The organism is Flavobacterium sp. (assembly GCF_039932285.1).
In the GTDB taxonomy this organism is placed as follows: Bacteria; Bacteroidota; Bacteroidia; order Flavobacteriales; family Flavobacteriaceae; genus Flavobacterium.
The window spans coordinates 57,672-108,428 of sequence record NZ_JBDTQE010000002.1; the positions used below are offsets into that span (position 1 = coordinate 57,672).

A 50,757-nucleotide genomic window follows, 5' to 3' on the forward strand; every position below is an offset into this window, starting at 1 on the left:
ATTTCCTATCGAACTTGGAAAACTTGCCAATTTAGAAAAATTGGAGTTTCAAAAAAACAAAATGGAAGTTATTTCTCCTTACATTGGAAAATTATTAAAACTAAAGAAAATTAACTTTAGTAATAATAAAATCGAAGTAATTCCTCTTGAAATTGGCAATCTAAGAAACCTAACCGAACTTGTTTTATTTGATAACAAAATAAGTGAAATCCCTTTAGAAATAGGTTCTTTATCTAAACTAAAAGTGTTGAATTTAGAAAAAAATAACATTACCATTTTGCCTTTGGAAATTGGAAATTTATCGGAATTGACTATTATTAATGTGAAAAGTAATATCATTCAAGTTATTCCTTCAGAGATTGGAAATCTAATTAATCTCAAAAATTTAATTTTAGATAAAAATCAAATCAAAAAATTCCCTGTCGAACTTTGCAAATTGACTAACTTAACATTATTAGATTTAGACGGAAACTTACTTAAAACACTTCCAGCAGAAATTGTGAATTTCACTAATATGAAAGAGCTTTATTTAGGAGTGAATCCTTGGGTAAGTTTTCCAGAAACTACTTATCCTTTTTTAGAAAGTCTAGAATTTGGACAATCGGAAAGTGTTAGAAAACTGATTAAAACAAAAATATAACTACTAGAAATAAAAAATGCCTCACGAATTGTGAGGCATTTTAGTTTCAATATAAAAAGATTATTTTTTAACAAACTTTTTAGTTATTGTTTTTTCTCCATCATTTACTTCAAAGATATAAAGCCCTGATTCAAGATTAGAAACATTAATTTCGTTTTGATTAAGGTTTCCTGATTTCACATCTTGCCCAATCATATTATAAATTCTATAAGTTGCTTTTCTGTTATCAATCACAGAAATATTCAACATATTTTCTACAGGATTAGGATATAAATTGAAAGATAATGCTTCAACACTATTTAACTCAGTTGTTGCTGTAATAGCAAAGGAAGCCGTAATGTTTACTGTGTAATCTTCTACTTGGCCGTAAGTAAAAGATTGACAAGAAGTAGGAATCGCATTATAATCCATAGAAACTCTCATTCTTGTTGCTCCTAATGTTGCAGTAGCAGGAATAGTGAACGATCCGGTTGCTGGTGTTGCAGTTGAAGCTGCTTTAGAGAAAACCAATTCTCCTGCATCTGTAAACAATCCATTTTTATTATAATCAATCCAAACAGCATAACCTTCAGCATAAACTGTCGATGTCCAAGATGGTGTGATAGTAATTGTATTTGCAGTAGATCTAACTAGGTTAGTAGATAGCGCAGTAAAATTTTCATAACCAGCTGTTCCAGTTGATGTATTGCTTATAGATCCTAAAACAACTTTTCCAATTTTTTCATCAGCAGTATTACTACTTGTTGATGTGCAGTAGGTAACTGCCGAACCAGCTAAAGTTGTAACACTTACAGCATTACTTGCAGCAGAAAGATTTCCCGCTGCATCTTTAGCCTTTACAGTAAATGTATAAGTAGTTGATCCTGTAAGACCCGATACTGTTGCAGTTGTTCCTGTTACTGTTGTTGCTAGAGTAGCTCCGTTGTAAACATTGTATCCTGTTACTGCTACATTGTCTGTAGATGCTGTCCAAGATAAATTAGTAGAAGATGATGTTGTTCCTGATGCTGCTAAGCTAGATGGTATAGAAGGCGCAACAGTGTCTGCTGAACCTGCATAAGCGGCACCAACACCAACTGCATACCAAGCATTTGTTGTTGCAATTACCTCAGCAGAACCAGCTCCATATAAATCAGTAGCTGCTTGAATCGCACCAGTTCTTGCTGCTGCATAGTTAGAACTAGCTGTTAAATAAACACTCTCTGTACGGAAAGCAATTTTCTCGGCTTTAGCTATTGTAATTCCTGTTACACTAAAAGCGTTTCCTATATCATTTGTACCTGATTTACCAACAGAAAGAATATAAAACCAATGGTTTAATACTCCTGAATTCGTGTGTACTCCTCCAGAGTCTGCTGTACCAGTATACCAGTATGTCCCTTTATAAGTGTCAGGTTGTCCTTCTGTGTTAGGATTACTCATAGAACGAAGAGAAAGGTGACCAGATCTCATCTCAATATCTTCACCTATTAACCAAATTTGTTTTGTAGGCGCAGCATTATTCTCTATACAAGCCCCCCAAATATCAGAGAATCCTTCGTTCATTGCACCTGACTCGTTTGAATAAGTTAAATTGCAAGTATTAGAACAAACTGCATGTCCAATTTCGTGACCACAAACATCTAATGCTGTTAGTGCATTAAATCCACCTGTACCACTACCATCTCCATAAGTCATACGCGTACCATCCCAATAGGCATTATTATACGCACTGCTATAGTGTACATAGCTATTAATTTTTGCACCAGCATTATTATAACTATTTCTTCCGTGAATATTTTTCCAATAATCATAAGTTTTCTCAGCGCCCCAATGAGCGTCTAAAGCTGCATTATCTTTATTTGTATTATTAAATTCAGTTGCGGTCCAATTATTATCTACATCTGTAAAATTAACTGCTGCAGTATAACTAGTTCCTTTTTTCATATTATAAGTCTGAATCCCACTTCCTCTAGCTACTTCAGATAAAATATATGAAGATCCGCTTAAAGTAGTTTCAATGGACTGAGAACCACTGTAACGAGTAGCTGCTGTAGCCGCTACCAATGCAGGAGCTTTCAACATACTATTTGTAACTTTACCACTTAAACCTTTACCATTAGAATATTCGCCTAAATGTTTAATTGTAGCATTATAAAATAGTTTTTGGCCTGTAATTGCATCAATATAAATATCGCCACGACTTACAGGTGCAGTTGCATATATATCAAATTTATAGGCCAATCTGTAATTAGTTGCTTTACCTTCACGGTCAAATATAGGTAGGATTACCAGTTCACCCTGAGGCTTATTATACTCCATTGTAGCAGATTCAATAGGGTTTTCCCATAAATAATGACTTGCACCAATTTGCAACATTGCTTTATTTAATGCGGCTTGTGGTGTTAAAGAAGCTACGGTATTAACATTTTTAATGTCATAAAATTCACCACTCATAGAGGCTATTTTACCATTTTTTGAGTGTAAAGTATAAGTTGAAAATTCTACTTTAATTCCTTGATGGAATAATTGGAATTTTTCATGTGTAAATCCCTGTGGATCGGATTCGTTTTTAATTTTAGAAAATGATTCGTTTTGTTTTAAACCTAATTGATCCGTGAAGATTTGTTGAAAATCAGAACTTTTATAAGTTGATTTTTCGTTAAAGGTAATTAAGTTTGGCAGACCATTTTCGCCAGAAGATCTTTGATTCACATTTTTATCCGTTTCTTGAGCGAAACTGGATAGCGTAAATAAGGATAACGCAAACACTGAGGCAATGCCTCTAAATTGTTTTTTCATAATTAATTTGGTTTTTGGTTGGTTAGTTTTATAAAAATGTGAAATTATTTTATTTTGTTTAAATTATTTTACGGTTTTCCCATATATATTGTTAAAACTTAACAATAAAAATATTTTTTATAAAATTTTAAAATAAAATACGTTTTTATAAAATTCAGGGTGAATTTATTAAATAATTAACAATAAATTAATTATATGTGATTTATTTTATGCATTCATCAGTAAAATCGATAAAATGATGTTAAAAATCGATAAAAAACAAATAATTCGTTTTTTAAGATTAAAAAAAATAGCAATACTTTTTAGTATTGCTATCTATAAAAAATTACAAATAAATATTTTAGATTATCATTTCTGGAATTTCTCCATCTATAATTAATTCGGCTTCGGTGGCTTTTATGATTTCTTCAACCGAAACTCCAGGCGCTCGTTCTAATAATTTAAATCCTTTTGGAGTGATTTCTAAAACAGCCAATTCTGTAACTACTTTTTTTACACAACCAACACCTGTTAGTGGCAAAGTACATTTTTTTAATATTTTACTTTCTCCTGCTTTGTTTACATGCATCATAGCGACGATGATGTTTTCGGCAGAAGCAACTAAATCCATTGCGCCACCCATTCCTTTTACCATTTTTCCTGGGATTTTCCAGTTGGCAATATCGCCATTTTCAGATACTTCCATGGCGCCAAGAATAGTTAAATCTACTTTTTTTGCACGAATCATTCCGAAACTAAAAGCAGAATCAAAAAAACTAGCTCCTGGTAATGTGGTAATCGTTTGTTTTCCAGCATTGATAATATCCGCATCTTCTTCCCCTTCAAATGGAAATGGACCCATTCCTAGCACTCCGTTTTCACTTTGAAATTCTACCGAAATATCTTCACGAACATAATTAGCTACTAAGGTTGGAATTCCAATTCCTAGGTTAACGAAATAATTATCTTGTACTTCTTGTGCGATGCGTTTTGCAATTTGATTTTTATCTAAAGCCATGACTATCTTGTTCTAACGGTGCGTTGTTCTATTCTTTTCTCAAATTTTTCTCCTTGAAAAATACGGTTGACCATAATTCCAGGAATGTGAATTTGGTTTGGATCTAATGTACCAGCTTCGACTAATTCTTCGACTTCGGCAATGGTTATTTTTGCTGCACCAGCCATACATGAATTGAAGTTTCTAGCCGTTCCTTTAAATATTAAGTTTCCAGCGGTATCGCCTTTCCAAGCTTTTACAATAGAAAAATCGGCTTTATAAGCCAGTTCCATAATGTGCATTTTACCGTTAAACTCTCTAGATTCTTTTCCTTCAGCGACTTCGGTTCCGTAACCTGCTGGGGTAAAAAATGCTGGAATTCCTGCTTGTGCAGATCGGCATTTTTCGGCCAATGTGCCTTGTGGCGTGAGTTCTACATCTAATTCTCCTGATAACATTTGACGTTCAAATTCGGCATTTTCTCCTACATAAGAAGAAATCATTTTTTTGATTTGGTGTTTTTCTAAAAGTAAACCCAAACCAAAACCATCTACTCCTGCGTTATTGGAGATACAGGTTAATTCTTTTACGTCTTTTTTTACGAGTTCGGCAATACTGTTTTCTGGGATTCCGCAAAGACCAAAACCACCTAACATGATGGTTTGTCCGTTTTGTATATCTTGTAATGCTTCTTGTACATTACTTACTTTTTTGTTTATCATTTTGACTTACATTTTATTTTTTAAACCATATAAGAAATATAAGGTCATATAAGTTTGGTTTAATTGTGTGTTTTGGTTTCTTCTTGCTTTTCCCCTAGCCCCGACAGCAGCGGCATCCTTTTTCTTGCTTCTTTAGCAAGGAAAAGATATAGCGTATGGCGGGAATAGCTCCTTATTTTTATTATATTCCGAACTCGTCTGTGTTTTGTTCTTCTGGTTTAACTGCCGTTGAATCTGTAGCTGTGGTGTCTCGAACTCTTCTTCTTTCGGTAGCGCAATCGACATTTATAGTTAGGTTTTTTGGACGTTCAAAATCTTCTTTTGATACATGTAAGTTGGGGTCTGCATAACATTTTTTCATAAACAATCCCCAAATTGGCAAAGCCATGGTTGCGCCTTGTCCGTTTGCGATGGTGCGAAAATGTGCCGAACGGTCTTCGTTTCCTACCCAAACACCTGTTACAAGATTGGGCACCATTCCCATAAACCAACCATCGGACTGGTTTTGTGTAGTTCCTGTTTTTCCCGCAATTGGATTTGTAAATCCGTACGGATATCCTGTTACTCGTTTGTACGCATAACCTCCCGAACCTGTTCCTCTTAGTCTGGCTCCCGAACCAGATTCGGTAACGCCTTCTAATAATTTGATAACGGCATAAGCAATATCTTTACTAAGTACGTCTCTAGATTCCAATTTTGGTTCGTAGATTACGTTCCCGTTTTTATCCTCTATTTTTGAAATTACTTGTGGTTTCATATATATTCCTTGGTTGGCAAATGTGCTGTAAGCGGCTACCATATCTTTTACAGTAATATCGACAGCTCCTAATGCGATAGAAGGTTGCGATGGAATTTCGGAATTTACGCCTAGTTTTCTCATTAAAGCAATGACTGCATCTGGACCTGTTTTGTCTATTAGTTTTGCCGAAACAGTGTTGATAGAGTTTGCTAATGCTTTTTTGAGCGTTACCATACCTCGGTATCTTCCATCAGAATTTCTTGGTTCCCAATCTTCGGTTACGTTGTGTTTTCCTTTGCGGATTATAAATGGTCCGTCGATAATAGTGTCACATGGTGACATTCCTAATTGTTCTATTGCGGTTGCATAAACAAATGGTTTGAATGTAGATCCTACCTGACGCGCTCCTAAACCTACGTGGTCGTACTGAAAATATCTGTAATCGATACCTCCAACCCATACTTTTACTTGTCCTGTTTGCGGTTCCATAGACATTACTCCCGGTTGTAGGAAGTGTTTGTAATATCTTATAGAATCCATTGGAGTCATCTCGACATCTTTGTCTCCGTCCCAAGTAAACACAGTCATTTTAGTTTTTATGCTAAATGATTTTATGATTTCATCTTCGTCTTTTCCTTCTTCAGACATAATTCGCCAACGCTCTGTGGTTTTCATAGAACGCAGCATAAGTTTGTCTATCTCAGGTTGTGAAATTCTAATAAAAGGAGCGGTTTTGTTTTGCTTGGCTTCTAAGAAAAATTCTTCTTGTAGGTTTTTTAAGTGTTCTTTTACAGCTTCTTCGGCATATAATTGCATTCTAGAATCTATAGTGGTGTATATTTTTAGTCCATCGGAGTAAATGTTATAATCTGAACCATCTTCTTTTTTATTTTCGACAGCCCATTTTTTCATATAATCGCGAAGGTATTCACGGAAATAAGTGGCTGAACCTTCGTTATATTTTTCGGGTGTAAAAGTTAATACAATAGGTTTGCTTTGGTATTTTTCTTTTTCAGAGGTTGACAAACAACCGTTTTTTTCCATTTGTTTTAGAACAACATTTCTGCGTTCTCTTACTTTTTCTTCTCTTCGCAAAGGATTAAATAATGATGGATTTTTTAGCATTCCTACCAACATAGCTGCTTCATCGACAGTTAAATCTTTGGGTTCTTTTGCGAAATACACTTTTGATGCCGAACGAATTCCCACTGCGGTATTAATAAAATCGGCTTTATTAAGATACATGGCAATAATTTCATCTTTTGTATATTGACGTTCTAGACGAATAGCAATAATCCATTCTTTTACTTTTTGGACCATTCTAAAAGGTAAAAATTTAGAACCTTCTCCGTGAAAAAGTAATTTTGCTAATTGTTGTGTTAATGTACTTGCTCCGCCTCGTCTTCCTAAGCTTAAAGTGGCGCTTAAAGTTCTTTTTCCGTCAATTCCTGAATGCTCTCTAAAACGTTCGTCTTCGGTAGATATTAAAGCATCTACTAAATGTTTGGGTAAATCCTTGTATTTTATTGGTGTTCTGTTTTCGTTGTAAAACTTACCTAGCGTTACTCCGTCGGCAGAAATTATTTCGGTGGCTAAATTAGATTCTGGGTTTTCTAACTCAGAAAATGAGGGCATCGACCCCAAAAGACCCCAAGAGGCAAATAGAAAAAACAATAATATTCCGCCAAAAGCGATGAAGAAATATTTCCAAAATTTTTTCACATATTGTGAATAATCTGGTTTGCGAGTATTCAGTTTTTGTGCCATTTTTTATTGTTTTTCTAACGATTCTATTCTAAAACCTATTTCGGTAATTCCTTCTAATTTTTCGACTCCTTGTACTTTTCCAGTTTGTCTTACGGCTTGTTGTATAGAGAGATTGTATTTCCCTTTTTTAGGAAAAACCATATTTTCTTTATACCACAATTTACTTTCTTTTATATCTGAAAATCCTTCTCCAAGTAAGCTTCCGTCTGGATTTGCCATTAAGTATTCTAAAGTATCTACTTTTATTAAACCATCTGGATGTTCTAGTTTTACAATTAGAAACAAATTACTAAACTCATAATCATCGTTGTCACGAATGTTGATGAATAAATTATAAGGTTTTTTCGAAACTTCTTGGTCGAAAGTAAAATTGATTACACTGTTTTTTCTCCAACCATCATCAAAGGTATGATACTCGTCAAAAACTTGAGACTTGTCGCACGAAATAAATCCAAAAGCGACACAAAATAATAAAAAACTATTTGTTAGGATCTTTCTTTTCATTTCTAATTTTTGGTCCATTTGGGTTTACTTCGTCAGTTCGCTTTCGCTCGTGTGGTTTATTTTGATTGGTTTGGTTTGGATTATTTGGTTTACTCTGATTCGGATTATTTGAGTTTGAATTCGGGGTGATTTTTTGAATCACTTTTGGTCCTACATTAGGGGTTTTCTCTTTTCCTGCAATTTCTGGACGACGATTTTTATTCGATTTCTTATTACTTTTTTTAGGTTGGTCAAAACGAGTTAAACTGTCTTGCCCCATTGCATTTTGAAAAGTTTTTTCGACTGCTGGTTTTTCAATTTCGATAGCAAAATCTTCTAGGGCAGAAACTTTTATTTTTTCTTTATTTTGCGCCATGATTTCTTTTACTTCTGACACTTTTAGAATATGCCATTGCGCAAAATTTCCGATGTAAGCAAACCACATTAACCCTTTAAAAATATCTATTTTTTGACAAATTGCATCACCTTTCTCAGTCGAAAGTTTGGTTTCCATGTCTGGAATGTCTTTCAGAGCATCCATATAAGTATCTAACTCATAATTCAAACAACATTTTAATTTTCCGCATTGTCCTGCAAGTTTCTGAGGATTCAATGACAGTTGTTGGTAACGAGCTGCTGATGTGTTTACACTTCTAAAATCGGTTAACCAAGTAGAACAACACAACTCACGACCGCAAGATCCAATTCCTCCCAAACGAGCGGCTTCCTGACGAAAACCAACTTGTTTCATTTCGACTCTTGTACTGAAAGCACTAGCAAAATCACGGATTAATTGTCTGAAATCGACTCTGTCTTCTGCGGTATAATAAAATGTAGCTTTAGATCCGTCTCCTTGAAATTCGATATCAGAAATTTTCATTTGAAGTTTTAATCCTATTGCAATTTCTCGAGCACGAACCTTCATTGGTTCTTCTTTATCACGAGCTGTACTCCAAATATCGATGTCTTTTTGAGATGCTTTTCGGTATATTTTCGGCACTTCACCTTCGTGGTTTACTGCTTTTTTCTTCATTTGAACTTTAACCAATTCTCCTGTTAAAGTTACAATTCCTACATCATGTCCTGGAGAAGCTTCAGTAGCTACAATATCACCAATACTAAGGGTTAGTTTTTCTGAATTACGATAAAATTCTTTTCTTCCGTTTTTAAAACGAATTTCCACACAATCAAAAGGTGCTTGTCCTCCTGGTAAAGTCATGTTAGAAAGCCAATCGAAAACAGTTAATTTGTTGCAGCTATCGGTGCCGCAAGTCCCATTATTTTTACACCCCTTTGGCGCACCACCATCGGAAGTTGAACAACTTGTACATGCCATAATTTTGAATATATATTGGTCATTCCGCCTAAAAGTGCGGAACTACTTTTAATAAAAACGTTCTGAGGGTAAAGATAGTATTTTTTGATTAAAAAAAACCTTTCTATTTATATGATAGAAAGGCTTCTTTATTTGTAAAAATCATTAAAACATTGGATGTGAATTAGCTGATTTATCAGGAACTTCTTGAATTACATCCCAATGTTCTACAATTTTGTTATTCTTTAATTTAAAGATATCGATAACCGAAATTGTTTTGCCAGAATAGTCTTTAGATTTTAAATGAATAAAAACCAAATCCCCATCAGCTGCAATGTGTTGAATATCAATTTTTTCCTTTGGTGCTCCTTCAAACCATTGTGTTGCTCCATCTTTAAGAGCTTTTCTTCCATCAGCAACTCCTGGGTTGTGCTGAATATAATCTTCTGCAATATAGGTGTCAATAAATGACACTTCTTTGTCGCCAAATAAACCTTGATAAAATACTGAAACTGTTTTTTTATTTTTTTCTTCTTGTTTTAAATCTCTTTTTGTTTGCCCCATTCCATTTATTGAAAAAGAAATTAGGGTTGATAATAGTAAGTTTTTTAAAAGTTTTGTTTTCATATGTAGAAAATATTTGTTTTTTATTGGAATATGGTATATTTATGAGGAGGTCTTAATTTGTGTTCATGATTTAAGTATCATAAATATTTCATAATTTTGTTTTTTTAAGATTCTAAAATTTTATATAATTTATCAGATAATCGTACTCTAAATGGAATTGAAAATGTTATTTTAGCTCCTGTTTTAGCTTCAGAATCTTCGTTTCCGTTGACAAACATTTTTTCTAAAACCAATTGTTGTTCGCCAGTTGTTGGACCAGATATTAAAATTTTATCGCCTATTTTTAGTTCTTGGTTTTCTATTATAAATGAACCAATTTCAGATTTTGCATAATAATGTTCGGCTTTACCGACGAGTACTTTCTTAATCTTTATTTTTTGACGAATATCCTTAGGATCTATTGCTTTTGCCAAAGTAGCATCAGACAATTCGCCCGAATGTTTGAATAATAATTTGTCTGATTTTCCTTTTCTGAAAATCATATTTCCGTTTTTTACACCACGGCGTAATTTTACTTGGTCTACCAATGACATGTGGATAATTTCCTGACATTCTGTAGAGCAACAATTTTCCATTGCGGTTTTACATTCATCACATTGAATAAACAACAAATGGCAACCTTCATTTTCGCAATTCGTATGATTATCGCAAGGTTTTCCGCATTGATGACATTGAGAAACAATATCGTCTGTAATTCTTTCGCCCAAACGATGATCGAATACAAAATTCTTCCCAATGAATTTACTTTCTATGTTTTCTTCTTTAATTTGATTGGCATAATTGATAATTCCACCTTCTAATTGGAAAACATTTTTAAATCCTTGGTGCTTAAAATAAGCCGAAGCTTTCTCACATCGGATTCCACCAGTACAATACATTACTAGATTTTTATCCTCTTTAAAATCTTTTAATTGCTCATTAATGATGGGTAACGATTCACGAAAAGTTTCTACATCGGGAGTTATTGCACCTTTGAAGTGACCTATTTCGCTTTCGTAGTGATTTCTAAAATCGACCACAATCGTATTCGGATCATCTAATATTTGGTTGAATTCTTTGGCTTTCAAATGTACTCCAATGTTGGTCACATCAAAAGTTTCGTCATTCAAACCATCGGCTACAATTTTGTCACGAACTTTTACAGTCAGTTTCAAAAAGGAATGATCATTATGTTCTACAGCTACATTCAAACGAATATTTTTCATGAAATCGTAGGCTTCTAAAGTGTCACGAAAAGCTTCAAAATTTTCGGCAGGAACACTCATTTGAGCGTTGATTCCTTCTTTGGCTACATACGTTCGACCCAGCGCATCGAGCTGGTTCCAAGCTATAAATAAATCGTCGCGAAATTGTTGTGGGTTTTCAATTTTGGCATACGCATAAAAAGACAACGTGAGTCGTTGTTTGCCTGCTTGATCTATCAGCTCGGCTCTTTCTTCTGCGCTTAAGGTGTTATACAGTTGCATGCTATAAACGTTTAAGTGAGAAATATGTTATAAATTCTAATTGGAAGAATTTGATTGCAAATTTATGACTTTTTATATTACCTCAAACAATTTCCCAGGTAAAGGTCTCATTGCACCTTTTAATTCCATGTTTAGTAACAAAGAAGATAGTTTAAAAATAGGCAAATTGCATTCGAGTGCAATGGTATCCATTTGTTCTTTTCCGTTTTTTAGAAGAAAGTCATAAATTAATTGTTCTTCTGGTTCGAGGGTAACAAATAACTGTTTTTGTACAGATTTCTCTTTCTTTTCTAATTCCCAATTGAGGATATAAACCAAATCCGCAGCACTGGAAAGTAAATGTGCTCGTTGAGTTTTTATAAGATTGTTGCATCCTTGACTATACTTGTCTGAGATTCTTCCTGGAACCGCAAAAACATCTCGATTGTAATCATTTGCCAAGTTTGCTGTGATCAGCGATCCGCCAGAGTCGGCACTTTCTATAACAATAGTTGCTTCCGATATTCCTGCTACAATACGATTCCGTTTTACAAAATTTTCTCTTTCGGGACTAGAATTACTCCAAAACTCGGTCATAAAGCCGCCGTTTTCTTCGACTTTTGACATGTATTTTTTATGGTTTTTCGGATATATTTGATTCAATCCGTGGGCAAGAACTCCGATGGTTTGTAAGTTGTTTTCTATGGCTGCTTGGTGCGCTACAATATCTACTCCGTAAGCAAAACCACTTACGATTATTGGGTCGAGTGGTGCTAAATCGGCTATGAGTTTTTTGCAAAAATCGATCCCATAAGAAGTGATTTGGCGCGTACCAACAATGCTTATGATTCGTTTTTGTTTTAGATTAATATTCCCCGCGGTAAATAACAAAACTGGTCCGTCAACACAATGTTTTAATCTTTCGAGATAATTCTCGTCTTTAAAAAACGATACATTTATATTATTCTTTTGAATGTATTTGAGTTCCGCCTCAGCTTGGTCAAAAATTGTTTTGTTTTTTAAATTATTTAGCAAAATTCTACCAATTCCATCAATAGTAGCCAATTGCGAAGTTTTTGCAGTAAAAACAGCTTCCGCCGAACCACAATGATTAAGCAATTTTTTAGCCATAATATCACCAACTCCTTCTACTTTTTGCAGCGCCAATAAATAATGTAATTCGGTTTCTGTCATAAATTCGTACCTAATTTTTTTAAAGCATTAAAAAAACGCAAAATTGTTAATAACATTTGTTAATAACATTATTTTTTTCGCTTGTGTTTTATAATTTTGCTATAATGAATATAGCCAATCACATATCTCAACTATTATATCGTTTCCAGTGTGTTACTGTTCCTGGTTTTGGTGCTTTTTTAACCGAAACAATCTCTGCAAACATACAAGAAAGTAATCAAACTTTTTATCCACCAAAGAAAGTAATTTCTTTTAATTCTCATTTGAAAAACAATGATGGATTGTTAGCCAATCATATTTCTATTTCGGAGAAAATGAGTTACGAACAAGCGATAGTTGCTATCGAAAATGCTATTTTCTTATGGAAAAGTGAGCTAGAAAGCACGCGTCACTTATCTCTTAAAAATATTGGTGAATTGAGATTAAACCAAGAAAATAATTTGGTTTTTGAACCTTCAAATCATCTGAATTATTTGACTGCTTCCTTCGGATTAAGTTCATTCGTTTCTCCATCAATAAAAAGAGAATCATCGATTGCTAAAGTAGAAGAGATTGAAGAAAAAGGAGTTGTTTATCAAATCCCAACAACTGAAAACAGAAGATATTTAAATCCGTATTTAAAATATGCTGCTGTTTTTATACTATCATTAGGAACAACTAGTTTTGGTTATAAAGCTTATATAAATCAGGTTGAACAATCTGAAACACTAATCGTGCAAGCTGATGTTCAGAAAGAGGTAAATGCTAAAATTCAAGAGGCTACTTTTTTTATAGACAATCCTGCAACTACAATTTCTGAAATTGAAACTAAAAAAACATTGCCTTTTCATATCATGGCTGGCGCTTTTAGAAATGAAAGAAATGCAAATAAAGAATTAGAATATTTAGTTTCGAAAGGCTACAATGCCAGAATTCTTGACAGAAATGAAAATGGTTTAATTCCTGTAGTTTATGGTAGTTTTGCTACTTATACTGAAGCACAATATAAAATGACTCAAATACAAGATTCAATAAATCCTGCTGCTTGGCTTCTTATTAAAGAATTATAAAAAAATAAAACCACTTATATTTTAGCCACAAATTTATTAATTTGTGGCTCTTTTTTTTCTATAACTTGGACTTTCCGTTTATCTTTGCAAAAAAAATCTTATGCAAGCAAAATTTCCTTCAGAATCATTGACGATTCTTACAGATATGGTTTTACCAGGTGAAACTAATCCATTAAACAATCTTTTTGGAGGTGAATTATTAGCTAGAATGGATCGAGCAGCAAGTATATCTGCTAGAAGACATTCACGCAGAATTACTGTAACTGCATCTGTAAATCATGTCGCTTTTAATAAAGCTATTCCTTTAGGAAGTGTTGTTACTGTTGAAGCAAAAGTATCTAGAAGTTTTAGAACTTCGATGGAAATTTTTATTGATGTTTGGGTTGAAGATCGTGAATCTGGAAACAGAACCAAGGCAAACGAAGCAATATATACTTTTGTAGCGGTCGATGAAACTGGGCAACCTGTTGAAGTTCCTGCAATTGACCCGCAAACCGATGAAGAAAAATCTAGATTTGATGCTGCTTTGCGAAGAAAACAATTAAGTTTAGTTCTTGCTGGTAAAATGAAACCGAGCGATGCAACAGAACTGAAAGCTTTGTTTTTGTAATAAATAAAGTTCTATTTTTAGAGTGCATTATTTGACAAGTTTGAAACTGACCAAGTAAATAAAAAATGATAATAATAAAATTTGTAAATTTGGCTATATTATAATTTCATAAAGATGAAAATTAAACTTTTACTTTTATTATTTTTTTGTTCTAATTTTATTTTTGCACAACACAATACAGTTGGACAAAAAATTATTTTTGATGTTCAAAAAAACCTAAAATTTAATCACTTTTCATTTTTTACTCCAATTGAAAAAAAATTAGACGAACGCATTTCAAAAATTGTCACGCAAATTAGTTATGCAAAATTAAATTATAGTGTAATAAACAATATTGTTTCAAATAAACAGGAAAATATTGAAATTGAAATTCCTTATTTAGGAAAAAATATTACGGTTTTACTTTACAAAGCAAATATTTTTCAAGATGGTTTTCATATAGATACAAATGTTGAAAAAAACATAGCATACTCACAAGGAGTTCATTATAGAGGAATTATAAAAGAAGATTTGAATTCGTTAGTTTCTTTCAATTTTTTTGAGAATGAATGTAATGGAATAATATCAAGTTCTGAACTAGGGAATGTAATAATTGGAAAAGCTGAAATGAATAAATCAAATTCAGATTATGTTATTTATAGTGACTCTGATTTAAAAATATCCAATATTTCTGATTGCGCAACTAAAGATGTTCCTTCTCCTTCAAAAAATAATTTGCAAACCAATAAAGTTTTAAGTGCGAAATGTACATCTATTTACTTTGAAATAGAAAATGATATTTATGTTGCTAGCGGAAGTAGTACAACCACAACAGCAAATTGGATGACTTCGGTTTTTAATAATGTTCAAACCATTTTTAATAACGATGGAATTACTACAGCCATAAAATCATTATATATTTGGACTAGCCCTGATCCTTATACAGGAGCTACTTCAACCGATTATTTGTATCAATTTAACAATATAAGACCTATTTTTGATGGTGATTTGGGACAACTGATAGGAATTGACGGTGGTTTAGGTGGTGTTGCTATAACTATAAATGGACTTTGTTCTACAAACAATTTTAGTTACAGTTCCGTTGATTATTCGTATAATAATTTTCCAACCTATTCTTGGACAGTACAAGTAATTACTCACGAATTAGGGCATCTTTTTGGATCACCCCACACACATGGTTGTTATTGGAATGGAAACAATACATCCATTGATGGTTGTGGACAATCTCGAGGATATTCAGAAGGAACTTGTGCAGAAGGGCCAATTCCTTCAGCTGCGGTAAAAGGAACTATAATGAGCTATTGTCATTTGGTTTCGGGAGTAGGAATTAGTTTTAATAATGGGTTTGGTCCACAACCAACAGCTAGAATTTTAACAGCCGTAGGAAATTCAACTTGTTTAAGTAACGATTGCATTAATACTTGCGTCAATACTATTACATCTTCTTCAATAACTAACGTAACAGACACGAGTGCTATTGTTAGTTGGACAGAACTAGGAGGAACTACTCAAGCACAGGTCTCTGTTTTTCCATTTTCATCTTCTCCAAGTGTTTGGGTTACCCCCAATGCAAATACATATACGGCAACTGGATTAACACCAAACACATACTATAAAGCTATTGTTAGAAATTCCTGTTCAAGTGGATTAGAAGCGCCCGGAAAAGAACTTATTTTTGCTACTAATGGTGATTTTTGTAGTGGTATTCCATTAACAGATACGGGTGGTGTAGTAGGAAATTATACCGATAATGAAACAATAACTAGAGTAATAATTCCTAGTAATCCTTTTGCAAAAGCTAAAATTACTTTTACAAGCTTCAATTTAGAACTAGATTATGATTATTTGCATATTTATAATGGTTCAAATGATACCTATCCAGAATTAAGTGGGACTACTGGTTTTACAGGAAATATCATCCCAGCAGCTATCGAATCTACCGCTTCTGATGGTGCATTGACTTTAAAGTTTATTTCTGATGGTGGAGTTGTAGCAGCAGGTTATGAAGGAACTGTGTCATGTGCAACACTTGGTGTAAATCAGTTTTTTGATGTGCTTGATTTTAGTTTTTATCCTAATCCGACTAAAGATTTTGTGAATATTTCTTCGAAAGTGATAATGGATGAGATTTTAATTTATAACATCCAAGGACAATTACTAAGGAAAGAAACTATAAAATCAACAGATACTAAAATCAATTTGAGTGGTTTTGCTTCTGGTACTTACTTTTTTAAATTAAAAGTAGCAGAAAAACAACTTAACTTTAAAGTGATAAAAATTTAAACTATTTCCATCAATTCTAACGCTTTTTTGATGCTTTTTACATTTTCGAAAGTCAATAATAAACGGAGACCATTTTTGGTCTCTTTTTCTTTCATTTTGCACAATTGCGGTTGTTTTTGTACAAATTGTAATACTTGATGAAAACGTTTCGATTGGTAATAATCACTTTGTTGGTCTGAAACAAAATAACAAACCATTTTACCTTGTTTTAGGATTAGTTTTTCGACTCCAATTTGAGTAGCAATCCATTTAATTCGCAAACTGTTTAGCAAGGCAATGGCTTGTTTTGGCAAAGGACCAAAACGGTCAATCAATTGTTTTTCATATTCTTGCAATCCGTTTTCATCTTTAATAATGGCTAATGCATTGTACAAAGCAAGTCTTTCGGTTACGCTATTAATGTAATCATCTGGAAACAATAATTCGAAATCAGAATCAATCTGCAAATCTTTTACATATTCTTTTTCTATCGTTTCATCGTCGTTTTCATACAAATCTTTAAACTCATTTTCTTTAAGTTCTTCAATGGCTTCATTCATAATTTTCTGATAGGTATCAAAACCTATTTCATTGATGAAACCGCTTTGTTCTCCGCCTAATAAATCCCCTGCACCACGAATTTCGAGATCTTTCATCGCAATATTCAAACCACTTCCCAGTTCCGAAAATTGTTCTAAAGCTTGAATTCGTTTTCTAGCATCTTCGGTCATAACAGAATACGGAGGACAGATAAAATAACAAAAAGCTTTCTTATTGCTTCTCCCTACACGACCTCGCATTTGATGCAAATCGGACAAACCAAAATTATTGGCATTGTTAATGAAAATGGTGTTCGCATTGGGAACATCTAAACCACTTTCGATAATAGTTGTAGCTACGAGAACATCAAATTCGCCTTCCATAAAAGCCAACATGAGTTCTTCAAGTTTTTTACCATCCATTTGTCCGTGACCAATTCCTACTTTTGCATCAGGAACCAATCGCTGAATCATACCCGCGACTTCCTTAATGTTTTCTATTCGATTATTAATGAAAAACACTTGTCCGCCACGTTCAATTTCGAATGAAATAGCATCTCGAATCGTTTCTTCATTAAATCCAACCACATTCGTTTCGATAGGATAACGATTGGGCGGAGGCGTTGTAATTACTGACAAATCTCGTGCTGCCATGAGCGAAAATTGCAAAGTTCTCGGAATTGGAGTTGCTGTTAATGTTAATGTATCGACATTTTGGGTAATGGTTTTGAGTTTGTCTTTTACATTTACCCCAAATTTTTGTTCTTCATCGACAATAAGTAATCCTAAATCTTTAAAAATTACATTCTTACTCACCAATTGATGCGTTCCTATAATAATATCAAGCCTTCCTGATTCTAAATCTTTGAGTGTTTCTGCTTTTTGCTTGGCAGTTCTAAATCGATTCACATAATTAATGGTCACTGGCATATCTTTTAACCTTTCGGTAAATGTGCGATAATGTTGGTACGCCAAAATCGTAGTGGGCACTAAAATCGCGACTTGTTTTCCGTTGTCAACAGCTTTAAATGCTGCTCTGATGGCAACTTCCGTTTTTCCAAAACCTACATCGCCACAAACCAATCGATCCATTGGGCGATCACTTTCCATGTCGGCTTTTACTTCTTGTGTCGATTTTAGTTGGTCTGGAGTATCTTCATAAATAAAGGAACTTTCTAATTCGTGTTGCAAATAACTATCGGGTGCAAAAGCGAATCCTTTGTCTAATCTTCGCTTGGCGTACAATTGAATTAAGTTAAATGCAATGTGTTTTACTCTGGCTTTGGTTTTTTGTTTTAAAGCTTTCCAAGCACCAGAACCGAGTTTGTAAATTTTGGGAGGCGCACCATCTTTGCCTGTATATTTTGAAATTTTGTGTAGCGAATGAATGCTTACATACACAATATCGTTATCAGCATAAGCGAGTTTTATTGCTTCTTGTGTTTTGCCATCGACTTGTATTTTTTGCAATCCACCAAATTTTCCAATTCCGTGGTCGATGTGTGTTACATAATCGCCAACTACTAATGAAGTCAGTTCTTTGAGCGTGATGGTTTGCTTTTTAGAATACCCGTTTTTAATACTAAATTTATGATAACGTTCAAAAATTTGATGGTCGGTGTAGCACGCAATTTGATTTTCTTCATCAATAAATCCTTGATACAATGGCAAAACAATAGTTTCGTATTGTTTGGTTATTGTGTCGTGATTTTGCTCATCTAAACTCTCAAAAATATCATGAAAACGTTTGGCTTGTTGTGCATTGGAACAAAAAAGATAATTCTTATAATTATGTTCGTGGTTGTCTTTCAAATTATTCAACAATAAGTCAAATTGCTTATTGAACGACGGTTGTGGTTTGATATGAAATTCGAAAGTTTCCGATGTTCTAAAAGTAGGTTTTGATGCCAATTCTACCACCGAAAAATTTAAAGCTTGCTTAATAAATTCCTTCTGATTTAAAAATAATTGGTCGGGCGAAGCGTGTTTGATATCTTTATTTAACTTCTCGAACGTTTCTTCGGCTTTGCCAAATAATTTATCCAAATGGGTTAATAATAAATCGGTGTTTTGAATAAAAACAGTGGTTCTTGCATTGATATATTCTAGAAAACTTTCTCTATTTTCTTGCAGAAATTTATTTTCGAAATTTGGAATAATTGCAATTTTTTGCTTTTTTTCGATAGAAAGTTGTGTGGCGACATCGAAAGTTCGGATGCTATCTACTTCGTTACCAAAAAACTCGATTCGATACGGATTGTCGTTCGAAAAAGAGAATACATCTAAAATTCCGCCACGAACTGAAAATTCGCCAGGCTCGGTAATAAAATCAACTCTTTTAAATTCGTATTCGAACAAAACTTCATTTATAAAATCGATAGAAACTTGATCTCCAACCGAAATTTTTAAGGTGTTTTTTTCTAATTCTTTCTTGGTTACTACTTTTTCGAAAATGGCTTCTGGATAAGAAACAATAATGGCAGGTTTTTTGCGAGAGTTTATTCGGTTTAAAACTTCTGACCGAAGTAAAATATTCGCATTATCAGTATCTTCAATCTGATAAGGTCTTCTGTAAGAACTGGGATAAAACAAGACATCTTGATCGCCAACGAGTTGTTCTAGATCGTTTAAAACATAAGCCGCTTCTTCTTTTTCGTTACACAATAACAAAAAAGAATTTTCGCTTTTTGCAAACAAAGCTTGTATTACAAACGAAAATGACGAACCAACCAATCCTTTGATATGAATTTTGTTGTCGCCAGTAATTGCTTTTGATATTGCAACAATTTTAGCTTGTTCGCTGTATTTTTTAGAGATAATTTCGGTGCTCAATGGGAATTATTTTATGCAAATATACTTTGACTTTTTATGCAAAAAAAATCCTGTCTCATTTCTATAACAAGACAGGATTTTTTTAATACAAATTGAAATTAAAAGATTAGTTTTTTAGTCACTATTTCATTGTTTTCTAGTTCGGTTTTTATAATTAGGGCTTGGTTCTCTTTTCTGATACTTGTAATTGAAATTTTATTTTCATTCGTATCTTTTTTATCAAAAATTAATCGCCCTAAAATATCATAAACTTGAATATTTTTTATTTTTTGAGAAGTTGAATGAACTTCAATTTCGTTGTTGTTTGTGTTTACAAAAACGGAATTTGCATTTAGAATAAAATCGTTATTGCCTAATAGTGGGTTTACATAATGAATTTTAAATCTAGAATTGTATACACCAACTGCTGTATTAAAATTATATGGACCAGTTTTTAAATTAGAATATGTTCCCAATATTGTGTCTTCAATAAAAATATCTTGGCTATCAAAAAAAGTGTTCACATGATCAATCGTAATGGTATAATCACCCGCAATTGTAGCATTAATACCTAAATCTATTACGTCATTTAGATTCCATGGATATTCTCTTCCTTGTATTCCAAAACCAAAAGTGTAAGGATTAATTGTAGAATAAAATGTAATAGCACCTTCCGTAGAAGCCAATGCATCGGTTCCGAAATCATAACCGTTTGTTGCTCCTTCTTCATAACCAAAAGCAATTTGTTTAAATGCACCAGAAGTATTAGTTAGGTTAAGATGAATGTAATAATTTAGAGGGACAACTTGTGAATTTTTATAAAACTGAGAATTATTATTAGCAACCCTCATACTATTTGTAAACGTTAATGTGGTTGTAGTCGCTGCCGACGCAAAAAATCCTTGCCCAGCTGCTATATATAATCCAGGTGCTGTTCCTCCTGATATAGCGGCTGTTCCTGTTGTTCTTGTTCTGATTGCATAATCATTGGTTGTAAAAACATTACCTGCTATTGCCGTATTGTGTGTCCAAAAATACATAGTCCCTAAGTTAGAATTATCTAATAAACTTATTATACTAATTGCTGAAGGATAAGGATTTCCAATAAAATTATAATTTAACAAACTAGGATTAAATGCAATCACATTTGTTGGAATATTACCATTATTTGGCACACCAATAAATTCTCCGTTAAAAGCTTGGGGTGTCGACGTGTAATCGTCTGGAGATCTAATAGCGTAGCCTCTTCCGGATTGCATTATGTTTGTTGGGGATTCATTTACCCAATTATTTATCGTCGAATTAAAAGAGTGGTATCTACTAGGACTTGTTAATGGTGAAAAATCAACTAAAGTTTGTCCAGAAACTGGTGTTGACCAATAGGTGTATTCGAAAAATTTCATTGGAGTTGAATCTCTTTTGTAATTTATATTTCCTGAGTTTGTAGCAACAGGATTTATTTGTAATAAGCTAGAGTTGGTTTCAAAAATTAAATTTGAACCCGTAGCAATTGTAATGTTATCTTGAACCGTAAGCGTGTTTGGAGTAAGTCCGCCAACTATTGTAACAACTGCATTGTTCGATACTGAAACAGATTTTGCCGAAAAATCACCAATTGAAGTATAATTTGCGGTAAAAACAACATCTTTCGTAATATCCGGATTACCATTGTCCCAAGAACCTGTCCAGGTGGTAGTTTGAGCTTGACTCACATTAGATAACAAAAGAGTTATCAAAAATGAAAAAGCATAAAAATATTTTGTGGCGTAATTTTTAATCATCTCTTTATTTTTTACAAATATAAATATAATCTATTGATTTTCAGTGTTTTTAACTTCATTAACAGAAGTGTTATTAGTTGGCTGTGAACCATTTAATGAGTTTAACATTTCTTGTTCTCCTTCTTCTTTTTGAATGTGGCTACGACGTACAATTTCTTCTATTTGATCTTGAAAAGCATTTACTTCGATATTCAAATCGGTAATTAGAGTCACTACTTTCTTTTCTGGAATTCTATCTAAATTTATAAAAGTATGCAATGCTTTTACCCTCGTAATTATAGCCATCAACCTACTTCTTATTTGTGGTTTATTAATTCTCTCAGGAATTGTATTGTTTAAAACTTCAACTTTTTGAGTTAAACTTTTGGTTTTTCGCTGAAATGCCCCAATCGTACCTTTTGGCTTTTGGTACAATTCTGAAGTAAATAATCGCCAATCACTCCAATTATTTGTGATATTTTGTGATTCTGGTGTTAACGTTTTTGGTGTAAAATTCCATGTTTTATTAATGCTGCTAAAAACCAATTCTTTTTCTTTCAAAGCTTTGACAATTTGCATTTCATGTGTTTTATCATCGTCTTTACAGCCCGTAAATAAAACCATCAGTAATAAAAACAGTGAAACAATATATTTCATATTAAAAAATTTAACTAAAAAGCAAATGTAGTTATTTTTGGTTTTTGGTTTGCCAAAGTGTTAAAGATGTTAACGCTATATTTTACGAAAACATTATATTTGTACTTCAACATGACACAAATGGACACAAAAATATTAATTATAGGCGCTTGCGGACAAATAGGAACCGAGCTAACAAACAAATTAAGAACAATTTATGGCAAAGATAATGTCATTGCTTCCGACATAAGGAAATTAAATACTGATATCGTAAACGAAGGAATTTTTGAAGTGGTAAATGCTTTAGATTACAATCAGATTGAGCATTTATTAGAGAAATATCAGATTACCGATGTTTATTTGATGGCAGCATTACTGTCGGCAACAGCCGAAAAAAACCCTGCTTTTGCTTGGGATTTGAATATGAATTCCCTATTTCATGTTTTGAATTTAGCGAAAGCTGGAAAAATAAAAAAAATATTTTGGCCATCGAGTATTGCAGTTTTCGGTCCCACAACACCTCGCGAAAATACACCTCAATATACCATTATGGAACCAAGTACGGTTTACGGAATTAGCAAACAAACCGGAGAACGTTGGTGTGAGTATTACAACAAACAATACGGAGTAGATGTGAGAAGCATTAGATATCCTGGTTTAATTAGTTGGAGCACGCCTCCAGGTGGCGGAACTACTGATTATGCTGTAGACATTTATCATAAAGCAATTACCGATGGGAAATTTACTTCGTTTTTGTCTGAAAACACAGGTTTACCCATGATGTATATGGACGATGCTATAAAAGCTACTGTAAGTATTATGCAAGTTCCATCTGAAAATGTAAAAATTCGTTCGTCCTACAATTTGTCAGGCATGAGTTTTACACCTGCTGAAATTGCCGAAGAAATAAAAAAACATTTCCCAGATTTCACAATAGATTATGAACCGGATTTTCGTCAAAAAATTGCCGATTCTTGGCCAGCCAGTATCGATGATAGTGAAGCTAGAAAAGATTGGGGCTGGAAAAATGATTTCGACATGGAAAATATGACCGTGGAAATGATTACCCAATTAAAAGAAAATATTTACAAAAAATAAAAACTATTTTTTTAGTTTATCAATCAAAGCGTCTTCTATGGGCGCTTTTGTTTTTATAACCTCGTTCGTGTTGTCGTTCGGAATCGTCATAGAAAGAACATAATGTTTTATTTTCCATTCGCCGTTTATTTTTACCAAAACGCCTGATCCACGACAAATTTTCATTTGGGTGTTTAATAATTCATCAAACCAAGCAGTTTTTCCTGATTTATCTAAATAAACATGACGTTCTAGAGCGGTAAAACTCCATGCTTTCCCTTTATCAAAATAAGGTTTAGCAAAAGTCATAAACTCTTTTTTGTTCCAGTTTTCGGTAGCATCAGTGCCTATGTATATTGCATCATCAGTCATGGCGTTCATATAATTATCAAATTTTGCTTCCGCTGCGGCTTTGTGCCAATTGTCTAACACTGTATTTATTTTTGCTGTTTCTTTAGTTTGGGCTTGTGCCAAAGACGAAAAGAGGAATATAACAAGAAGTATTTTGTTCATAGTAAAATTATTTATGGTACTAAATTAATCAAAAAAATGAATTGCAGACTATTGTAGTTTATTAAGACTATCTTGTGCCGTTGCTTGTCTATTCAGGTAGTCAAACAATCCCATGGAAAATAGTTTTGAAACACTAATTGCCTCTTATATTGAAAACAAAGTGGGCATCTCTCAGCACTTTTTGAGTGACGAACTAGCCAACCACCTCAAAGAAAATTTACTTTCTCTGCACCACAACAATAAATTGCTTACCGCCGGAACTGGCAACGCCGACAAATTGATACACAATACCACGATACGAAACGATGTGATTTATTGGCTCGACAAAAAGAACAACAATGTACACGAGAATGCGTTTTTTGTACAAATAGAAGCTTTTATAGACTATCTAAATAGTTCTTGTTATGCTGGCATTACGGGTTATGAGTTTCATTATTCTTTGTACGAAACAGGAAGTTTTTACAGGAAACATTTAGACCAATTTCAGGATAATTCGAGCAGACAATTCTCGATGATTAGCTACTTAAACGCCAACTGGCAAGAAAATGATGGCGGAGAATTGCTTATACACCAGCTAAACAATGACCAAAAAATAGCGCCTACACAAGGAAAAACAGTATTCTTCAAAAGTAACGAATTGGTTCATGAAGTTTTGGTTACCAACGAAAGAAGAATGAGTGTAACTGGTTGGTTGAAACGAGATTAATGTTTTTTAGATATTAATGATGACAAAATGTAGCGTTTATTATAATCTTTTTAATGAGATTTATTATACATTATCAATTAATTAGCAGATATTAGTTCAATAAACCGAAAATTAAAATAGAAAACACAATTATCTTAGCAATTTTAGTCCCAATTTTAATAACAATTGGAGGTTTATTAAATCAAAAAAAGATGATTTATTATTATCAGAGGAAAAATCTCGAGAGTTTAAAATTAAAACTTATGAGGAATTGTTAGAGCAATTTATTACAGTTTTCACTTTTACATTAACTGAAAAACAAAAGCAAACTGGAATTGATAAATTGAAAACTTTAGAATATAGAAAATCTAGTTTTAATTTAATGACTTTTGGTTCAGATGAAGTTGTAAAATCATTTAATAAAATTATGCAAGCATTCTACACAATTGATGCAAGTCAATTTGAAGACGATGAAGAATATGCATTAATTATGTTAACTTTAATTTCTGATTTACTTCTTAACATTCGAAAAGATTTATACACAAAAAAGACTAAATTGAAAAGAAGTGAAATGTTAGAATTTATGATTAATGATATCAAAAAGTACGAAGAAAAAATTAATATTAAAAAAGTCTAACATCTGCTAACTGCTGTTTCATGAAATTTGGGTTTAAGGTTAAATTTAAAGGTAATTTCATATATTTGACTTCCGTGACAATTGAATGGTTTTAGGAATAAATTCCCCCAACTTCATGAAGATGGGACGTAAGCTATCATTATAAACCGACACCAAACATAATTCAAGGAAAAATGACAAATAGAATATTCACACCATTTCCTATATTAAATACCGACAGGCTTATATTAAGACAACTTGTTAATACGGACGACAATGAAATATTTGCATTGCGATCAGACGATAATGTAAACAGGTATCTTGGCAGACAACCAAGCAAATCGATTGAAGATGCAAAATCTTTTATTCAGGCTATTACTGAAAATGTCAAAAAAAACGATTCGATTTATTGGGCGATTTCTTTGAGTGGCAACTTGATTGGAACAATCTGTTTATTTGAATTTTCAGACGACAATACTAAAGCAGAAATCGGGTATGAGTTATTACCTAGCTACCAAGGAAAAGGATTTATGCAGGAAGCAGTATTAGAAGTGCTTGAATTCGGGTTTCAACATATCGGGCTAAATTCGATAGAAGCTTACACTCATTCTGAAAACCAAAACTCAACAAAACTATTAGAGAAATTTAATTTTAAAAAACAGTTGTCCTCCGAGAGCAATTCCGACAAAAGCTTTATTGTTTTTAAGTTATTGAAATAGCAATCGGGGAAAACACATTAAAGTTAAAGCAAATTCGCTACTATCCCATAAAAAAAAGACTATCGGAATGATAGTCTTTTGGTTAGTTTTTCGTCTAAAATAGCAATCTATATAAAGCCTTAGCCGTTATAAAACGCTGTATTGGTTGGTCTCTATTTTATTAGCTTTTTAATGCCAATTTTCCCATCAGAATTTTCTATTGTTATCAAATATATTCCCTTAGGAAAAATAGAAATATCTAATGTTGTACTGCTTTCCAAGGAAATTAAACCTTTACTAAAAATTGTTTTTCCATCAAGAGTAGTTACAGATATTTTCTTAACATATCCTTGTTTTAATGAAACGGTTAAATTATTTTCAACTGGATTAGGAAATAATAAAATCTCTTCATTAAGCGTATTGGGTATAAAAGAAGTTCCCAGTTGGGTGTCATAGGAATCATTTGTATTTACTATATTATTTGCTTTAAGATAAGCTAACACGGCGCTTTCTCCATTATAATTATTGGTTCCCCAAACAGGAACATTTGTAACTGGCATTTCGCCACCGGTTCCAAAATGTTTTCCAACAACAATTATTCCTTCAGCCGTTTTATAAGCGCCAAATAATTGAATATTATCACCACCAGATCCCGTCCCCGGATCCCACTGTCCCACTATTAATGAACTGTAAAGCGGTTTTGACAAATCACTTGCGTAAACTCTAACAAAGGAATTCCAAGATGAAGCACCCTGAGAAGGCTTAAGCATTTTTTGCCATGCATTTGCAGTTGTAATTGTTCTTCTCCCTTTGGCTAAAACAATAACAGAACCATCTGCTGTAACCTTCAAAGTGTTAGGTCGCATTTTGGTGGTATTTACATTAGGCCATCCTCCATTTGGATTGGCCCAACCATCTAAATTTGGATCTGCATGAGCCGTTCCAAGATTGGTTGCATTATCTGCATATTCTGCCATATAAGTGCTATGTTTTAGTGTTCCCGATGTTAAGGATAACTTCCCGATCCAAGAAATGTGAATATTACCATTGTTTCCTGTAAAATTATTTTGAAAACCACTAGCCGAAGGCGTAGCAGCAATAGTATTTCCTTCCCAAAAATTTTCTGTGTTATTACCATGGCACCTTGCGCCAACGACTAAATTTCCTGAATTTTGTGGTAGGGAATAATCTATTGCTAAAGCATCAATATATTGATCAGGTGAAGAAACTTGTAAGGAGCCGTCTGCTCTTTTTTCGTGATACAACCTGTTCCACCATAATAATTCGCCCTGATTATTCATACCCATAACCGCAGGCTCAAAATCTGGTTCTCCGCCTGGGAGTACACTTTTTGCATTGAAGCCAATATACATGTAATTATTTCGTTTATCAATGGCTATTGAAGATGGTCCATAAGTAAATATGGAAGCTGGGCTGTACCCTGTATATCCAGGACCTGATCCGCTATTACCAGAGGATTGACCTGGATTACATGGACCATTAAATAAAACGTCTAGTGGCCACTTTCCTTTTTTTGTTCCACCATTACCATCTGGTTGCCACAAATCATAGTCCGCTTGATTAGTAGATCGAAGTTCACATCGAGTTGCATCTCTTTTGAAAACTATAGCACTATACAATAGATCTGATATTCCGCTCGGGTAATCCGATGCTTTCCCATAAAATTCTCCTCCAGAAGATTTCCAATGAATGCGCCAGTTATTTACAACCTCATCATTACCCGATGCATTCAACCTTTGTACTGCAGACCAGTTATACCCATGCGATTCTCCCATTACATAGACTACTTTTTCGTCGCTTCCCACATCCCAAGGTTGATTGTCTTTTGCATAACCACCTGCTGTTGCATTAATGTTTTTAACCCATGCGAAACCACTAGGACTTGTGTTTACAAAATTTCCGTCTAATTTGCCTATAAAATACCCTTGAGAAGTGTTTCCACTCACAAAGACAGCGCCTGTTAAGGCACCAGATATATTACTAGTTTTTATGAATCTAAAATCTTCTGCTGCTCCTACAGGAAGACGATATGCTTTAATTATATTCTGAAAAGTACTATTAAATTCCAATAAAAAAGGAATTTTAGAAGTGCTAGTAGGGTTATTAATACCAGGATTTGTAAAAGTAATTACTGGAATCCCAGATGATATCCAATTTAAATTGTCGGCAACGCCCACAACAATAAAATTACCATTTGATAATTGTAAAACATCATTAAAAGTTTCGGATTCAGATCCGCCTGCATAGGTAACCATTTGGTTTTGAGAATAAATTGATGTTGAAATTAAAATAAAAAGGCAAATGAAGTAAATTTTTTTTATAAAAAAATCTAGATTTCGAGGAGTTGAATAATTCATAATAGTAGATTTTTAATTAATATTATCAAATTGAAAAAATAAACTTGAATGGAGTATATCAAACACTTAAGAATTTATTTTGTAATCATCTAATTATTCGGAAATAACTTGTACTAATCAATTAGCATGTTTTTTTTAACTACTTTTTATTGTATCACTTAATGTAAAATAATTAATTTTACAATGTTTTGTTTATTGTCATCCTGATTTATGCGTATAAAATAAATGCCGTTTTCTAGTTGACTTGTTTTAATTACTAGTTGATGTTCTCCCTCAGTTTGTTGTTGGTTTAGTATTTGCATGACTTCTTTGCCCAAGTGATCATATACAGTAACTTTAACATTATTATTTTGATTGTTAAAGTAACTAAGTGTTACATCACCAGAAGAAGGATTAGGATAAACCAAGACTTTGTTAAAACTTTCATTAAAAACAACGTTGCTTAAAACGCTTGTAAATTCATATGCTCCTATGTCTGAAACACCCGCTTGTGGCCTTACGCTACCTTCATAATCTTCGGGTGCAAAGACCACTGCATTACCTGCATTGATTGCAGGACTTGTGTTTTGTACGTTAAAATTACCCGTATCTAAACCCGTATTTATAAATAGTGGATCTTCTCCTACTTTATCTGAACTATTGGTAAAACTGATTTTATTGCTCGCCGCATTAAATATCAAATTATTACCCGATGAAAAACCAGTTGATGCTGCATCTTTATAATTAGCACGTTCCCCATCGCGTGCATACACAATATTATTAAAAACCCTAACATTAGTAGCTCCTTGCACTGTAATCTCTCCATCTGAAATAGCTGGACTTCTGCCATTCATATAGCATGAATTATTAATGACATCTATATTATTACTATGAAGCATGTGGATACCTCTACCACCATTATGATGAACAATATTATTTTGAATTAGGGTTTTACCTGTGTAAGCGGGTTTACCTATTGTTACATTGTTTTCTGAATCGACTATAATTCCATTTCCGTCATAAATCAAACAAGGTCCGAGCCAAGGCACATACAATTCATTTCCATAAAGGATATTATTTTTAATAATCATTGTATAACCTCCACCAGAATGGCTATCATAATTCATTGAATTTAGATTCGAAATGCCGCTACTCCCATTAACAGTATACCATGAATTATTATAGATAAGATTTTTTTCATAAGTTAAGTAATCACTTTGTAAAGAAACCAATCCACCACCGCTGCATTCAAATATTTCACAATTACGTACTATAATATGATGTACTAATGCATCATTTGTTCTGCCATCAATTGTGATCCCATTCCCATTATATTTAGGAATTGGTGAACCTGTTGTGTTGCCGCAGCTTCCAGGTTGGTTAAGGGCGTCATTTAAATTGTTACTTGCTGCATTTCCTCTTATCTTTAAACCATCAATAACAATATGATGAATTGATTCGCCTAAATGTATAGCATGCCATTGGTTGTCATTCATTTGTAAAAGCGGCGAATGACCAGCGTAATTTTTTATTGTAATTGGATTATTTTCTGTGCCTGAAGCGCGTAAAGCTAATATTGCGTATTGCGTGCCTCCTGTATAAGTACCATTCATTAGAAGAATTGTGTCGCCTGGCTGTAAGAAAGTAGTACTATAAGAAAACCAAGACAAGGTTTTTTTTGCTCTTGCTTCGGTTAATCCGTTGTAAGAGTTATTCCCATTAACGGGATCAACATAATAAGTAGTAGCAAAAATGGAGTTACTTAAAAATAAAATTGTAAGTAGTAGTTTTTTCATTGGTTTTAGTTTCTATTTTAGTTTTGTAAAAAGATTTGTGTAAAAGTAGAGTAACTCAAAAAGAAATATTGTTGGTTTCTTGCTGTCATTATTAAAATCTTGCTAATTTTTTTAAGGTAAGTATTTAACCAATACATTTAAATTAGCATAATTTCTTCTTTGTAAAAACCCCTAAATATTTTTTGCTTTATTTTGTATAGTGTCTTGTTTTTTGAAATTAATATGATGAATTCTTAGTACTTTAAGTGATATTTAATTTCTTTTTTACTTCAAAGAATTGAAGCCAACAGGTAAAAACACATAATTATTAGTAGGGAAATGTAATCGTAAATGAAGTGCCTTTAGTATGATCAACGGTCAGTTTGCCTTCTAGTTGGTGTGTCAAAGCGTCTACTAATTCAAATCCTAATGTAGATGCTTTGTTCTTGTAATTCTCGGGAAGTCCAGTTCCATCATCACAAACGCTAAGTCGCAATTGGTTTTTAGAATCATGGTCTAAGGTAATGTCTATTCTGCCTTTGTGTAGTATAAAAGCGTGTTTTAAAGCGTTGTTTATAAGTTCTGTCAATATCAACCCTAATGGAATTACCTTTTCGATATCTAAAAAAATATTGTTGGTTTCCATATGGACTTCTATCGCAGTTTTGTCAATATCAAAAGCGCTATAAAGATGGTTGACTAATTTTTCCAGATATTCTTGAAAATTAACCGTAGCCAAATTGTCGGACATGTATAACGTTTCGTGAATGAGCGCCATAGATTGTACCCTATCCTGACTTTTAGTCAAAAATTCTTTAACATCCATTCTGCTCTCGGAGTCCCGTGCCTGTATGCTTAGCAAGCTATTAACCAATTGAAGGTTGTTTTTTACCCTGTGGTGAATTTCTTTTAGAAGAACTTCCTTTTCCTGTAGTGAAAGTTTTAATTTTTGTTGTGCATTTTCTAAAAACACATTTTTGTTGTCAATTTCTTTATTTTTGTTTTGCAATGAGCGGTTTGCATTTCTCTTTAATCTAAAAAGCCAAAATAATATACTCACTATAATAAGTAGCATTATAAAAATAATAGTAAAAAGTTCAGTAGCGTACTTTTGTTTGGCAATAGTCAAAAGTTGAATTTCATTCTTTTGGTTGAGGAATTTTATTTCCTTTTCTTTTTGTTCGGTATCATATTGAATTTGTATCCCTGTTATTTGTTTGCTTTTAGTTTCATTAAATAGCGTTTCCTTTAAAAGATAATATTTTTCCAAATAAATAATACTTAGTTTATATTCAGAAATTGCTTTGTAATAGTCAGATATAATTTTATAAATATCCAATTGCAATTGCTTACTATCAATTTTTAAAGCTAAAGTAAGTGCTTCATCTAGATAGACTTTAGATTGAGTCATTTTCTTTTGTAGCAAATGAACTTGTCCTAAATTTTTTAAGTTTTCACTTATATCAAATTCATCATTATTTTGGCGACTTATCTTTAAGGATTTATTGAAATAATATAATGATTTATCATACTGCTTTTTTTTAATAAACATGACTCCCATACTGTTATATAATGGTGGTAGGCCTCTTGATTTAGAAATGTTTTTAAAAATGGATAATGATTTAATATAATAGTTGTAAGCGGTATCTAAACTGTCAACAGCGGTATAAAAATCCCCCAGTTCTTGTAAATTATCTGCTATCCAAGGACTATTGGAGGTGCTATCAATTGATTTTGATATATTCAAAGCTTGTATATACATTTTTTTTGCACTACTATATTCCTTCATTTCCATATATAAATCTCCCAAGCTGCGAATTACTGTGGTTTCTCCTCTGGTATTTTTAATTTCCTTAAATAATTTTATAGATTTTAAATTATTTTTGATACCCTCTTCATAATTGGAAAAGCGCATATATGTAGTCGCAACTCTAGAATAAACAATAGCCATGTCTTCCTTAGAATTACTTTTTTTAAAGTAATAGGAAGCTTGTTTATAATATCCTATCGCCTCTTTTTCTTTTGACATCTCGTAATACAAATCCCCAAGAAACATAATGCCTTTACCAGTAAAAATGTCGCTTTTAGATTTTTTTGCAAATGCAATAAGCACGTAAGCATTTGACTTAGCTTCTTCGTTTTTACCAATCATATAATAACCAATTCCTCTGATATAATAGGCAAATAAAATCGATTCATTAAGAGCTTTTTTTTTGGAGAGTTTAATAGCTTTGTTGGAGTACTCTATAGTTTTCAAAGGATCTATAGTATAGTATTCATATCCGAGTTGTCCTAAAATTTTTATTTTTTCATTTTCTAACTTCGCTATTTTAAGTTGACGCTCCAAACTATCAATTTTCTTATCGGACTGCGAAAATACAGCTACAGAAAATAATAATAAATTGGTAAAAATAAAAAATTTAAAACTAGATTTTAACACAGTTCGTTTGTTATTAAATTGGGTGGTGTTTATTGTATAAACTTATTTTTCTAAAATACTCAGGCGTTTTACCTGTATTTTTTTTAAAAACCTGACTAAAATAGCTCTGATTATCAAATCCAATTTCAAGAGCTACTTGAAGGATAGTTAATTCGGTTTCCGTAAGAAGCACTTTCGATTTTTCAATTTTGCATTTAATAATATATTGTGCAGGAGACATTTGTAAATGCACTTTAAAAGTCCTTGCAAAATAGAAGGTACTCATTTCTACAATATCGGCTAAATCAGCTATTGATAATTTTGCATTAAGATTATCATGAATATAATTAATAACTTTTTGTATTTTATAAGGACCATCGGATTTAATAAATTTTTCTGGACTATATGAAAAGTCAATTTTTCTGTGTCCGAAATTATTAAGTGCAATTTCGATGGCAATTCGTAAGTCATTTTGTTTAAAGGGCTTTACAATAAATCCAGCTGGGCGAGTGTTTTTTGCTTCCGAAAATGTTAAAGGGTCTGTGTGTGATGTTAGATAAATAAAGGGTATTGTGTCTTTTGATAGCAAAATCTTTCCGAAATCAATACCAGTGAGCTCGCCATTTAGCTTAATGTCAATCAAAACAAGATTAGGTGGGTCATCTTCTATAGCTTTTAACGCTGATAAAACAGATGAAACTATTACGCAACTATAATGACCCAATTCTTCAAGTGATTCTTTTATATCCCTGGCTATAAGCAACTCATCCTCAGTAATTAATATTTTAAATTTATTTATTATCATTTAACATGCAATTAATAGGTTAATTATTAAAATGCGTTATAGTATATTTAGTTTTTTTTGCTAATTCCTCATCAATATAAAATCGTATTAATCACTATCATTACAATAAACGTCACTTCTAAATTTCTTATCAATTTAAAGATTTTAATAATATTCCCTCTAGAAATTCAACACTTTATTAAACATAAAATTAAACTTTATTGGGTTATTAAGAAGCGTGTTTTTTAAAATTAATTAAATTTTTAATAATTAAAATAGATTGCGACTAAAAGTAGTTATTAAGACCATAAAAAAAAGACTATCATTTCTGATAGTCTTTTCGCTTTTTGCTCCCTCTCTTGGGCTCGAACCAAGGACCCTCTGATTAACAGTCAGATGCTCTAACCAACTGAGCTAAGAAGGAAAGTGTTTTTCACTTTTAAAGCGGTGCAAAGATAGCACCATTTTTATTATTTGCAAATAAAATTATCACTTTTTTAGAAAAAATTCTTTGCGATTATAGCATAGATGTCTTTTCCGAAGGTTAAAGCCATTAAACTCAGCAAGATAATCATTCCCACGGTTTGCACTCTTTCCGCAGCTTTTATGCTTAAAGTTTTACCGGTAATCATTTCTGCAATGGTAAATATGGCATGACCACCATCAAGACCTGGAATAGGCAACAAATTCATAAATGCTAATCCTATCGAAAACATAGCTGTAAAACCCCATATAAACTCCCAGTTCCATTCTTTTGGAAGTTTCCGAGTAATTCCTATCGGACTCATAACTTGCTTGTAAGCTTCAGTTTTTGGTCTAAGGATTAATTTGAATTGTTTGATGTTATAAATGAATTGTGTGTAAGATTCATTTATAGCAGCAGGAATGGCTTGTAAAAGACTTAATTTGTTAGTTATTATAAAATCATCTTTGTCTTCAAATTTTGGAAAAAATCCAATTTTACCTTCTTTATTTACTTTAGATGACAATACCATTACTTTTCCTGCTCTTAAAACAGTTAATTTAATTGAATCTGATTTGTTAGCCTTTAAATTTTCGGTCAATTCATCGTAAAACTTAATAACTTGTCCATTGATGCTAATAATTTTATCGCCTTTCAACAGTGGTGTTTTATTAGCAATACCTTCTGGCGAAATAGAATCTACCAAAACCTCCATTAATCTTGGAGAAATAAAATTTTTCCCTTCAGAGCCTAAAATTTTACTTTTTTGTTCATCGGTAATGGTTAGCTTTTGTTTTTGCCCTTCTCTTTCTACTTCTACTTTGTCTCCCAATAAAACATCGATAATCATTCTATTGAATTTTGGTTGAACTTTTCCATCAACACTCAAAATTTTATCTCCATTCTTGAATCCAGCATCAATTCCTGATTGTCCAAACATTAATCCTTTTTTCTGATATTTTTCTGTTGAAGCATATTTTTGTCCAACGGTACTAAACATAACTGTATAAATAAAAATAGCCAAAAGAATATTTACCGTGATTCCTCCCAACATAATAATGAGTCTTTGCCAAGCTGGCTTAGAACGGAATTCCCACGGTTGTGCTGGCTGTGCCATTTGTTCGGTATCCATACTTTCGTCCATCATTCCTGATAGTTTTACATAACCGCCTATTGGCAACCAACCTATTCCCCATTCGGTATCGTTTATTTTCTTTTTAAATAATGAAAATCCAGCATCCATAAAAAGATAGAATTTTTCGACCCTAACTTTAAACATTCGTGCGGTAATATAGTGCCCAAATTCATGAAGAATTACAAGTACAGAAAGTATAAATAAAATTTGTGCTATTTGTATTAAAGTGTCCATTTATTAATTTTAAATTTTTGTATAAAAAGCAAAAGTAAGACTTTCGCCTTACTTTTTATACAATATATGTGCCGAGATTATTTTTTTATCATTTTTTTATGAAATGACCCTTGAGAAGTCTCAAAGTTAACAAGATAAACACCTGAAGATAGTCCAGAAACATCAATCTTATTTTCGCTTGTTTCTAAAGTGTTTTGACCTAAAGCATTGTAGAAAGTAATTTTATTCACCACAATAGAACTTGGTAAATCGATAGTTAGAATGTCCTGAATTGGATTTGGATGAATTTTAATTGCAGTATCATAATTAAAATTATTTATACCTAGAGTAGCTGTGCTATTTCGAGAAATAATATTTTTGTTAGGATCAAATTGCACTCCAGTTACTGTAAATCCTACTGGAACCACAAAACTTTGCCCGTTTGTTGTGTTGTCTAAAACTACATCTAATTGTTGTCCTGAACTTCCTGTTAGTGTTACTGGAACTGGCATTTCGAAATAAGAAACGGAAGCATCAGATTGCGTTTGATTAATTTGAACCGTTGCTTGACCTGCTCCAGAGTTAAATGCATTTATAGTATAAGTTGGATAACCCTCATTATAAACCCAATCATTAAAAAATTCTTGTAAACTACTTCCGTAAACAGTTTCGAGTTTTGCCTGAAATTGTGGTGTTAGTGCATACGCATAAGCTAATGTTGGATCACTTAAATAATTTCTTAATGCTTGAAAGAAATTTGTATCACCCATTTTAAAACGCAACATATTAGTTACCATCGACCCTTTGTTGTAAGTCATTTGGTTGCTAAAAATTCTATTCACATCAGTAATTTGAGCATCTGTTAAATATAAATTTCCGTTTGTTGTACTTGTAATACTATTTATTTTATTGTTTTTCCAAGACACAAAAGCGGCTGCTCCGTCTAAATTTTCGACAACACAACCTGACATATATTCTGTAATTCCTTCATTGAGCCAAATGTCTTTCCAAGAACCACAGGTTATTTTATCGCCAAACCATTGGTGTGCAGTTTCATGCGCAATTAAACCTCTACTATATGCACCTGTACCACCAGCGGTCATAAATGAAACGGTAGTGTGTTCCATACCGCCACCCCAACTAAATTGGCATAAACCATATTTTTCATTTCTAAAAGCATATGGTCCAATAATAGATTCATAAAAATTTAAAATAGTTGGCGTAATGGCCATACTCGCTTGATTGGCCACTGCCGTTTCTGGGTAGCTGTAATTTATAAGAGGATAAAATGGACTAGCAACTGTCCCTAAACCCGCTTGCTGATTATAGACGCTATAATTAGTAACCGCAATAGCAATTAAGTAGGCTGGAATTGGATAACCATGGTGAAAGTGAGTGGTTTTATTTGCTCCAACAGTTACTGGTGCTTCAGGTTCGATACCGTTAGAAACGCTAACATATTCTGATGGTGCAGTAATGTAAACATCTATACTAGCTATTTTATCATTTAAATCTTGCTTGCATGGCCACCAATCGCGAGCGCCATAAGGTTCTGAAAGTGTGTACAACACAGCTTTTGAACTTGCTCCACTACCATGTGTGGTTGTAGTAAATGCATCAAAACCATTTACAGGTGGCGCTCCAGAATAAGTAATTTCTACTGTGGCGGAATTTCCTGCGGTAAGTGTACTTGGCAAAGTGATAACCAATTCGTTATTTGTATTTTCTACAAATGATAAATTCGTTGCGCCTTGTTTAACAGAACTGGCAGTTAGTTCATTAGCAAAATCGAAAGTGACAGTGGTCATGTTTGATAATGCTGTAAAAGTGGTTGTCACTTTTCCAGATATAAAATAGACTGTGGGATCGACCGTAAACTCTAGTTTGTGGTAGGTAATATCATAATTCTGAGTATTAGGATTTACTGCTAGATTCATTATTTTTGACGCAGCTTTTCCCTCTGCTTCTGCAATATTTTCGGTACTAAACTTATCGTTTTGAGAAAACCCAAATACGGTTGTTAGAAGCAATGTTATTAGTGTAATTTTTTTCATGAGGCTTTTGAAATTTACACAAAATTAATAATTTCATTGGTATTTTAAGCTTATTTTTATTAAATTATCAAAACAACTCACTTTTTAATACACAAAAAGCGACAAACTACTTGCCGCTTTTATAAATTACTCAAAACATTTTATTTATTTCCCAACAACAATAACTCGTTTACGACTACTTCAGTATAATAGCGTTTTATGCCATCTTTATCGTCATAGCTTCTATGGGTTAGTTTTCCTTCAACAGCGATTTCTTTTCCTTTGGTTACAAAACCTTCAATAATTTCGGCAGTTTTTCCCCAAGCGGTAATGTTGTGCCATTGGGTATCGGTTACTTTTTCGTTTTTGTCATTATAATAGACTTCGTTTGTAGCAATAGTTAGTTTTGCTAGTTTTTTTCCTCCGTCAAGGATTTTAATTTCTGGGTCGTTTCCTACGTTTCCAATTAACTGTACTCTGTTTCTTAATGCATTCATGGCGTGTAAATTTAAATTGTTATTTTTTTCGTTAGTGCCGATTGTTATTTGATTTCGACAGTGCAAAGATGTGACGAGTTGGAATATTTACTCGGTTGTCATTCATTTACTTTCGGTTGTAATTATTTGTAACCGTTTGTAATTGGGATTTTTTATTTATATTTGTTGAAAATCAATATTTTATGCCCAAAGCAATACAATCGGTAGAATTACGAAATTTACAAATAGAAGACTATAAAGAACTAATAAAATCGATGATTGAATCCTATCCTGAAATGGCAGAATCATTTTGGAAAGAACATCAATTGAAAAATTTATTAGAAAAATTTCCCGAAGGACAATTAGTAATAGTTGTTGATGGTGTAGTTGTTGGTTCGGCATTATCTATTTTGGTAACTGAAGAATTTGCCTTTAAAACAAAAAATTACAAAGCCATTACAGGTAATTACACCTTTTCTACTCACAATCCAGATGGCGAAGTTATTTATGGTATCGATGTTTTTATAAATCCAAAATACCGAGGACTTCGATTAGGAAGACGATTATATGATTCTAGAAAAGAATTGTGCGATCAATTAAATCTAAAATCAATCATTTTTGCGGGTAGAATTCCAAATTATGTAAACTATAAAGACGAAATAACGCCCAAAATATACATTGATAAAGTAAAGCGAAAAGAAATATACGATCCAGTTTTATCATTCCAATTAAGCAATGATTTTCACGAAGTTCGTGTGCTAAAAAATTATTTAGAAGGTGACAAAGAATCGCAGGAATATGCTGTTTTATTAGAATGGAACAATGTGTATTATGACGACAGTCCTAAATTAATAAACACCCAAAAAAGTGTAGTTAGGTTAGGTTTAATTCAATGGCAAATGCGGTCTTTAAGCAATTTAGAAGCACTATTTGAACAAGCCGAATTTTTTATCGATACCGTTTCGGGTTATGGTTGCGATTTTGCATTATTTCCCGAACTGTTCACGGCACCATTAATGGCAGATTACAACCATTTATCGGAAGCAGAAGCCATAAAAGAACTAGCAAAACATACCGAAGCTGTAAAATTAAAATTTCAAGAATTTGCCATTTCTTATAACATAAATATAATAACAGGAAGCATGCCACTAATAGAAGATGGTCATGTTTATAATGTAGGTTTTTTATGTAAACGCGATGGAACCAACGAAATGTATCGCAAAATTCACATCACGCCAAACGAAATTTTCTATTGGGGAATTACTGGTGGCGATACCATACAAACCTTTGATACCGATTGTGGAAAAATTGGAATTGTAATTTGTTACGATGTAGAATTTCCAGAATTATCTCGATTAATGGCCGATGAAGGCATGAATATTTTATTTGTTCCTTTTCTAACCGATACACAAAATGGCTATACGCGTGTAAAACATTGTGCGCAAGCAAGAGCTATTGAAAACGAATGTTATGTCGCCATAACTGGCTGTGTTGGAAACTTACCAAAAGTAAATAATATGGATATTCAGTATGCACAAGCGGCGGTTTTTACACCATCTGACTTTGCGTTTCCAAGTAATGGTATAAAAGCCGAAGCTACGCCAAACACCGAAATGACATTAATCGTAGATGTTGATATTAATTTGTTAAAAGAATTACACCAAAACGGAAGTGTACGCACAATGAAAGACAGAAGAAAAGATTTGTACCAACTTAAAAAACTGAAATAGTTTCGGCGTTTCATTTTCTGAGTCGCTTCTAAAAATAACACAGAATGATGAATTTCTTCATTCTTCGCAATGAAAAAACTATGAGTAAAAACTGTTTAGAATGCAACGAAAAAATTATAGGTCGTGAAGACAAAAAGTTTTGTTCCGACGGTTGTCGCAATGCGTATAACAACAAAATAAACAAAGATTCGACCAACTTAATGCGAAATATAAACAACAAATTACGCAAAAATTATCGCATTTTGTCCGATTTGAACCCAGAAGGAAAAGGAAAAACAACTCGAACAAAACTGCAAAGCAAAGGTTTCGATTTTGAGTTTTTTACCTCAATTTTAAGTACAAAAACTGGAAATACTTATTATTTTTTGTACGATCAAGGCTATCGAATTCTGGAAGATGATTATTATATGTTGGTAAAAAAAGAAAACTAAATGACTTACAAAAACATTTCAATATTAGGTTGTGGTTGGTTAGGCTTGCCATTGGCGACAGCATTAATCTCAAATAATTTTTCTGTAAAAGGTTCGACAACTTCTCAGAACAAACTTTCTGTATTGGAAGAAAATAGAATTCAGCCGTTTTTACTTTCGTTAAATGAAAATGAAATCATTGGGAATATTGATGCTTTTTTAGAAAATTCAGAAGTTTTAATTATTGATATTCCACCAAAATTACGAGGAAATGCTACGGAGAATTTTGTAGCCAAGATAAAAACTTTGATTCCATTTATCGAAACATCATCAGTAACGAAAGTGTTATTTATAAGTTCGACTTCTGTTTATGCGGATGATAATTCGATTGTAACTGAAAAAACCACTCCAAAACCAGAGACTGAAGGCGGAAAACAATTACTAGAAGTGGAGCAATTATTGCAAAAAAATAAAAATTTTGAAACCACAATCTTACGTTTCGGCGGATTAATAGGTGAAGATCGCCATCCTATAAAATTTCTGGCTGGCAGAGAAAATATAGAAAACCCTGACGGAGCCATAAATCTAATTCATCAAAAAGATTGTATTGGGATTATTTTGAAAATCATTTGTAATACTGAGTCTGACGAAGTATGGAATGAAACGTTTAATGCTGCTTCGCCATTTCACCCAACTCGAGAAGAATATTACACCCAAAAAGCCATCGAATTAAATTTGACTTTACCCAAATTTAATACAGAAAAACCGTCTGTTGGGAAAGTAATTTTGAGCGAAAAATTAATTAAAACTTTAGATTTTACATTTGCAAAATCAGATTTGTAAAAAATTATTCTTCTAAAGCATTCCAACCTCTAGCTTTTAGAGGAATTCTCGTATTGGCACGTGTTACTAAATGAATTCCTTCACTTTCCTGCGTCATGTGACCAATAATTGTAAAGTTAGGATTGCCTTTTATTTTTTCAAAATCTTCCATAGCAATGGTAAAAAGTAATTCGTAATCTTCTCCACCATTTATCGCGACAGTTGTAGAATCGATATTAAATTCTTCGCAAACAGAAATAAATTGAGGATCGATAGGCAATTTGTCTTCATACAAATTACAACCTACTTTGCTTTGTTTGCACAAATGCATAATTTCTGAAGATAATCCGTCAGAAATATCAATCATAGATGTTGGTTTTATTTCCAAAGCGTGCAATAAAGTACGAACATCTTTACGAGCCTCTGGTTTTAGTTGACGCTCGATAAGATATGTATAAGCATCTAAATCAGGTTGCGAATTTGGATTTACTTGAAACACTTGTTTCTCGCGTTCTAGAACTTGTAATCCCATGTAAGCTGCGCCAATATCACCAGTTACAACCAATAAATCGGTTTCTTTTGCGCCATTTCTGTATACAATTTCATCTTCATCAGCTTCACCAATTGCGGTGATAGAAATTATTAATCCTTTTTGTGATGAGGTTGTGTCACCGCCAATGACATCAACTTTATATTCATGTGCAGCTAGATTTATTCCTGCAAATAATTCTTCTAATGCTTCTAATGGAAAACGATTAGAAACTGCTACCGAAACTGTGATTTGAGTTGCTTTAGCATTCATTGCACAAATGTCAGAGATATTTACCACTACCGCTTTGTAACCCAGGTGTTTGAGTGGCATATAAGCCAAATCGAAATGAACACCTTCAATTAATAAATCGGTCGAAACAACTATTTTTTTGTCTTTAAAATCTAAAACAGCAGCATCATCACCAATTCCTTTTAAAGTTGATTGTTGTGTAATTTCGAATTGATTAGTCAAGTGGTCTATCAAACCAAATTCTCCTAATTGTGCTATACTGGTACGTTGTGGTGTTTTATCTTCGATCATTTATTTTTAATTTGAAGATGCAAAGGTACGAAGAAATTTTTGCCTCAAATCGCACAAATTTTGATTAAATTTATAGAATCTTTCAGATTAATTAATTTATCTAAAATGAAAAATTTTGACATTGTTACACTTACTGTAAATCCAGCTTTAGATAAAAGTACGCATTTTAGAGGTTTGGTTCCGGAGCAAAAAATTCGTTGCGAAACGCCAAGATTTGATGCAGGCGGTGGCGGAATCAATGTTTCTAAAGCAATTGCTCATCTAGGAGGAAGTTCTAAAGCGCTATTTACATCTGGTGGATTCACAGGGGAAATGTTGAAAGAGATTGTAAAAAAAGAAGGAATTTCGTTTGAAACGGTAGAAATCCATAGTGATACTAGAGAAAGTTTTGTTGCTGTCGATGACAATACAAACTTGCAGTATCGTTTTGGTTTTAAAGGAGCTGAAATTAATGAAACTGAAAAAAATAAAATTATCCAATTAATTCAAGAATTAAAATCTGATTATTTAATTGTTAGTGGAAGTCTAAATGAAGGTTTGCCGGTTGATTTTTACAAAAAAATTGCTGAGATCACTAAAAAATTAGGAATAAAATTAATAATTGATTCTGATGGAGAAGCTTTAGTAAAAGCTTTAGAAGTGGGTGTTTTTATGATTAAACCTAATGTTTCTGAATTGTCTAAATTAATTGGTGTAAAGAGTTTAGAAATGGAAGAAATAAATCATGCCGCAAAACAAATTATTGCAAATGGAGGTGCCGAAATAGTGGTTGTTTCACTAGGGCCACAAGGTGCAGTATTGGTTACCAAAGATTATTATGAATTTGTTTCTGCTCCAAATGTCGTTAAAAAAAGTACTGTTGGAGCTGGTGACAGTATGGTAGGAGGGATGATTTTAGCACTTTCTCAAAACAAAAACTTAAAAGAAGTTCTTCGTTGGGGAGTTGCTTGCGGATCTGCTGCGACTATGAATGAAGGAACACAACTTTTCAAAATAGAAGATGCAAAACGATTGTTTGAATGGTTGAAAGATAAATAAAAAAACCTGACAATTTTCATCATCAGGCTTCCTCTATTATGTATTCTCTAAAAAAATATTAATCATTCAATTTCAAAACCGCCATAAATGCTTCTTGAGGAATTTCAACATTTCCAACGAGTCTCATACGTTTTTTACCTTTTTTCTGTTTTTCTAAAAGTTTACGTTTACGAGAAATATCTCCACCGTAACATTTAGCTGTAACGTCTTTTCTTAAGGCTTTTATTGTTTCACGAGCAATAATTTTGGCTCCAATTGCGGCTTGAATTGGTATATCAAATTGCTGACGCGGAATGAGTTCTTTTAGTTTTTCGCACATTTTTTTACCAATGTGATACGCATTGCTTTCGTGAATAAGAGCAGATAAAGCATCTACCGAAGTAGCGTTTAACAAGACATCCAGTTTTACTAATTTTGAAGTTCTCATACCAATAGGTGAGTAGTCAAAAGAAGCATAACCTTTAGAAACGGTTTTTAATCTATCATAAAAATCGAATACAATTTCTGCCAACGGCATATCGAAATTTAGTTCGACACGTTCCGTAGTTAGATACGTTTGATTGGTAATTACACCTCGTTTTTCGATACACAAACCCATTACATTTCCTACGAAATCAGCTTTGGTAATGATGGTAGCTTTTATATAAGGTTCTTCAACTCGGTCTAATTTAGATGGCTCTGGTAAATCGGTAGGATTATTTACAATCATACCAACTTCCGGTTCTTTTTTGGTATAAGCCAAATATGAAACGTTGGGAACGGTAGTAATTACGGTCATGTTAAACTCACGCTCTAAACGTTCTTGAATAATTTCCATGTGCAACATACCTAAGAAGCCGCAACGGAAACCAAAACCTAATGCCGCAGAACTTTCGGCAGCAAATACTAATGAAGCATCATTTAACTGCAATTTTTCCATTGAGTTACGAAGTTCTTCGTAATCTTCGGTGTCAACAGGATAAATTCCTGCAAAAACCATTGGTTTTACATCTTCAAAACCAACAATCATATTGGTTGTAGGTGTTTTGGCATCAGTTAAAGTGTCTCCTACTTTTACTTCTTTGGCTTCTTTAATTCCAGAGATTAAATAACCTACATCTCCAGCAGAAATAACATTTTTAGGAACTTGATTCAGTTTTAATGTACCAATTTCATCTGCAAAATATTCATTACCAGTGGCCATGAATTTTATTTTCTGACCTTTTTTAATCTGACCATTTTTTACACGGAAAATAACTTCGATACCACGGAACGGATTGTAATGTGAATCGAAAATTAAGGCTTGTAATGGTTCATCAATATTTCCTTTTGGATGCGGAATCTTCTCGATAATAGCTGCCAAAATATTTTCGACACCAAATCCAGTTTTTCCTGAAGCATGAATAATATCTTCTAGTTTACAACCTAATAAATCGATAATATCGTCTGAAACCTCTTCTGGATTAGCACTTGGTAAATCAACTTTATTTAAAACAGGAATAATTTCCAAATCATTCTCTAGAGCCAAATATAAATTTGAAATGGTTTGTGCCTGAATGCTTTGCGCAGCATCTACAATTAGTAACGCGCCTTCGCAAGCAGCAATAGAACGAGAAACTTCATAAGAAAAATCCACGTGACCTGGCGTGTCGATCAAATTCAGTATGTATTCCTGACCTTGATAAGTGTATTCCATTTGTATGGCGTGACTTTTTATAGTAATACCACGCTCACGTTCCAAGTCCATATTGTCAAGCAATTGTGCTTTTTCTTCACGGGCAGTAACAGTTTGTGTTGCGCCAAGAAGCCTGTCGGCAAGGGTACTTTTTCCGTGATCTATATGTGCAATAATGCAAAAATTTCTAATATGCTTCATCTTCTGTATCGGTCAAATTTTCTAGAAAACACGATTGTGTTTAATGCGCAAAGATAACGTAAAGTTAGTCAGTGTCAAAGGAGTTGAAAAAGATAAATGTAGAATCATTATTTTTTTCACTCTCAAATAAATACTTTTGTCCCCTTATTAAATTTAATTAACAAAAAAAGATTTACAAATTATGAAAAAATTACTTTGTGTTTTAATAGTATTCACTTTGTCATTGCAAAAAAGTCACTCGCAAAAGACTTTATCAACGGATTATTCATACAAAGTAAGTGAGCCTTACAAGGTGTTTGATGCCAAAGAGAAAATTTATTTTTCAAAAGGTAATGAAGTACTAGCATTGAAGATAGATGGAAAAGAAATTTTAATTCAAAAATTTGATTCTGACAAACCTGCATTTATAAAAGAAAAATTATACGAAAAATATTTTCCTAAAAATTATTCTTTTGAAGAAGTACTGGAAATAGATAGTAAATATTATTTTATGTATTCTTCTTGGGATGGTGATAACGAGAAAGAGCAATTGTTTGCTGCGGAAATTAATTTTGCTAGTGGAGAATTTGTAGGTACTCCAAAATTAGTTTTTCAAGTTGATGGTAAAGTTGCTGGCACAATGGTAGGAAGTATGTTTTCTATATCTGTGGAGGATAAATTCGATTTTTATCAATCAAGAGATAAAAAAAATGTCTTAATTCAATACAGAAAAAAACCTGAGGTTAAAAGAGATACCAAAAGTTTTGATATTCTTGGGCTATATACTTTTGATGGAAATTTAAATAAAACTTCTGGAGCAGAAGTAACAATGCCTTATACTGAAAGAAGGATGAATAATCTTGATTATCAGTTAGATAACAAAGGAAATTTATATTTGCTTACAAAAGTTTTTCATGACGACAGTAACGATGATAAAAAGAAAAGAAAAGATACTGAAGCAAATTATCATATCGAAATGTTTGTGATTAAATCTGGATCTAATAAAATCGAAATTTCACAATTTGATAATAAAGATAAATTCATCAATAAATTATGGCTTTTTGATACCAATAAAGATTATTTAATCTGTGGTGGATTTTACAGTAATGGGAAAGGAGATTTTGATGATTGTGACGGAATTCTTGCTTTCAAAATAAAACAAGACGGAACCATTTACGATAAGACTTTTCATGAAATTCCATTAGAAGTACTTAATCAATACGAAAGCGAAAGAACTAAGAAAAAGAATGAAAAGAAAGAACGAAAAGGAGATGGTGCAAAATTTTCTGATTTAGATTTAATAGATCTAGCTGTAAACGATGATGGAAGTATTGTACTTGTAGGAGAACAATATTTTGTTGTTGTTCACACGTCTTACAGCCCGCAAGGAGGAACAAGAACAACTTATACGTATCACTATGCAGATATGCTAGTGTCTAAAATTAATGCGGATGGTACATTAGGATGGATGAGAAAAATTGCTAAAAACCAAGTTGGGTCAAGAGGAAAAGGTGGTATGTCGTATAAGTATTTTAATGCGAACAACAATCATTATTTTGTGTATTTAGACAATGTAAAGAATATCGATTTACCATTAGATAAAGCTCCAGCAACACATAGTGATGGTCAAGGAGGTTATTTGACAGCGGTAAAAATTTCTGATTCAGATGGTGCTTTAACTAAGGGATCTATTTTAGATTCTAGAGAAGTAGAGGATTTTAAAATCTATCAATTTTCTACCAATAGAATTGTAAAAACAACTGAAAATTCTTTTTTATTAGAAGTATATAAAAAGAAAAAAGAAGACATCATGATTAAGGTTAATTTGAATTAATCATTAAGTTTTAGATTTCTTTAATCACATAATCACAAATTATTGTAGATTTACATTACAATAAATAAAAACAAGAAAATGAAAAAAGTATTAGTATTAGCAGTATTATTTGTTTCGTCAATGATGACGGCTCAAAAAATGGAAGTTGTAAAAGGAGATTTTGGTTTTCTAGCTGGTCAAAAAGAAATCAATATTGAATTCGATTACAGTAAGTTAACATTGTTGAAAGAAAATAAAACAGAAGCAGAATATATTGCTGAGCGTTCTAAAGAGCTTAACGATAAAACGAAAGGCGTTGGAGATATCTGGAAAAAGAAATGGAGTGGAGCTAAAGAGTCTATATGGCAGCCAAAATTTTTAGAACTAGTAAATATTGTATTGGCTAAAAAGAAGCAAGATGTTTCTTTTCAAGAAGGATTAGCATCTGCAAAATATACACTGATTGTTGAAGCTGCTTGGATTTTCCCAGGTTGGGATGCTATGGTAATGAAATCGCCAGCAAAAGTTACGACAAATTTAAGATTTGTAGAAACAGCTAATAAATCAAATGTTTTGTTAGAAATTTCTAGTGAAAATGCGCCTGGAGATCAATACGGGAACAATTTTAGTAATGAATCTAGAATTGGTGAAGGATTTGCTAAAACAGGAAAATCATTAGCAGGACTTCTTTTGAAAAAAGCATACAAATAAGAGATTTTATAAATCACAATATTCAAAAAATGGGTTTAACTTTTTTATTAAAGTTGAACCCATTTTATTTTTTTAAACTTTATTCTTTTTTGTAGCTAGATAAATCAAAAAAACTTTTAGTTTTACCTTTCAAAATTATTTTTAATATGAAAAAACAAGTCTTTTTATTTTCAATGTTAGCAATAACATTATTATTTGTAAATTGTAAATCAGATAAAAAAGTGCAAGATTTCAAAGATTTAACAGATAGTTATTTTAAAGAAAAAAATGAATTAAGCCCTCTAGATGCCACTTTAAACGGGTTTAACGATTATAATGACCAATTGCAATTAGAAATGACGGATGGTTATCTAAAAAAGCAAGGAGATTTTTTTGGTAAATACGAAAAACAATTATCAGAAATTGATTCCGAAAAATTATCTGCCGAAGAAAAAATTAGTTATGAAATCATCAAATGGGAAACTTCTGTGGGAAGAGATTTGTTGAAGCAAGAAGGAAATTTGATGCCAATTCATCAGTTTTGGGGAACACATCTTACCATGTCACAGTTTGCTAGCGGAACAGCAGCTCAACCTTTTAAAACAGAAAAAGATTATCGTAATTTCTTAAAAAGAATGGATACTTATACTGTTTGGTTAGATTCTGCAATGGTTTATATGAAAAAAGGAATGGTAAAAGGAATGGTTTTGCCAAAAGCATTGACCGAAAAAGTAATTCCACAGTTTCAAGATCAGATTACTCCAAAAGCAGAAGACAATTTATTTTATTCATCGATAAAAATAATGCCAGCTAATTTTTCTGATGAGACAAAAACAGCCTTAAAGAATGATTATTCAAAAATGATTTCGGATAAATTGATGCCAAAATATAAAGAAATGGTAACGTTTCTAAAAACAAAATATCTTCCAGCATCAAGAACTACAAGCGGAATAGGAAGTTTGCCTAACGGAGCAGCATTATATGCGGTTTATGCAAAACAATGGACAACAACAGATATGAAGCCTGAAGAAATTCACAAGTTAGGTTTGCAAGAAGTAGCAAGGCTGAATGCTGAGATGGAAAAAGTAAAAGTTCAAGTTGGGTTTAAAGGAACATTAAAAGAATTTCTGAACGATGTTCGTGACAAAAAAGAACTAAAACCGTTTACAAAACCAGAACAAGTTATTGCTAATTTCGAAAGCATTTACGCAAGGATAAAGCCAAATGTAGAAAAATTATTTCTAGCACAACCCAAAACAAAATTCGAAATTCGTCGTACCGAAGCTTTCAGAGAACAAACTGCAAGCGCCGAATATATTCAAGGTACCGCCGACGGAACTCGTCCTGGAATTTTCTATGTACCCATTCCCGATGCGACAAAATATAATGTACTAGAAGACGAAGATTTGTTTTTGCATGAAGCTATCCCTGGGCATCATTTCCAAATGTCTTTTCAACAAGAAAACACTTCGTTACCTGATTTTAGAAGGTTCAACTGGTTTGGTGCTTATGGTGAAGGTTGGGCTTTATATGCTGAAAGTTTAGGAAAAGAATTGGGATTGTATAAAGATCCGTACCAATATTTAGGAATGCTTAATGACGAAATGCATAGGGCCATTAGATTAGTTGTAGATACAGGTTTGCATTCAAAAGGCTGGACACGTGAGCAAGCCATTCAGTATTCTTTAGATAATGAAGCTGAAAGTAAAGATGGAATCACGGCAGAAGTAGAAAGATATATGGCAATTCCAGGACAAGCTTTGTCTTATAAAATTGGACAACTAAAAATTATAGAATTGCGTAAAAAAGCACAAACTGAACTAAAAGATAAGTTTGATATTAAAGTTTTTCACCAAAAAGTGTTAGAGTCCGGAGTAATGCCATTGGCTTTATTAGAAAAGAAAATTAATGACTGGATTGAAAGTGAAAAGTAAGAAATCATAAAAAAGATATATCTCATAAAGTATATAAGTAATAAATATCCGGTTTTACTTATATATTTTATGAGAGAGTATCTTAAAAAACCATCCCTATTTTTTTTACTTTATTAGTTTTATCTATTTCTACAAATAAAATAACTTTAGAATCTTTTACTTTAAAACGGGGATTTCCAAAATAGTCAAATTCACTTCTTTCAAATTTAGAACTTATTTGCGCTAAAGACATTCCTGTTGAGACTGTATTTAATTTCCATTTTGTATTAGAAATGGTCAAATTACTAATTTTGTCATTTTGCATTTCGATAATTAGACCATCGTAAGTAAAGGTGAAAACAGGCTCTTCTTTGTCGTCGGGAAGTTCTTTATTCAATGATATTGCACCTCCCAAAACTGCCTCAATTTTTTGAACAGAATTCTTCTCTAAAATATTAATGCTTTTATTTGTTTTAGCATTAGTTAGCAATAATGGATTAGTATTTTGGTGCACCGCAAAACCAGCCAAAAAACAACTTAACAGAATCCCAAATAGGGCAGAAAATACTTTTGCTTTCATTATAAATAATTTAATAAACAAATATAAAAAAAGCCAAACATCTCTGCTTGGCTTTTTAGTTTTATTTCTAAATTGTTTTAGTCTGCTAAAACAATTACTTTATTGTCTTTCATTTCAAGAGTTCCTGAAGAAATATTCAGCGTGTAATTCTGATCATTTACTTTAGTAAACAAATCCTTAGATTCTTTGCTAAACTTGAAACTTGGCGCTGTAATTCTTACTGTTCCTTTTTGAAGTAACGAAACTATTGGCGCGTGATTATTTAACATTTCAAAACTACCATCAACTCCTGGAACAGAAATTGACGTGATTTCTCCTTTAAATAAAGATGCTTCTGGTGATACTATTTCTAAAATCATAATTTATGAATTATGAATTATGAATTTCAAATTACGAACTTATAATTCGTAATTCGTAATTCGTAATTCTTTTTACGCTTCTGCTAACATTCTCTCTCCTGCTTCGATAGCGTCTTCAATAGTTCCTTTAAGGTTGAAAGCTGCTTCTGGCAAGTGATCTAATTCACCATCAATAATCATATTAAATCCTTTGATAGTATCTTTAATATCAACTAAAACTCCTTTTAAACCTGTAAATTGCTCAGCAACGTGGAAAGGTTGCGACAAGAAACGTTGTACACGACGTGCTCTTGATACAGAAAGTTTATCTTCTTCAGATAATTCTTCCATACCTAGAATCGCGATGATATCTTGTAATTGTTTGTATTTTTGAAGTATTTCTTTTACTCTTTGTGCACAGTCATAATGCTCATCACCTAAAATTTGTGGAGTCAAGATTCTTGAAGTAGAATCTAACGGATCTACCGCAGGATAAATCCCTAACTCAGCAATTTTACGAGACAATACAGTAGTAGCATCAAGGTGAGCAAACGTTGTTGCTGGTGCTGGATCCGTTAAATCATCCGCAGGAACGTAAACCGCCTGTACAGATGTAATAGAACCTTTGTTTGTAGAAGTAATACGCTCTTGCATAGCTCCCATTTCAGTTGCCAATGTTGGTTGGTAACCTACCGCAGATGGCATACGACCTAAAAGAGCCGAAACCTCAGAACCGGCTTGTGTAAAACGGAATATATTATCAACGAAGAAAAGAACATCTTTTCCTTGATCTGTTCCTGCTCCATCACGGAAATACTCAGCGATAGACAATCCTGAAAGTGCTACACGAGCACGAGCTCCTGGTGGCTCATTCATTTGTCCGAAAACGAAAGTAGCTTTAGACTCTCTCATTCCTG

Annotated in this window: 40 protein-coding genes and 1 tRNA gene (1 of these 41 cut by a window edge); 15 read left to right on the forward strand and 26 right to left on the reverse strand. The window is 32.8% G+C overall.

Translation table 11 applies throughout. The features are described 5' to 3' along the window. On the forward strand, positions 1-640 hold the 3' portion of the coding sequence (locus ABI549_RS00885) for a leucine-rich repeat domain-containing protein (RefSeq protein WP_348074558.1). 299 nt of this gene lie to the left of the window's left edge; the window shows 640 of its 939 coding nt (coding positions 300-939); its start codon lies off the left edge, out of view; the stop codon is at positions 638-640. Positions 641-700: 60 nt separating this feature from the next. Here ABI549_RS00885 and ABI549_RS00890 read toward each other — a convergent pair whose 3' ends face one another. The 9 genes from ABI549_RS00890 to dprA all read right to left on the reverse strand — a co-directional run bounded on the left by ABI549_RS00890 (position 701) and on the right by dprA (position 12,689). After that, a complete protein-coding gene (locus ABI549_RS00890) occupies positions 701-3,421 on the reverse strand; it encodes a M4 family metallopeptidase (RefSeq protein ID WP_348074559.1) in 2,721 nt (906 codons plus the stop codon). Between the two features lie 340 nt (positions 3,422-3,761). After that, complete coding sequence (locus ABI549_RS00895) at positions 3,762-4,418, reverse strand: CoA transferase subunit B (RefSeq protein WP_348074560.1); 657 nt, start codon at positions 4,416-4,418, stop codon at positions 3,762-3,764. 2 nt (positions 4,419-4,420) lie between these two features. Further along, positions 4,421-5,119: a CoA transferase subunit A gene (locus ABI549_RS00900; protein WP_348074561.1), complete on the reverse strand. Its 699-nt coding sequence runs from the start codon at positions 5,117-5,119 to the stop codon at positions 4,421-4,423. Between the two features lie 181 nt (positions 5,120-5,300). Next, the gene (locus ABI549_RS00905; protein ID WP_348074562.1) at positions 5,301-7,625 is read right to left on the reverse strand and encodes a transglycosylase domain-containing protein; all 2,325 of its coding nucleotides are present in this window, start codon (positions 7,623-7,625) and stop codon (positions 5,301-5,303) included. 3 nt (positions 7,626-7,628) lie between these two features. Next, complete coding sequence (locus ABI549_RS00910; protein ID WP_348074563.1) at positions 7,629-8,129, reverse strand: gliding motility lipoprotein GldH; 501 nt, start codon at positions 8,127-8,129, stop codon at positions 7,629-7,631. Further along, positions 8,104-9,444: a regulatory iron-sulfur-containing complex subunit RicT gene (gene ricT, locus ABI549_RS00915; protein WP_348074564.1), complete on the reverse strand. Its 1,341-nt coding sequence runs from the start codon at positions 9,442-9,444 to the stop codon at positions 8,104-8,106. Before ricT ends, ABI549_RS00910 begins: the two co-directional genes overlap by 26 nt. A 144-nt stretch (positions 9,445-9,588) precedes the next feature. After that, complete coding sequence (locus ABI549_RS00920) at positions 9,589-10,050, reverse strand: ester cyclase (RefSeq protein WP_348074565.1); 462 nt, start codon at positions 10,048-10,050, stop codon at positions 9,589-9,591. Positions 10,051-10,154: 104 nt separating this feature from the next. Beyond that, positions 10,155-11,516 carry a rhodanese-related sulfurtransferase gene (locus ABI549_RS00925; RefSeq protein ID WP_348074566.1) on the reverse strand — a complete coding sequence of 454 codons (1,362 nt, stop codon included), beginning with the start codon at positions 11,514-11,516 and terminating at the stop codon, positions 10,155-10,157. A 72-nt stretch (positions 11,517-11,588) separates the two neighbouring features. Further along, positions 11,589-12,689: a DNA-processing protein DprA gene (dprA, locus tag ABI549_RS00930; protein ID WP_348074567.1), complete on the reverse strand. Its 1,101-nt coding sequence runs from the start codon at positions 12,687-12,689 to the stop codon at positions 11,589-11,591. A 104-nt stretch (positions 12,690-12,793) separates the two neighbouring features. On the opposite strand from dprA, the gene ABI549_RS00935 reads away from it, so the two are divergent. The 3 genes from ABI549_RS00935 (at position 12,794) to ABI549_RS00945 (ending at position 16,631) form a co-directional block, all read left to right on the forward strand. Next, complete coding sequence (locus tag ABI549_RS00935; RefSeq protein WP_348074568.1) at positions 12,794-13,738, forward strand: SPOR domain-containing protein; 945 nt, start codon at positions 12,794-12,796, stop codon at positions 13,736-13,738. A gap of 100 nt (positions 13,739-13,838) precedes the next feature. Continuing rightward, entirely contained in the window at positions 13,839-14,348 is a 510-nt protein-coding gene (locus tag ABI549_RS00940; protein WP_348074569.1) for an acyl-CoA thioesterase, read from the forward strand. 114 nt (positions 14,349-14,462) lie between these two features. Next, a complete protein-coding gene (locus tag ABI549_RS00945) occupies positions 14,463-16,631 on the forward strand; it encodes a M12 family metallo-peptidase (RefSeq protein ID WP_348074570.1) in 2,169 nt (722 codons plus the stop codon). Here ABI549_RS00945 and mfd read toward each other — a convergent pair. The 3 genes from mfd to ABI549_RS00960 form a co-directional block, all read right to left on the reverse strand. Then, complete coding sequence (gene mfd, locus ABI549_RS00950; RefSeq protein WP_348074571.1) at positions 16,628-19,981, reverse strand: transcription-repair coupling factor; 3,354 nt, start codon at positions 19,979-19,981, stop codon at positions 16,628-16,630. The genes ABI549_RS00945 and mfd overlap by 4 nt on opposite strands. A 98-nt stretch (positions 19,982-20,079) precedes the next feature. Next, entirely contained in the window at positions 20,080-21,741 is a 1,662-nt protein-coding gene (locus ABI549_RS00955; protein ID WP_348074572.1) for a T9SS sorting signal type C domain-containing protein, read from the reverse strand. Between the two features lie 30 nt (positions 21,742-21,771). Further along, entirely contained in the window at positions 21,772-22,377 is a 606-nt protein-coding gene (locus tag ABI549_RS00960; protein ID WP_348074573.1) for a hypothetical protein, read from the reverse strand. A gap of 120 nt (positions 22,378-22,497) precedes the next feature. Here ABI549_RS00960 and ABI549_RS00965 point away from each other — a divergent pair, with 120 nt between their 5' ends. Next, on the forward strand, positions 22,498-23,454 hold the full coding sequence (locus ABI549_RS00965; RefSeq protein WP_348074574.1) for an L-threonine 3-dehydrogenase: 957 nt from the start codon (positions 22,498-22,500) through the stop codon (positions 23,452-23,454). A gap of 3 nt (positions 23,455-23,457) precedes the next feature. On the opposite strand, the gene ABI549_RS00970 is transcribed toward ABI549_RS00965, so the two are convergent. Further along, entirely contained in the window at positions 23,458-23,946 is a 489-nt protein-coding gene (locus ABI549_RS00970) for a nuclear transport factor 2 family protein (RefSeq protein ID WP_348074575.1), read from the reverse strand. A 112-nt stretch (positions 23,947-24,058) separates the two neighbouring features. On the opposite strand from ABI549_RS00970, the gene ABI549_RS00975 reads away from it, so the two are divergent. From ABI549_RS00975 to ABI549_RS00985, 3 genes are all read left to right on the forward strand, one after another. After that, positions 24,059-24,652 (forward strand): 2OG-Fe(II) oxygenase family protein, encoded by a 594-nt coding sequence (locus ABI549_RS00975; protein ID WP_348074576.1) that lies wholly within the window; start codon positions 24,059-24,061, stop codon positions 24,650-24,652. 250 nt (positions 24,653-24,902) lie between these two features. Beyond that, the gene (locus tag ABI549_RS00980) at positions 24,903-25,268 is read left to right on the forward strand and encodes a hypothetical protein (protein ID WP_348074577.1); all 366 of its coding nucleotides are present in this window, start codon (positions 24,903-24,905) and stop codon (positions 25,266-25,268) included. A 173-nt stretch (positions 25,269-25,441) separates the two neighbouring features. Then, entirely contained in the window at positions 25,442-25,966 is a 525-nt protein-coding gene (locus tag ABI549_RS00985; RefSeq protein WP_348074578.1) for a GNAT family N-acetyltransferase, read from the forward strand. Positions 25,967-26,118: 152 nt separating this feature from the next. Here the strand turns inward: ABI549_RS00985 and ABI549_RS00990 are convergent, their stop codons facing one another. The 8 genes from ABI549_RS00990 to ssb form a co-directional block, all read right to left on the reverse strand. Then, on the reverse strand, positions 26,119-28,323 hold the full coding sequence (locus tag ABI549_RS00990; protein WP_348074579.1) for a T9SS type A sorting domain-containing protein: 2,205 nt from the start codon (positions 28,321-28,323) through the stop codon (positions 26,119-26,121). 158 nt (positions 28,324-28,481) lie between these two features. After that, on the reverse strand, positions 28,482-30,098 hold the full coding sequence (locus ABI549_RS00995) for a T9SS type A sorting domain-containing protein (RefSeq protein WP_348074580.1): 1,617 nt from the start codon (positions 30,096-30,098) through the stop codon (positions 28,482-28,484). A 307-nt stretch (positions 30,099-30,405) separates the two neighbouring features. Beyond that, the gene (locus tag ABI549_RS01000; protein ID WP_348074581.1) at positions 30,406-32,424 is read right to left on the reverse strand and encodes a histidine kinase dimerization/phosphoacceptor domain -containing protein; all 2,019 of its coding nucleotides are present in this window, start codon (positions 32,422-32,424) and stop codon (positions 30,406-30,408) included. A gap of 106 nt (positions 32,425-32,530) precedes the next feature. Next, the gene (locus ABI549_RS01005; protein WP_348074582.1) at positions 32,531-33,301 is read right to left on the reverse strand and encodes a response regulator transcription factor; all 771 of its coding nucleotides are present in this window, start codon (positions 33,299-33,301) and stop codon (positions 32,531-32,533) included. 329 nt (positions 33,302-33,630) lie between these two features. Beyond that, positions 33,631-33,704, reverse strand: a tRNA-Asn gene (locus ABI549_RS01010). A gap of 73 nt (positions 33,705-33,777) precedes the next feature. Then, positions 33,778-35,112: an RIP metalloprotease RseP gene (gene rseP / locus ABI549_RS01015; RefSeq protein ID WP_348074583.1), complete on the reverse strand. Its 1,335-nt coding sequence runs from the start codon at positions 35,110-35,112 to the stop codon at positions 33,778-33,780. 77 nt (positions 35,113-35,189) lie between these two features. Continuing rightward, entirely contained in the window at positions 35,190-37,145 is a 1,956-nt protein-coding gene (locus tag ABI549_RS01020) for a M1 family aminopeptidase (RefSeq protein ID WP_348074584.1), read from the reverse strand. A gap of 140 nt (positions 37,146-37,285) precedes the next feature. Next, the gene (gene ssb / locus ABI549_RS01025; RefSeq protein ID WP_348074585.1) at positions 37,286-37,621 is read right to left on the reverse strand and encodes a single-stranded DNA-binding protein; all 336 of its coding nucleotides are present in this window, start codon (positions 37,619-37,621) and stop codon (positions 37,286-37,288) included. Between the two features lie 182 nt (positions 37,622-37,803). On the opposite strand from ssb, the gene ABI549_RS01030 reads away from it, so the two are divergent. The 3 genes from ABI549_RS01030 (at position 37,804) to ABI549_RS01040 (ending at position 40,583) form a co-directional block, all read left to right on the forward strand. Next, positions 37,804-39,330 (forward strand): carbon-nitrogen hydrolase family protein, encoded by a 1,527-nt coding sequence (locus ABI549_RS01030; protein ID WP_348074586.1) that lies wholly within the window; start codon positions 37,804-37,806, stop codon positions 39,328-39,330. Positions 39,331-39,410: 80 nt separating this feature from the next. Then, the gene (locus ABI549_RS01035; protein WP_348074587.1) at positions 39,411-39,761 is read left to right on the forward strand and encodes a hypothetical protein; all 351 of its coding nucleotides are present in this window, start codon (positions 39,411-39,413) and stop codon (positions 39,759-39,761) included. Next, the gene (locus ABI549_RS01040) at positions 39,762-40,583 is read left to right on the forward strand and encodes an SDR family NAD(P)-dependent oxidoreductase (RefSeq protein ID WP_348074588.1); all 822 of its coding nucleotides are present in this window, start codon (positions 39,762-39,764) and stop codon (positions 40,581-40,583) included. It abuts the gene before it with no gap. 4 nt (positions 40,584-40,587) lie between these two features. On the opposite strand, the gene thiL is transcribed toward ABI549_RS01040, so the two are convergent. Then, positions 40,588-41,634, reverse strand: a complete 1,047-nt coding sequence (thiL, locus tag ABI549_RS01045; RefSeq protein WP_348074589.1) for a thiamine-phosphate kinase — start codon at positions 41,632-41,634, stop codon at positions 40,588-40,590. A gap of 105 nt (positions 41,635-41,739) precedes the next feature. Between thiL and ABI549_RS01050 the strand changes: the two genes are divergently transcribed. Then, positions 41,740-42,672 carry a 1-phosphofructokinase family hexose kinase gene (locus ABI549_RS01050; protein WP_348074590.1) on the forward strand — a complete coding sequence of 311 codons (933 nt, stop codon included), beginning with the start codon at positions 41,740-41,742 and terminating at the stop codon, positions 42,670-42,672. 58 nt (positions 42,673-42,730) lie between these two features. Here ABI549_RS01050 and lepA read toward each other — a convergent pair whose 3' ends face one another. Next, positions 42,731-44,527, reverse strand: coding sequence for a translation elongation factor 4 (gene lepA, locus ABI549_RS01055; RefSeq protein ID WP_348074591.1), 1,797 nt, complete (start codon positions 44,525-44,527; stop codon positions 42,731-42,733). Between the two features lie 181 nt (positions 44,528-44,708). Here lepA and ABI549_RS01060 point away from each other — a divergent pair, with 181 nt between their 5' ends. The 3 genes from ABI549_RS01060 (at position 44,709) to ABI549_RS01070 (ending at position 48,943) form a co-directional block, all read left to right on the forward strand. Continuing rightward, positions 44,709-46,340, forward strand: a complete 1,632-nt coding sequence (locus tag ABI549_RS01060) for a hypothetical protein (RefSeq protein WP_348074592.1) — start codon at positions 44,709-44,711, stop codon at positions 46,338-46,340. A 78-nt stretch (positions 46,341-46,418) separates the two neighbouring features. Further along, positions 46,419-47,030, forward strand: a complete 612-nt coding sequence (locus ABI549_RS01065; protein ID WP_348074593.1) for a hypothetical protein — start codon at positions 46,419-46,421, stop codon at positions 47,028-47,030. 146 nt (positions 47,031-47,176) lie between these two features. Then, positions 47,177-48,943 carry a DUF885 domain-containing protein gene (locus tag ABI549_RS01070; protein ID WP_348074594.1) on the forward strand — a complete coding sequence of 589 codons (1,767 nt, stop codon included), beginning with the start codon at positions 47,177-47,179 and terminating at the stop codon, positions 48,941-48,943. 82 nt (positions 48,944-49,025) lie between these two features. Here ABI549_RS01070 and ABI549_RS01075 read toward each other — a convergent pair whose 3' ends face one another. The 3 genes from ABI549_RS01075 to atpD all read right to left on the reverse strand — a co-directional run. Then, the gene (locus ABI549_RS01075; protein WP_348074595.1) at positions 49,026-49,502 is read right to left on the reverse strand and encodes a hypothetical protein; all 477 of its coding nucleotides are present in this window, start codon (positions 49,500-49,502) and stop codon (positions 49,026-49,028) included. 77 nt (positions 49,503-49,579) lie between these two features. After that, positions 49,580-49,861: a F0F1 ATP synthase subunit epsilon gene (locus ABI549_RS01080; RefSeq protein ID WP_348074596.1), complete on the reverse strand. Its 282-nt coding sequence runs from the start codon at positions 49,859-49,861 to the stop codon at positions 49,580-49,582. A 72-nt stretch (positions 49,862-49,933) separates the two neighbouring features. Beyond that, on the reverse strand, positions 49,934-50,757 hold an 824-nt coding region (atpD, locus tag ABI549_RS01085), incomplete at its 5' end, for a F0F1 ATP synthase subunit beta (RefSeq protein ID WP_348074597.1).

Bases quoted from the DNA above. Each gene is read 5' to 3' on its own strand.
- ABI549_RS00905 (WP_348074562.1), bottom strand. From the start codon at position 7,625: ATGGCACAAAAACTGAATACTCGCAAACCAGATTATTCACAATATGTG.
- ABI549_RS00945 (WP_348074570.1), top strand. From the start codon at position 14,463: ATGAAAATTAAACTTTTACTTTTATTATTTTTTTGTTCTAATTTTATT.
- ABI549_RS00935 (WP_348074568.1), top strand. From the start codon at position 12,794: ATGAATATAGCCAATCACATATCTCAACTATTATATCGTTTCCAGTGT.
- ABI549_RS00965 (WP_348074574.1), top strand. From the start codon at position 22,498: ATGGACACAAAAATATTAATTATAGGCGCTTGCGGACAAATAGGAACC.
- ABI549_RS00995 (WP_348074580.1), bottom strand. From the start codon at position 30,098: ATGAAAAAACTACTACTTACAATTTTATTTTTAAGTAACTCCATTTTT.
- ABI549_RS00975 (WP_348074576.1), top strand. From the start codon at position 24,059: ATGGAAAATAGTTTTGAAACACTAATTGCCTCTTATATTGAAAACAAA.
- ABI549_RS00900 (WP_348074561.1), bottom strand. From the start codon at position 5,119: ATGATAAACAAAAAAGTAAGTAATGTACAAGAAGCATTACAAGATATA.
- ssb (WP_348074585.1), bottom strand. From the start codon at position 37,621: ATGAATGCATTAAGAAACAGAGTACAGTTAATTGGAAACGTAGGAAAC.
- ABI549_RS01050 (WP_348074590.1), top strand. From the start codon at position 41,740: ATGAAAAATTTTGACATTGTTACACTTACTGTAAATCCAGCTTTAGAT.
- ABI549_RS01005 (WP_348074582.1), bottom strand. From the start codon at position 33,301: ATGATAATAAATAAATTTAAAATATTAATTACTGAGGATGAGTTGCTT.
- thiL (WP_348074589.1), bottom strand. From the start codon at position 41,634: ATGATCGAAGATAAAACACCACAACGTACCAGTATAGCACAATTAGGA.
- ABI549_RS00960 (WP_348074573.1), bottom strand. From the start codon at position 22,377: ATGAAATATATTGTTTCACTGTTTTTATTACTGATGGTTTTATTTACG.
- ABI549_RS01075 (WP_348074595.1), bottom strand. From the start codon at position 49,502: ATGAAAGCAAAAGTATTTTCTGCCCTATTTGGGATTCTGTTAAGTTGT.
- ABI549_RS01065 (WP_348074593.1), top strand. From the start codon at position 46,419: ATGAAAAAAGTATTAGTATTAGCAGTATTATTTGTTTCGTCAATGATG.
- ABI549_RS00955 (WP_348074572.1), bottom strand. From the start codon at position 21,741: ATGATTAAAAATTACGCCACAAAATATTTTTATGCTTTTTCATTTTTG.
- ABI549_RS01060 (WP_348074592.1), top strand. From the start codon at position 44,709: ATGAAAAAATTACTTTGTGTTTTAATAGTATTCACTTTGTCATTGCAA.
- ABI549_RS01040 (WP_348074588.1), top strand. From the start codon at position 39,762: ATGACTTACAAAAACATTTCAATATTAGGTTGTGGTTGGTTAGGCTTG.
- ABI549_RS00970 (WP_348074575.1), bottom strand. From the start codon at position 23,946: ATGAACAAAATACTTCTTGTTATATTCCTCTTTTCGTCTTTGGCACAA.
- ABI549_RS00910 (WP_348074563.1), bottom strand. From the start codon at position 8,129: ATGAAAAGAAAGATCCTAACAAATAGTTTTTTATTATTTTGTGTCGCT.
- ABI549_RS01030 (WP_348074586.1), top strand. From the start codon at position 37,804: ATGCCCAAAGCAATACAATCGGTAGAATTACGAAATTTACAAATAGAA.
- ABI549_RS00895 (WP_348074560.1), bottom strand. From the start codon at position 4,418: ATGGCTTTAGATAAAAATCAAATTGCAAAACGCATCGCACAAGAAGTA.
- ABI549_RS01020 (WP_348074584.1), bottom strand. From the start codon at position 37,145: ATGAAAAAAATTACACTAATAACATTGCTTCTAACAACCGTATTTGGG.
- ABI549_RS00985 (WP_348074578.1), top strand. From the start codon at position 25,442: ATGACAAATAGAATATTCACACCATTTCCTATATTAAATACCGACAGG.
- ABI549_RS00920 (WP_348074565.1), bottom strand. From the start codon at position 10,050: ATGAAAACAAAACTTTTAAAAAACTTACTATTATCAACCCTAATTTCT.
- ABI549_RS01070 (WP_348074594.1), top strand. From the start codon at position 47,177: ATGAAAAAACAAGTCTTTTTATTTTCAATGTTAGCAATAACATTATTA.
- ricT (WP_348074564.1), bottom strand. From the start codon at position 9,444: ATGGCATGTACAAGTTGTTCAACTTCCGATGGTGGTGCGCCAAAGGGG.
- ABI549_RS00940 (WP_348074569.1), top strand. From the start codon at position 13,839: ATGCAAGCAAAATTTCCTTCAGAATCATTGACGATTCTTACAGATATG.
- ABI549_RS00990 (WP_348074579.1), bottom strand. From the start codon at position 28,323: ATGAATTATTCAACTCCTCGAAATCTAGATTTTTTTATAAAAAAAATT.
- ABI549_RS00925 (WP_348074566.1), bottom strand. From the start codon at position 11,516: ATGCAACTGTATAACACCTTAAGCGCAGAAGAAAGAGCCGAGCTGATA.
- rseP (WP_348074583.1), bottom strand. From the start codon at position 35,112: ATGGACACTTTAATACAAATAGCACAAATTTTATTTATACTTTCTGTA.
- ABI549_RS00890 (WP_348074559.1), bottom strand. From the start codon at position 3,421: ATGAAAAAACAATTTAGAGGCATTGCCTCAGTGTTTGCGTTATCCTTA.
- ABI549_RS01080 (WP_348074596.1), bottom strand. From the start codon at position 49,861: ATGATTTTAGAAATAGTATCACCAGAAGCATCTTTATTTAAAGGAGAA.
- ABI549_RS01035 (WP_348074587.1), top strand. From the start codon at position 39,411: ATGAGTAAAAACTGTTTAGAATGCAACGAAAAAATTATAGGTCGTGAA.
- dprA (WP_348074567.1), bottom strand. From the start codon at position 12,689: ATGACAGAAACCGAATTACATTATTTATTGGCGCTGCAAAAAGTAGAA.
- lepA (WP_348074591.1), bottom strand. From the start codon at position 44,527: ATGAAGCATATTAGAAATTTTTGCATTATTGCACATATAGATCACGGA.